The sequence below is a fragment of the Flavobacterium noncentrifugens genome (assembly GCF_900100375.1).
GTDB classification, from domain to species: domain Bacteria; phylum Bacteroidota; class Bacteroidia; order Flavobacteriales; family Flavobacteriaceae; genus Flavobacterium; species Flavobacterium noncentrifugens.
Genome location: NZ_FNEZ01000007.1, coordinates 57,672 through 115,342 on the forward strand (window position 1 = coordinate 57,672; position 57,671 = coordinate 115,342).

Annotated in this window: 51 protein-coding genes (2 of these 51 cut by a window edge); 35 read left to right on the forward strand and 16 right to left on the reverse strand. The window is 40.2% G+C overall.

Going from position 1 to position 57,671, the window contains the following annotated elements; all coding sequences use genetic code 11:
- The 4 genes in view from BLS32_RS16595 to BLS32_RS16610 are tightly spaced (at most 48 nt apart) and all read left to right on the forward strand, a layout consistent with a single transcriptional unit that may run on beyond the window.
- On the forward strand, nucleotides 1-50 hold the 3' portion of the coding sequence (locus BLS32_RS16595) for an ABC transporter substrate-binding protein (protein WP_091398614.1). It extends 1,093 nt beyond the left edge of the window; 50 of the gene's 1,143 nt are visible here — the last part of the coding sequence; its start codon lies beyond the left edge, outside the window; it ends in the stop codon at nucleotides 48-50.
- Nucleotides 51-83: 33 nt separating this feature from the next.
- Nucleotides 84-1,082 carry an iron ABC transporter permease gene (locus tag BLS32_RS16600; protein WP_091398617.1) on the forward strand — a complete coding sequence of 333 codons (999 nt, stop codon included), beginning with the start codon at nucleotides 84-86 and terminating at the stop codon, nucleotides 1,080-1,082.
- Entirely contained in the window at nucleotides 1,082-1,870 is a 789-nt protein-coding gene (locus BLS32_RS16605) for an ABC transporter ATP-binding protein (RefSeq protein WP_091398620.1), read from the forward strand. Before BLS32_RS16600 ends, BLS32_RS16605 begins: the two co-directional genes overlap by 1 nt.
- Before the next feature lie 48 nt (nucleotides 1,871-1,918).
- Nucleotides 1,919-2,416 (forward strand): hypothetical protein, encoded by a 498-nt coding sequence (locus BLS32_RS16610; protein ID WP_091398622.1) that lies wholly within the window; start codon nucleotides 1,919-1,921, stop codon nucleotides 2,414-2,416.
- Nucleotides 2,417-2,431: 15 nt separating this feature from the next.
- On the opposite strand, the gene BLS32_RS16615 is transcribed toward BLS32_RS16610, so the two are convergent.
- Together BLS32_RS16615 and BLS32_RS16620 are read right to left on the reverse strand one after the other, a co-directional pair.
- Nucleotides 2,432-2,887, reverse strand: a complete 456-nt coding sequence (locus BLS32_RS16615; RefSeq protein ID WP_091398625.1) for a tRNA (cytidine(34)-2'-O)-methyltransferase — start codon at nucleotides 2,885-2,887, stop codon at nucleotides 2,432-2,434.
- An 11-nt stretch (nucleotides 2,888-2,898) separates the two neighbouring features.
- On the reverse strand, nucleotides 2,899-3,483 hold the full coding sequence (locus BLS32_RS16620; RefSeq protein ID WP_091398628.1) for a pseudouridine synthase: 585 nt from the start codon (nucleotides 3,481-3,483) through the stop codon (nucleotides 2,899-2,901).
- A 148-nt stretch (nucleotides 3,484-3,631) separates the two neighbouring features.
- Here BLS32_RS16620 and BLS32_RS16625 point away from each other — a divergent pair, with 148 nt between their 5' ends.
- The gene (locus tag BLS32_RS16625) at nucleotides 3,632-3,985 is read left to right on the forward strand and encodes a hypothetical protein (protein ID WP_091398631.1); all 354 of its coding nucleotides are present in this window, start codon (nucleotides 3,632-3,634) and stop codon (nucleotides 3,983-3,985) included.
- A 231-nt stretch (nucleotides 3,986-4,216) separates the two neighbouring features.
- Nucleotides 4,217-5,641 carry an MATE family efflux transporter gene (locus BLS32_RS16630; RefSeq protein WP_091398633.1) on the forward strand — a complete coding sequence of 475 codons (1,425 nt, stop codon included), beginning with the start codon at nucleotides 4,217-4,219 and terminating at the stop codon, nucleotides 5,639-5,641.
- A gap of 128 nt (nucleotides 5,642-5,769) precedes the next feature.
- Here BLS32_RS16630 and BLS32_RS16635 read toward each other — a convergent pair whose 3' ends face one another.
- Nucleotides 5,770-6,687 (reverse strand): proline and serine-rich protein 1 family protein, encoded by a 918-nt coding sequence (locus BLS32_RS16635; protein ID WP_091398641.1) that lies wholly within the window; start codon nucleotides 6,685-6,687, stop codon nucleotides 5,770-5,772.
- Between the two features lie 272 nt (nucleotides 6,688-6,959).
- On the opposite strand from BLS32_RS16635, the gene BLS32_RS16640 reads away from it, so the two are divergent.
- The 6 genes from BLS32_RS16640 (at nucleotide 6,960) to BLS32_RS16665 (ending at nucleotide 12,977) form a co-directional block, all read left to right on the forward strand.
- Entirely contained in the window at nucleotides 6,960-7,232 is a 273-nt protein-coding gene (locus tag BLS32_RS16640; RefSeq protein WP_091398643.1) for a hypothetical protein, read from the forward strand.
- 125 nt (nucleotides 7,233-7,357) lie between these two features.
- A complete protein-coding gene (locus tag BLS32_RS16645; protein ID WP_091398645.1) occupies nucleotides 7,358-8,731 on the forward strand; it encodes a DNA recombination protein RmuC in 1,374 nt (457 codons plus the stop codon).
- The gene (locus tag BLS32_RS16650) at nucleotides 8,728-9,093 is read left to right on the forward strand and encodes a 6-phosphogluconate dehydrogenase (RefSeq protein ID WP_091398647.1); all 366 of its coding nucleotides are present in this window, start codon (nucleotides 8,728-8,730) and stop codon (nucleotides 9,091-9,093) included. The genes BLS32_RS16645 and BLS32_RS16650 overlap by 4 nt, the downstream gene beginning before the upstream one ends.
- Nucleotides 9,083-9,634: an acyl-CoA thioesterase gene (locus BLS32_RS16655; protein WP_091398649.1), complete on the forward strand. Its 552-nt coding sequence runs from the start codon at nucleotides 9,083-9,085 to the stop codon at nucleotides 9,632-9,634. The genes BLS32_RS16650 and BLS32_RS16655 overlap by 11 nt, the downstream gene beginning before the upstream one ends.
- 71 nt (nucleotides 9,635-9,705) lie before the next feature.
- Nucleotides 9,706-10,872 (forward strand): hypothetical protein, encoded by a 1,167-nt coding sequence (locus BLS32_RS16660; RefSeq protein WP_091398658.1) that lies wholly within the window; start codon nucleotides 9,706-9,708, stop codon nucleotides 10,870-10,872.
- Nucleotides 10,873-10,904: 32 nt separating this feature from the next.
- Entirely contained in the window at nucleotides 10,905-12,977 is a 2,073-nt protein-coding gene (locus BLS32_RS16665) for a CRTAC1 family protein (RefSeq protein ID WP_170227591.1), read from the forward strand.
- Nucleotides 12,978-13,033: 56 nt separating this feature from the next.
- Here BLS32_RS16665 and BLS32_RS16670 read toward each other — a convergent pair whose 3' ends face one another.
- The gene (locus BLS32_RS16670; RefSeq protein WP_091398664.1) at nucleotides 13,034-13,873 is read right to left on the reverse strand and encodes a DUF5777 family beta-barrel protein; all 840 of its coding nucleotides are present in this window, start codon (nucleotides 13,871-13,873) and stop codon (nucleotides 13,034-13,036) included.
- A gap of 4 nt (nucleotides 13,874-13,877) precedes the next feature.
- A complete protein-coding gene (locus BLS32_RS16675; RefSeq protein ID WP_091398667.1) occupies nucleotides 13,878-14,267 on the reverse strand; it encodes an OB-fold protein in 390 nt (129 codons plus the stop codon).
- 96 nt (nucleotides 14,268-14,363) lie between these two features.
- On the opposite strand from BLS32_RS16675, the gene BLS32_RS16680 reads away from it, so the two are divergent.
- Together BLS32_RS16680 and BLS32_RS16685 are read left to right on the forward strand one after the other, a co-directional pair.
- The gene (locus BLS32_RS16680) at nucleotides 14,364-14,729 is read left to right on the forward strand and encodes a hypothetical protein (RefSeq protein WP_091398671.1); all 366 of its coding nucleotides are present in this window, start codon (nucleotides 14,364-14,366) and stop codon (nucleotides 14,727-14,729) included.
- A 12-nt stretch (nucleotides 14,730-14,741) separates the two neighbouring features.
- On the forward strand, nucleotides 14,742-15,281 hold the full coding sequence (locus BLS32_RS16685) for a YceI family protein (RefSeq protein WP_091398674.1): 540 nt from the start codon (nucleotides 14,742-14,744) through the stop codon (nucleotides 15,279-15,281).
- A 6-nt stretch (nucleotides 15,282-15,287) separates the two neighbouring features.
- On the opposite strand, the gene BLS32_RS16690 is transcribed toward BLS32_RS16685, so the two are convergent.
- Both BLS32_RS16690 and BLS32_RS16695 read right to left on the reverse strand, forming a co-directional pair.
- Nucleotides 15,288-16,250: an ion channel gene (locus BLS32_RS16690; RefSeq protein WP_091398677.1), complete on the reverse strand. Its 963-nt coding sequence runs from the start codon at nucleotides 16,248-16,250 to the stop codon at nucleotides 15,288-15,290.
- A 7-nt stretch (nucleotides 16,251-16,257) separates the two neighbouring features.
- Nucleotides 16,258-18,327: a CotH kinase family protein gene (locus BLS32_RS16695; protein ID WP_091398681.1), complete on the reverse strand. Its 2,070-nt coding sequence runs from the start codon at nucleotides 18,325-18,327 to the stop codon at nucleotides 16,258-16,260.
- A gap of 164 nt (nucleotides 18,328-18,491) precedes the next feature.
- On the opposite strand from BLS32_RS16695, the gene BLS32_RS16700 reads away from it, so the two are divergent.
- From BLS32_RS16700 to BLS32_RS16740, 9 genes are all read left to right on the forward strand, one after another.
- Nucleotides 18,492-18,917, forward strand: a complete 426-nt coding sequence (locus BLS32_RS16700; protein ID WP_091398684.1) for a hypothetical protein — start codon at nucleotides 18,492-18,494, stop codon at nucleotides 18,915-18,917.
- 2 nt (nucleotides 18,918-18,919) lie between these two features.
- The gene (locus BLS32_RS16705; protein ID WP_091398686.1) at nucleotides 18,920-19,225 is read left to right on the forward strand and encodes a hypothetical protein; all 306 of its coding nucleotides are present in this window, start codon (nucleotides 18,920-18,922) and stop codon (nucleotides 19,223-19,225) included.
- 103 nt (nucleotides 19,226-19,328) lie between these two features.
- Nucleotides 19,329-19,799 carry a hypothetical protein gene (locus tag BLS32_RS16710; protein WP_091398690.1) on the forward strand — a complete coding sequence of 157 codons (471 nt, stop codon included), beginning with the start codon at nucleotides 19,329-19,331 and terminating at the stop codon, nucleotides 19,797-19,799.
- 2 nt (nucleotides 19,800-19,801) lie between these two features.
- Nucleotides 19,802-21,223, forward strand: a complete 1,422-nt coding sequence (locus BLS32_RS16715; protein WP_091398693.1) for a T9SS type A sorting domain-containing protein — start codon at nucleotides 19,802-19,804, stop codon at nucleotides 21,221-21,223.
- 117 nt (nucleotides 21,224-21,340) lie between these two features.
- The gene (locus BLS32_RS16720; protein WP_091398696.1) at nucleotides 21,341-23,275 is read left to right on the forward strand and encodes a tetratricopeptide repeat-containing sensor histidine kinase; all 1,935 of its coding nucleotides are present in this window, start codon (nucleotides 21,341-21,343) and stop codon (nucleotides 23,273-23,275) included.
- A gap of 2 nt (nucleotides 23,276-23,277) precedes the next feature.
- Nucleotides 23,278-24,039 carry a LytR/AlgR family response regulator transcription factor gene (locus tag BLS32_RS16725; protein WP_091398699.1) on the forward strand — a complete coding sequence of 254 codons (762 nt, stop codon included), beginning with the start codon at nucleotides 23,278-23,280 and terminating at the stop codon, nucleotides 24,037-24,039.
- Nucleotides 24,040-24,049: 10 nt separating this feature from the next.
- The gene (locus BLS32_RS16730; RefSeq protein ID WP_091398702.1) at nucleotides 24,050-28,021 is read left to right on the forward strand and encodes a DUF7619 domain-containing protein; all 3,972 of its coding nucleotides are present in this window, start codon (nucleotides 24,050-24,052) and stop codon (nucleotides 28,019-28,021) included.
- Nucleotides 28,022-28,081: 60 nt separating this feature from the next.
- Nucleotides 28,082-31,951 carry a T9SS type A sorting domain-containing protein gene (locus BLS32_RS16735; RefSeq protein WP_091398705.1) on the forward strand — a complete coding sequence of 1,290 codons (3,870 nt, stop codon included), beginning with the start codon at nucleotides 28,082-28,084 and terminating at the stop codon, nucleotides 31,949-31,951.
- Nucleotides 31,952-32,085: 134 nt separating this feature from the next.
- Nucleotides 32,086-34,227 carry a DUF7619 domain-containing protein gene (locus tag BLS32_RS16740; protein ID WP_091398708.1) on the forward strand — a complete coding sequence of 714 codons (2,142 nt, stop codon included), beginning with the start codon at nucleotides 32,086-32,088 and terminating at the stop codon, nucleotides 34,225-34,227.
- A gap of 72 nt (nucleotides 34,228-34,299) precedes the next feature.
- Here the strand turns inward: BLS32_RS16740 and carB are convergent, their stop codons facing one another.
- Together carB and rpmH are read right to left on the reverse strand one after the other, a co-directional pair.
- Complete coding sequence (carB, locus tag BLS32_RS16745) at nucleotides 34,300-37,152, reverse strand: carbamoyl-phosphate synthase large subunit (RefSeq protein ID WP_091398711.1); 2,853 nt, start codon at nucleotides 37,150-37,152, stop codon at nucleotides 34,300-34,302.
- Nucleotides 37,153-37,433: 281 nt separating this feature from the next.
- Complete coding sequence (gene rpmH, locus BLS32_RS16750) at nucleotides 37,434-37,595, reverse strand: 50S ribosomal protein L34 (RefSeq protein WP_008464848.1); 162 nt, start codon at nucleotides 37,593-37,595, stop codon at nucleotides 37,434-37,436.
- Nucleotides 37,596-37,761: 166 nt separating this feature from the next.
- Here rpmH and BLS32_RS16755 point away from each other — a divergent pair, with 166 nt between their 5' ends.
- A complete protein-coding gene (locus BLS32_RS16755) occupies nucleotides 37,762-38,277 on the forward strand; it encodes a hypothetical protein (protein ID WP_091398714.1) in 516 nt (171 codons plus the stop codon).
- Nucleotides 38,278-38,409: 132 nt separating this feature from the next.
- Nucleotides 38,410-39,114: a TlpA family protein disulfide reductase gene (locus BLS32_RS16760; protein ID WP_091398716.1), complete on the forward strand. Its 705-nt coding sequence runs from the start codon at nucleotides 38,410-38,412 to the stop codon at nucleotides 39,112-39,114.
- 34 nt (nucleotides 39,115-39,148) lie between these two features.
- Here the strand turns inward: BLS32_RS16760 and BLS32_RS16765 are convergent, their stop codons facing one another.
- Together BLS32_RS16765 and BLS32_RS16770 are read right to left on the reverse strand one after the other, a co-directional pair.
- Nucleotides 39,149-40,042: a lytic transglycosylase domain-containing protein gene (locus BLS32_RS16765; RefSeq protein ID WP_091398719.1), complete on the reverse strand. Its 894-nt coding sequence runs from the start codon at nucleotides 40,040-40,042 to the stop codon at nucleotides 39,149-39,151.
- 47 nt (nucleotides 40,043-40,089) lie between these two features.
- A complete protein-coding gene (locus BLS32_RS16770; protein ID WP_091398722.1) occupies nucleotides 40,090-40,755 on the reverse strand; it encodes an alpha/beta hydrolase family protein in 666 nt (221 codons plus the stop codon).
- Between the two features lie 479 nt (nucleotides 40,756-41,234).
- Between BLS32_RS16770 and BLS32_RS16775 the strand changes: the two genes are divergently transcribed.
- The 3 genes from BLS32_RS16775 (at nucleotide 41,235) to BLS32_RS16785 (ending at nucleotide 42,173) form a co-directional block, all read left to right on the forward strand.
- A complete protein-coding gene (locus BLS32_RS16775) occupies nucleotides 41,235-41,462 on the forward strand; it encodes a pirin family protein (protein ID WP_091398725.1) in 228 nt (75 codons plus the stop codon).
- 2 nt (nucleotides 41,463-41,464) lie between these two features.
- On the forward strand, nucleotides 41,465-41,767 hold the full coding sequence (locus BLS32_RS16780) for a GNAT family N-acetyltransferase (RefSeq protein ID WP_245699505.1): 303 nt from the start codon (nucleotides 41,465-41,467) through the stop codon (nucleotides 41,765-41,767).
- 67 nt (nucleotides 41,768-41,834) lie between these two features.
- Nucleotides 41,835-42,173, forward strand: a complete 339-nt coding sequence (locus tag BLS32_RS16785) for a hypothetical protein (RefSeq protein ID WP_091398727.1) — start codon at nucleotides 41,835-41,837, stop codon at nucleotides 42,171-42,173.
- 49 nt (nucleotides 42,174-42,222) lie between these two features.
- On the opposite strand, the gene mtaB is transcribed toward BLS32_RS16785, so the two are convergent.
- Complete coding sequence (gene mtaB / locus BLS32_RS16790; protein ID WP_091398730.1) at nucleotides 42,223-43,587, reverse strand: tRNA (N(6)-L-threonylcarbamoyladenosine(37)-C(2))-methylthiotransferase MtaB; 1,365 nt, start codon at nucleotides 43,585-43,587, stop codon at nucleotides 42,223-42,225.
- Nucleotides 43,588-43,744: 157 nt separating this feature from the next.
- On the opposite strand from mtaB, the gene BLS32_RS16795 reads away from it, so the two are divergent.
- Nucleotides 43,745-46,405 (forward strand): S9 family peptidase, encoded by a 2,661-nt coding sequence (locus tag BLS32_RS16795; protein WP_091398740.1) that lies wholly within the window; start codon nucleotides 43,745-43,747, stop codon nucleotides 46,403-46,405.
- A 193-nt stretch (nucleotides 46,406-46,598) separates the two neighbouring features.
- Nucleotides 46,599-47,060 (forward strand): PepSY-like domain-containing protein, encoded by a 462-nt coding sequence (locus BLS32_RS16800; RefSeq protein ID WP_091398741.1) that lies wholly within the window; start codon nucleotides 46,599-46,601, stop codon nucleotides 47,058-47,060.
- 61 nt (nucleotides 47,061-47,121) lie between these two features.
- Here the strand turns inward: BLS32_RS16800 and BLS32_RS16805 are convergent, their stop codons facing one another.
- Both BLS32_RS16805 and BLS32_RS16810 read right to left on the reverse strand, forming a co-directional pair.
- Nucleotides 47,122-48,297, reverse strand: coding sequence for a GlmU family protein (locus BLS32_RS16805; RefSeq protein ID WP_091398742.1), 1,176 nt, complete (start codon nucleotides 48,295-48,297; stop codon nucleotides 47,122-47,124).
- Between the two features lie 120 nt (nucleotides 48,298-48,417).
- Nucleotides 48,418-48,669, reverse strand: a complete 252-nt coding sequence (locus tag BLS32_RS16810; protein ID WP_091398743.1) for a type B 50S ribosomal protein L31 — start codon at nucleotides 48,667-48,669, stop codon at nucleotides 48,418-48,420.
- 237 nt (nucleotides 48,670-48,906) lie between these two features.
- On the opposite strand from BLS32_RS16810, the gene BLS32_RS16815 reads away from it, so the two are divergent.
- The 5 genes from BLS32_RS16815 (at nucleotide 48,907) to BLS32_RS16835 (ending at nucleotide 54,793) form a co-directional block, all read left to right on the forward strand.
- A complete protein-coding gene (locus BLS32_RS16815) occupies nucleotides 48,907-49,434 on the forward strand; it encodes a DUF4199 domain-containing protein (protein ID WP_091398746.1) in 528 nt (175 codons plus the stop codon).
- A gap of 3 nt (nucleotides 49,435-49,437) precedes the next feature.
- Nucleotides 49,438-50,394, forward strand: coding sequence for a glycosyltransferase family 2 protein (locus BLS32_RS16820; RefSeq protein ID WP_091398747.1), 957 nt, complete (start codon nucleotides 49,438-49,440; stop codon nucleotides 50,392-50,394).
- Between the two features lie 138 nt (nucleotides 50,395-50,532).
- Entirely contained in the window at nucleotides 50,533-52,260 is a 1,728-nt protein-coding gene (locus BLS32_RS16825; RefSeq protein ID WP_091398748.1) for a phospho-sugar mutase, read from the forward strand.
- Complete coding sequence (locus BLS32_RS16830; protein WP_091398749.1) at nucleotides 52,260-54,089, forward strand: ABC transporter ATP-binding protein; 1,830 nt, start codon at nucleotides 52,260-52,262, stop codon at nucleotides 54,087-54,089. The genes BLS32_RS16825 and BLS32_RS16830 overlap by 1 nt, the downstream gene beginning before the upstream one ends.
- A gap of 2 nt (nucleotides 54,090-54,091) precedes the next feature.
- Nucleotides 54,092-54,793, forward strand: a complete 702-nt coding sequence (locus tag BLS32_RS16835; protein WP_091398750.1) for a hypothetical protein — start codon at nucleotides 54,092-54,094, stop codon at nucleotides 54,791-54,793.
- Here BLS32_RS16835 and BLS32_RS16840 read toward each other — a convergent pair.
- Both BLS32_RS16840 and BLS32_RS16845 read right to left on the reverse strand, forming a co-directional pair.
- Complete coding sequence (locus tag BLS32_RS16840) at nucleotides 54,790-57,234, reverse strand: TonB-dependent receptor domain-containing protein (RefSeq protein WP_091398752.1); 2,445 nt, start codon at nucleotides 57,232-57,234, stop codon at nucleotides 54,790-54,792. The two genes, BLS32_RS16835 and BLS32_RS16840, sit on opposite strands and share 4 nt — an antisense overlap.
- A protein-coding gene (locus BLS32_RS16845) for an HTTM domain-containing protein (protein WP_091398755.1) crosses the window boundary here: on the reverse strand, nucleotides 57,215-57,671 show its final stretch. Its footprint extends 908 nt past the window's final position; the window shows 457 of its 1,365 coding nt (coding positions 909-1,365); its start codon lies off the right edge, out of view; the stop codon is at nucleotides 57,215-57,217. Before BLS32_RS16845 ends, BLS32_RS16840 begins: the two co-directional genes overlap by 20 nt.

Here is a 57,671-nt window from a genome sequence, read left to right on the forward strand (position 1 = left end):
CGGAATTGTTGCCACAATATGAACTGTATTTTTTCGAAAAATTAAAATAATTGCAAACCGGCAGCCGACATAAAATTCTTTTTATGGTTCTGATCATCGGAACGGCTTTGCTGTTTGTTTTAAACATCAGCTTAGGTTCGGTTTCGATTCCTGTAAAAGAGGTTTTCCAGAGTCTCACTGGCGGAAACGCTTCCAAAGAATCCTGGCATTATATCATCATCAACTACCGTTTGCCCAAAGCGATTACAGCCGTTTTGGTCGGGATGGGATTGTCTGTGAGCGGTTTGCTGATGCAGACATTATTTCGAAATCCGTTGGCAGGTCCGTATGTGCTCGGATTGAGTTCGGGAGCCAGTTTGGGCGTCGCTTTTGTCATTTTAGGATCGGCGTTTTTACCTGCATTTTTAGCGTCGTTTTTGGTTTCGTCTTTTGGAATTATTTTAGCTTCATGTTTTGGAAGCACCTTTGTTTTACTAGCGATTTTAGTAGTTTCACAAAAGCTCCGCGATACCATGGCGATATTAATAGTCGGGTTGATGTTTTCGAGTTTTACAAGCGCGATCGTTGGGGTTCTGACGTATTTCAGTACCGCCGAACAATTGCAGAAATTCACCTTTTGGTCGCTCGGAAACCTCGGAAATTTGTCGTGGCAATCAATCATCATTTTAGCTATTTGCGTATTTATCGGATTGATCCTAAGTCTTTTTAGTATTAAATCATTGAATGCCATGCTGCTTGGTGAAAACTATGCAAAAAGCCTAGGATTGAATTACAATAAGGCACGATTGATTATCATTTTCGCAACGGGAATTTTAGCCGGAAGTATTACTGCTTTCGCAGGTCCAATTGCTTTTGTCGGGCTTGCCGTTCCGCACATTTCAAAACTGGTTTTTCAAACGAGCAACCACAACATTTTGTTTTGGGCGACGTTGCTTTTTGGTGCGGTCATCATGCTGATTTGCGATATTTTTTCACAGATTCCGGGAACCGATATAACTTTGCCGATCAACGCGATCACATCAATCATTGGTGCTCCGGTGGTCATTTGGCTTTTGGTCGGAAAACGAAAAATGATGGCCTAATGGAAAATCAGATTATCCTAAAAACCGAAAATTTATCGATTGGCTATCCTTCGAAAAAAGCACAAAATGCCATTGCCTCAGACATTAATTTGTTTTTGGAAAAAGGAAAACTCATTTCCCTGATCGGTGCAAACGGCGTTGGAAAATCAACCTTATTGCGAACGATTACCGGAATCCAGAAACCGCTTTCAGGAGCCGTTTTCCTAAACGGTAAAAATATTTCATCTTACAGTTCGCTTGAAGCGGCACAAAACCTCAGCGTCGTTTTAACTGAAAAATTACCGCCGAGCAATTTAACTGTTTTCGAATTGGTCGCTTTGGGAAGACAGCCGTATACGAATTGGGTTGGCACTTTGACCGACAATGATTTTTCAAAAATAAATGAAGCGCTCGAACTGACGCAAATCACGCCTCTGGAACAAAAAAAACATTTTGAGATCAGTGACGGCCAATTGCAGAAAGTGCTGATTGCGCGCGCGATTGCACAGGACACGCCATTGATTATTCTGGATGAACCCACGACACATTTGGATTTACTCCATAAAGTCTCATTGTTCAAATTGCTTAAAAAACTCGCCTCTGAAACTAAAAAATGCATCTTATTTTCTACACATGATATTGATCTGGCGATCCAGCTTAGTGATGAAATGATCGTGATGACTGACGGAAAAGTCATTCCCGGAAGTCTTGATCAATTGATTGCCGACAAAGTTTTTGACACGCTGTTTGAAGGTGAAAACATCATTTTTGATCCCGAAAAACACAAGTTTGTCTTTAAAAATCTTTAATCTGAAGTTGAGTTCGTTTATCTTTGTTAGGATCCAAAACCTGAAAAGATGAAATTCACATTTACCATATTCCTGTTTTTGTGCACCGTATTGGCATTCGCACAGCCAAAATTAGAAATGACTTCAAAAGGTTTTACACCGATTGAATTGCCAACGCCAAATAAGCCAAACGAAAAACTGATTGAAGCTTCAAAATCCTGGGCAGCCTTTTACAACAAGCAAGGTTATGACGTTTATGATGTGACCGAAAGTTCGCTCAAAATTGATGCGCTGAAGAAAAATGCCTATTTGTTCAGGAATCTCGGCGAGACTTTTTCATACGACATCACGTATACGCTCAATATTGTTTTTAATGCCGACAAAACTTACAAACTACAATTTTCCGTCAAGCAGATCTACCTCAAAGGAACGCCTGTAAAAACGACAATTCCCGATTTTTTCATGCCCGATGGCAATCTCAAAGAAGATTTTTCAGATGTAAAGCCGACGCTTGAAGATACCGCAAATAAAATCGCTGTTTCTTTCTCCAATTTCATCGTTAACTGATCGCTCAGAAAATAATCAACGTTTGTAAGACAGTTGTCTTTTGGCTTCGCCGATTGCAAAAGCAACGGAATTTGCAAGGTTGTAACTGCGAACCAATGGCGAAATCGGGATCGTTAAGTGATTTTCAAATTGCTCTAAGACTTCTTCGCTCAATCCGACACTTTCCTTTCCAAAAACCAGCCAGTCGCCATCCTGGAAATCATTTTCGTAATACGTTTTTTCAGCATGTGAACTGAATAGAAAAACGCGGGATTTATCGTGAATCTGGGCGATCCATTCGTCAACATTTTGATATTCTGTACGATCGAGATGAACCCAATAATCAAGCCCGGCGCGCTTTACAGCGGTATCGGTGATCTTAAATCCGAAAGGATGAATTAAATGCAAACGGCTTCCGGTTCCCACGCAAAGGCGACCTATATTTCCGGTGTTGTTTGGAATTTCAGGTTCGACTAAAACAATATTGAGCATGTATATTTGATTTAAGATTCTGAATTGGGAAGATCAAAATTATCGACTTCGCGCACTTCCCCTGATTTCAGGTCGTTTAAATGGATGTTTCCGATGCGAACCCGAATTAGCCGAAGCGTTGGAAAACCCACTGCCGCAGCCATTTTCCGAACCTGGCGGAATTTCCCTTCATTCAAAGTGATTGAAACCCAGCTCGTCGGGCCGTGGCGTTCATCGCGGATTTTTTGCGTACGTGCTGGAAAATCGGGAACTTCATTCAACAAAAAAGCATCGCACTTTCTGGTGGTGTATTTTTTTCCGTTGAAACCGATTTCGACGCCGGATTTCAACTGGTCGACCGCTTGCTGCGTGATGATTCCGTCAACCTGCGCGTAATATTCTTTTGGAACTTTTTTGCTTCGGACGATTTCACTCATCATACCGTCGGTGGTCAATAATAACAAGCCTTCAGAATCTTCATCTAGCCGGCCGATGGCCATTGTTCCAACAGGAAAATCATACAATTCGCCAAGCAATTTCTTCTTACGCTTCAGCTCATAAATAAACTGACTCAAGAATCCGTAAGGTTTGTGAATAAGGTAATGCTGGTGCTTCATCAGACTGCAAATATAGGTTTGTTTTCAGAATTTTGAAACCGCTCAAGCCAATTAAATACTGTCCAAAAGCAATGTTAAAGGAATGGCTTCTAAGATTTAAAAGGCGTAATATTATAGGAACAATGCACTAACTTTTAAAACTACAGTTATGGAAAATAAAGATTTGGGATCAAAAAAGATCAATAATGAACAGGAAGTCAACGAAGGGTTTAGCGGTGAAAACATCCCGAAAGACTACAATCCGGCGAAGGAAAAATTGAATACAGAACAAGAAACCGATGAAGACGGAAACACGAAAAATGTTGAACGTGCCAGAAATCAGGAACAAGGCGATAGAAACTGGGATGAAAATGAAAGCCTGAGCCGTGGTGTAAAATCGGAAGAAGCGCAGCAGAAAACGGTTGAGAACAAAGACCGGAATTCTGATATCGCAACCAATCGTTATCCGAATTCGCACCCGGACAATCATAAAGACCGTGGAAACATCAAGCTTGATGAATAAAATTAGATTTAAAGATTGAAATGATTCAAGCATTCAAAGATTTTCAAAACCGTTGAGAAAAAATTCCTGACGGTTTTTTTATGTTTTAAAAATGATATATTTGCGGTAAATTCTACAGATTATGATTGTTTTAGCCGTCCTCACTTTTTAAAAAGGACATTTACATTGCGCTAACAACAAGGCGAATGCAGCTGCATCTTGCCACAATTATCAATTATTATTTTTTTTATCATGACACAAATTACACCTGCAAAGGGTAAATTATCTCTAATATTATCAGTCATCAAAAAATCTTTGCGCGGCGAGGAACTTGACTTTACTACCGGGAGCATTCGCCTATCGGTAATTTTACTTGCCATTCCGATGATGCTCGAAATGATGATGGAATCTGTGTTTGCGCTGGTTGATTTATATTTCGTCGGGCATTTGGAACACAGCAGTTTCGCGATACAAACCGTTGGCCTGACCGAATCGGTTTTAACCATTATCTATTCACTTGCCATTGGGATCAGTATGGCAGCAACGGCTGTTGTAGCTCGAAGAATCGGCGAAAAAGATCCGGCAGCGGCGGGAAAAGCCGGAATGCAGGCAATTTTAATTACTGTTGCCATTGTCGCGGTGATCAGTATTTTGGGCGTTATTTTCGGAACCAACATTTTATTGCTAATGGGTGCTTCACCGGAAGCCGCCAAACACGGAACGCCTTTCATCCAGATCATGATGGGCGGAAGCATCATTATTGCTTTGTTGTTTTTAATCAATGGGATTTTTCGAGGTGCGGGAAATGCTGCGATTGCGATGAAAAGCCTTTGGATCGCTAACATCAGCAACATTATTTTATGTCCGATATTGATCAACGGTTTTGGCCCGGTTCCCGCATTTGGCCTGACCGGAGCAGCGATTGCAACGACCATTGGCCGAAGCATTAGCGTTGGGTATCAATTGTATCATTTGTTCAATGGGAAAAATATGCTGAAGATCACATTGGCTTACCTGACTCCGGATTGGATCCAAATCAAAGCATTGGTACAAATTGCGGCGCCGGCAGTTTTGCAATTTGTGATCGCCTCGTGCAGCTGGATTTTCCTGGCGCAACTCGTGGCAACAACCGGCGGCGATAATGGATCTGCCGGTTATCAGACTGCGATGCGGCTGATGATGTTTTTCCTTTTGCCAGCCTGGGGATTGAGCAATGCCGCAGCGACATTGGTCGGACAAAATCTTGGCGCGAAAGAAGTGCAACGTGCAGAGGAATCGGTTTTAAAAACAGCGAAATACAATGTGATCTACATGGGAACCGTCATGCTGATTTCACTGCTTGGCGCCGAATACCTGGTGGCGTTTTTCACAAATGATGCAGAAGTCAGGATTTATGCTGTTCGCGCGGTGCGGATTATTGCGTGCGGTTATATTTTCTACGGAATCGGGATGGTGATGATCAATGCCTTTAACGGCGCAGGCGATACGTGGACACCGACAAAAGTCAACCTGATTGGGTTTTGGCTGTTCCAGATTCCGTTTGCGTGGCTGCTTGCCAAACATTTCGGGCTTGGCCCTGACGGTGTTTTCATTGCGATTCCGGTTGCCGAAACCATGATAACAATTGCAAGTTATATTTTGTTTAAGAGAGGAAAATGGAAAACGATTAAGGTTTGATGTTGAACATCGAATGACAAACGTCGAACGGTCATATATTGAGCAAAAAAAAGACGCTGTTTGTTGCAGCGTCTTTTTTATGTTTGCAGGCTTTCATTTGTCATTCGTCAATCGACATTTGACCCTTATTATTCCTGGCCCTGAATAAAATTTGTCAATTCATCTACGCTAGAGCTAAAGCTGAAAATATTGTTGAGCTTGAAGTAATTTTCTCTTTCCGTACAATGGTCATAAGCGAATTTAGCATAATCGAGTTTGCTTTCTTCAAAACCGAAAACTTCGGCGATTTTTGCAATTTGTCCTGCGCTTAGGCAGTTTGCAGACGTAATCTGTTTTGCGGTTTTTAATCTGGTATCGTCGAATTTCTGGTTTTTTACAGTGGCCAATGCACTGTTGAAATCTGCCGGAAGCATCGCGAATTTGCGGTTGCAGCCTCTTTCATGATCGTGTCCCGCATGATTGTCATTGTCGAAAGAACCGCTTGTTGTAGTTGTTGTTTGCGTGGTCACGACCGGGTCGTTGAAATTAACATTCATCCCGATATTTACACCTCCGGTATTCATTCCAACCGACATGTTCGTTCCCGCTGTAGTCGTTGTAGTTGTAGTTTGAGATACATTCATGGCTGGCGGCTGCGGTTGTCCGTAATGCATTACATATACATTTTTTGGCGCAACATAATGTTGTTCTACAGGAATCATCGAAAAGAAATTCATCTTCATTTTCGACTTGTTATTCTTATCACGTTTGATCTTGTAAGTGACATCGCTAAAAATCTCATCAGCATCGGTTAATGCGAGATTGTTTTTAGAAATATCCATCAACGTTTTATCTTCAAAAATAATTTTAGCGTTGTAATAAGGCTGGTTCAGGTCTTCGATCCTAAGATTTGTCTGTGCGATGTCATTTTGCCTTTCGCCATTTAAAATCAGAAAAAAACGATCTCCATCTTCTGAAAAAATCGTTAAATGCCCAACATTGCTTTGGGCGAAAGCGGTAAAATTCAATACTAAAAAAAGGAAGCTAAAGGTAATTTTTCTTGTCATAAGTTTTGTTTTTGAATGTTTGTCAAGCTTTTATTTCGTGTTGGACGCTTTACAAAATCCCTGCCAAATATATTTAAAAAATTCAAATGGGAAACGATTTCGTAAATTTTGTCAAGTCATTTTACAACCAAAAATTATGTTAACAGAAATCATATAAGACTATCCCAAAATCGTATAAGTGATTTTTAGCGTGGCGATTATAATTTAGATAAAAATATTTAAGGCGAATCATCCGAGGATATTTACATCAAAATCCACTAAAATTAAATGTTATGAAAAGGCTAATACTTATTATATCTCTGGGCGTGTTTGCATTTGCCGGTTATTATTTCGCATCAAACCTTCAGTATTCTACCGATATGAACTACATCATTTACATGGCGATCTGGATGGTATTAATCCTGATTTCAATCGTTGGGATCGTGTCTTACTTTCCAACGATCAAAGCGCACAAAAAGCACGTTCGCAATTTAATGTACAACAGTTATTCTGAGCGCAGGATCAGAAACAAAGAATTCGACAGCCAGTTTAGGATCCTGAACTAACTCTCCTACATATATCCTGGGTCACTCCTGAAAAAACGGCTAAATATTAGGCCGTTTTTTTATGGAAAAAAGTCAAATAAATTCTTCGCGGAATTGTTTACATTTACTTTTTACAAACCTTAGACATGAATACTGCCATCATTACCATCATCACCTTTATCATTGCGCTCGGAATTGGGATTTTCATAGGAAAATTGTTGTTTACCGCGCGTTCCCAATCTGAAAAAACAGCGCTCGAAGAAAAAAACATCGGACTGAATTCACAATTCATCGCCTTAAAAGAGCAATTGCTAAACGAACGTTTGAATGCCGAAAAGCAACTGCAATTAGCCAATGCTGAAAAAGAAATCATCCGTACCGAAAAAGACAGCCTCGCGATCCAGCTTTCCAAAAAAGAAACCGATTTTGAAAACCTCTGGGAACGCAATCTCGAACAAAAGCAGGAAGTAGAAAAGCTCCAGGAAAAATTCACCAAAGAATTTGAAAACCTCGCCAATAAAATATTGGAAGAAAAATCGAATAAATTTACCGAGCAGAATAAGGAAAACATGAAAAACATCCTGTCGCCGTTGCAGGAAAAAATCCATTTGTTCGAAAAGAAAGTCGAAGACACACACAAGGAAAGCATTGATTACCACGCAGCTTTGCGCCAACAAATATTAGGTTTGCGCGAAATGAACGAGCAAATGAGCCGTGAAACTTTGAATTTAACGAAAGCGCTGAAAGGCGATTCTAAAATGCAGGGCAACTGGGGAGAACTCGTTTTAGAGCGCGTACTCGAAAAATCGGGGCTTGAAAAAGGCCGCGAATATGAAGTGCAGCAGAGTTTTACGAATGAATTCGGGCAACGCGTTTTCCCTGACGTTGTGATCAACTTGCCTGACGGAAAAAAGATGGTAGTCGATTCGAAAGTGTCGCTTACAGCTTATGAAAAATACATCAATGAAGAAGATGATTTTTTGAGGGCGGCATTTTTAAAAGAGCATGTGAATTCGATCAAACGCCATGTGGAGCAGCTTGGCGATAAGAATTACCACGATTTGTACCAGATTGAAAGTCCGGATTTTGTATTGCTTTTCATTCCGATTGAACCTGCATTCGCTGTTGCCCTTAACGAAGACACCGCCTTATACAACAAAGCATTCGAGAAGAATATTGTCATTGTCACACCTTCTACCCTATTGGCAACATTGCGCACGATCGACAGCATGTGGGCCAATCAGAAACAACAGGAAAATGCCTTTGAAATTGCACGCCAGGCCGGGGCTTTGTATGATAAATTTGAAGGTTTTGTTGCTGATCTGATCCGACTCGGAAAAAAAATCGAAGAAAGCAAAACCGAATACCAGGGCGCAATGAACAAATTGGTCGAGGGAAAAGGAAACCTGATCACCAGTGTTGAAAAACTTAAGAAAATGGGCGCCAAAGCCAAAAAAGCATTGCCTGAAAGCATTTTAAAAAGAGCCGAAACAGACGAAAACGAAACCGAACTATTATGAAAAAAACACTACTCCTGATTTTAGCAGCTATTGTTGTCAGCTTGATTACATGGTTTGCATTTGTATATTATGCGACTTACAGCGAAGGCTTAAGGGCGGGCGAATTGATTAAAGTGAGCAGCAAAGGCGTGATTTTTAAAACCTGGGAAGGCGAAATGAGCCAGGGAATTTCTGGAGCGCAGATTTTCTCGTTTTCTGTTTTGGACAGCGACAAACAGGTCATCGAAGATTTAAAAAACATGCAGGGACAATACGTCAAAGTCACTTATGTAGAACGTTACCGAACATTTCCCTGGTGGGGCGAAAGTCATTATTTTGTAACGAGCGTCGAACCTGAAAAATCGCCGTTCAATGTCAGATAAGAAATTCAAAACGGTGAAATCCTCAAAGGTCACGATTTCAGAATTGATGCTGCCGTCGCACTCCAATTTCAGCGGAAAGATACACGGCGGTTATATTTTGTCGCTGTTGGATCAGATCGCATTTGCCTGTGCTTCAAAGTTTTCGGGTTATTATTGCGTGACGGCTTCGGTAGATACCGTTAATTTTTTGAATCCGATAGAAATCGGCGAATTGGTCACCATGAAAGCCAGCATCAATTATGTAGGAAAAAGCTCTATGATCATTGGCGTGCGCGTTGAAGCCGAAAACATCCGGACCGGCATAGTGAAGCATTGCAATTCTTCTTATTTTACAATGGTGGCAAAAACCGAAAATGGGGAAAATGCGACTGTTCCAGGTTTGATTTTATCGAATAAAGACGAAGTCAGGCGCTTTTACAACGCCGTAAAACACATTGCTTTGAAGAAAGAAAAAGACCTTCATGAAGAAGCATTTGACCATACTTCAGCAGCAGCATTATCGCAACTTAAAAATTACAATGTGCGCATTGAAATGAACTAAAATATCTTTTAACATACTCGCGAACAAATTATTATGTTTTTTTTATATTTTTGGTCAGAAATTGAAAATATATGAAAAGAAATTACGCATTCTTATTTGGATTTACGCTAATCATTGCATTAATCATTATTGTTTCGTGTTCAAAATCTGATGACGATGCTTACATCGCGCCAGTAGCGCCGGTCGTTGAACCGCCTATCGAATCACCTGTTACCGTTGATCTTACGACTGTTCCATACGCTAAATTATCAGATTATAAATTTTTTGAAGGCGACATGAAAGACCAGAAGCCTGCATTGAACGTATTGCCATACGAACCTGCAAGCAGTTTGTTTACCGATTATGCACATAAAAAACGTTTTGTGTGGATGCCAAAGGGAAAAAAAGCGAGATACAACAGCGACGGAACGGTTTTAGAACTGCCAGTCGGCGCAGCACTGATCAAGACATTTTATTATGACAATGTGCAGAATATTGCAAACGTTGGTGGAACAAGAATCGTTGAAACCCGTGTCATGATCAGGAAAGAATCCGGATGGATTTTTGCCGATTATGTATGGAATGCAGAGCAGACTGAAGCTACCAATGATCTTGCGGGAAGTTTCACCACAGTGACCTGGAAAGACGATAATAATGTCGAAAAAACTGCTGAATACCGGATTCCTTCACAAGCGCAATGCATCATTTGCCACAAATCGAGAAAAACCATCGGGATTGATGAAATCACAACTTACATACCGATTGGAATCAAACCGCAAAATTTAAATTTCGACTACAATTACGGGACCAGCACAAAAAACCAGCTTACCAAATGGATCGAAGAAGGTTATCTCGCAAATGACTTTACCATGCCGACTGCCGCAAACAGTACGGTAAATTATAACGACACTTCGAAATCATTAGACCAGCGCGCCCGTTCTTATGTGGACATTAATTGTGCACACTGCCATGCCAATGACAGGCATTGCGATTACAGGCCTATGCGTTTTGCATATAGCGAAACTGCCGGCAACCGTGAGAATATGGGTGTTTGCCTGAATACCAGTGACATGCAGGGCTTTCCATCGTCTCTTGCAAAAGTGGTGACTCCGGGAAATACAACCAAATCGATGTTGTTTTACCGCATCAATACGACAAATGAAGCTTACCGGATGCCTTTGCACGGAAGAACAATGATCCATGAAGAAGGCGTTTCATTAATGGAACAATGGATCAACTCCTTAACGCCTTGCGATTAATTCAAAAACAATCAACTAATAAACCAATATCAATGAAAAAAATTACTTTACTTTTCGCTTTCCTATTCGTGGCGCAAATCGCATCAGCTCAGGAAAGTTGTGCTAATGCAGCGCCAATAACAGGTTCTGGAACTTACACAATCACTTCGTTTACCGGAACCCAGCCGCCGCAGCAAAACTGTACCCCAACTGGAGGAAGTCCTGCCGCCCTTGCTGAATGGTATGTATATACCCCAACCCAGAATCATACGATAACGATTACAACAGACATTGTAGAAAATTCACCGAGGCGCGACACGCGTTTACATGTATTTGTTGGAGATTGTGGAAATTTGACCTGCTATTCTGGCGATGATGACTCGGGAATAAATTTTTCTTCTACTGCTGTTTTTGATGTTACCGCCAACACCACTTACCATTTTGCTTTTGACAACAGGTGGAATTCTTTAACCTTTAAATTTAAATTTATTGAAGGTGAAGTTGTTGTTCCAATTGCACCGCCGGTAGCATTTGTAGAGCAGCCATTGGCAACTGCACAAGTCGGAAACAACAAATACAACAACTGTGTGGTGGATATGAACAACGATTACCTCGATGATATTGTGGGAACGACAGGTAATAATATTAGAATTCATTATCAAAATGCTGACGGAACCTTTACGCAAACCAATATTCCAACGGCAACTGCAGAAAATACTGCGTTTTGGAGTATTGCCGCAGGAGATTATAACAAAGATGGCTATAATGACCTTTTATACGGAGGCGGAAATGGCTTGACATTAATGGAATCAAATGCGACGGGAACTGCTTTTACCAAACATACGCCTGGGCAATACATCTTTTGCCAAAGAACAAATTTTATAGACATCAATAATGATGGAAACCTAGACGCTTTTTCCTGCCATGATGTTGAACCAAACGTTTACTACATAAACAATGCAGCAGGTGGATTCACTTACTACCAATCCGGAGCGGCAGGTGCATTAAATTTAGGCATCACTTCAACAGGAGGAAATTATGCTTCTTTATGGACGGATTATGACAATGACGGCGATGTCGATTTGTTCATTTCAAAATGTTCAGGGCCACCATGTGAATTGCACAGAAACAATGGCGACGGTACTTTTACAGATGTTTCAGCGGCTGCACATATCAATGTGACACCAATCCAATCCTGGTCTTCTGCTGTTGCAGATTTTGATAATGACGGCGATATGGACATTATGATCGGTTCTAATGGAAGTACGAAAAATATACTTTTCAGAAATGATCTTGACGAAAACAACAAAATGGATATTGCTTTTACCAACGTATCTGATGGATCAGGCCTTGAGACAGATGGTTCTACCAGCAGGGATTATATCGCTTACGATTTTGACAACGACGGATTGGTAGACATCATGGGCGGCGGCTATAAAATCTTTTACAATCAGGGCAATATGAGATTTAGTACGGTTTCTTATCCTGGAATGGCTTTGGGAGCTGTTGGGGACTTCAACAATGACGGATTTCTTGACATTCAAAGCTCATATGAAGCACCATATTCTGTAAAACTCTACATGAATTCCGGAAATGCAAACAATTGGATTACCATTAACACCAAAGGAACGCAAAGCAATACAAACGGAATCGCAGCGCGTGTTGAAATTTACGGTGCCTGGGGAAAACAAATCCGTGACGTGAGAAGTGGTGAAGGTTTCGAATTCATGAGTACTTTAAATACGCATTTCGGTATTGGTTCGGCAACGCACATCGACAAAATAATCATCAGATGGCCATCAGGGATTGTAGACACATTCAATAACCCGCCAATCAACCACCCTTTTATGGCCGTTGAAGGTTCGACACTTGCGGTATCAGATTTTGCAAATGCCGCTTTCAGCATTTATCCAAACCCTGCAAATGATGTACTTTACATCAAAGCTAAAGACAAGGCAGCAGCCTTCAAATCTGCTGAGATCTTTGACATGGCCGGAAGAGAGGTTTCAAATACTGTCGTGACCGATCAACCTATTTCTGTAAAAAACCTTTCATCAGGCTCATACATCATTTTACTGAAAGATGCTGACGGAAAACGTTTCACACAAAAATTCCTCAAAAAGTAATTCAAATTAAATTAAATTGCAAAAAAATCCCGCTTCGTTATGAAGCGGGATTTTTTTTAAAACACCCTGACGAGATTGAACCCGAAAAAAACATTCCCATCGGCCCAGTTCCCCGTCGTTTGCCCAAGAAAACCTGCCTCATGTATGCCCTGTGAATTCGTGAAATGCATTTGAAAAACATGCCCGCCTGTTTCAAGGTCTACGCCAATTGACAACGGATTTCTAAATGGAGAATCGCTCGCACGATTCGTATGCACTGCGTAATCCATATTGATCGACCAGCGTTTTGCGATTTTATACCTTCCGCCCATTGCGATGGCCAGCTGCGAATTGTCCTGGTTGTCATCGATTACAAAATTCTCATGAAAGAATGTCGGCGCCAACTCAAGGGACAGTTTTTCCGAAAATTTCCTGGACACCAAAACCTGGGTTACATAAGTCACCCGGTCTTCAAACTGCAATTTGGGATAATCGCTTTCCTTTAAAGTATTGTTGAATGCGAGGCTGTTAAAGGAAACAATCGTAACCGGCAATCCGTTTTCTGTTTGTGAAGCGATCAAAAACTTTCCTGAAACATCATAGGCCTGTTCGCTCCTACCTACCGCAACTGTTGCCCAATCGGTCAAGCCATATAAGAATTTGATCTGCGTTACGGCATTATCCAACCCGAAAAAACCTTCGAAACCATCTTTTACAGATCCGAAGCGGTGTGCAATAATGAGATAAAAATCTTTTTTTGCCGCCAGTTTTGTCGATTCAAGGTTGACGATTTTCATGGCTTTAAATGCCGATTCAACTTTTTGGTTTTTAGGAACGCTGTCCAATCCGGCTAATAAATCTTCCTGTGCAAAAGAGCAAATCGGCAAAAGCAATAACAGTAGTAATTTTTTTCTCATTGTTTTATTTTAAGGGTGAAACCTGATCCATTTTAAATTCTCCAAGCAAATCATCATAACCAACAAACCGGCCTTTTACATGCACTTGCTGCTGCAATTGCAGGCCATTATCTTTTACAAAAAGTACCGCTTCAAGCTTTTCATCAATGGTAATGCTGTTGGATGCCGCGTCGATATTTGTGATTTTACCATGCACTTCAATGGTTTTATCGGCAAATTTAGCATTCGCCAGACTGTCATTCGCCAAAAATTCCTGTTCAAGGGTTTTCACTGAGATAGAAAATGTGGCGTTTTCTAAGCTAATGTTACGATGCTCTTTATATAAAACTTTATAAGCTGCAAAAGCACATCCAACAGCAATGACTACAAAAGCAAATATGATCTTTTTTTTCATAAAAGATTACAGAATTAATTATTATATTTATTTTTTTGTAAATTTAATTCAAATTATTAACTTTATTTTATATTTTTGTATAAAATTTTACACAAAATGGTATTACGAAAAATCACATTACTGACACTTGCTTTTGCCGCTTTTGGCTGTTCAAATGACAGCCCGGATGATCTCGGCGTGGAAGCGATTCTAACCGATACGCCAATCACTTATAATGCGAATGTGAAAGCCATTATTGATAACAATTGCATTTCCTGCCACAGTACAATTCCTCAAAATGGCGCACCAATGTCACTTGCCACGTTCGAGGATGTAAAAAGTGCAATAGAGTTGCGTGGACTTATCGAAAGAATCTCAAAAGATAACGGACAGTCAGGATTGATGCCGCTTGGCGGGCCAAAAATGCCACAGCAAAACATTGATATGATTACGCTTTGGCGCGATCAAGAATTTCAACATTAAAAAAAAATAATTATGAAAAAGACTATTCTATTTGGATTGCTGTTGGTTTCAGCGATCACATTCGCACAGGAAAAGATGATCACCAAAAACGGAAAAATCACTTTTGAAGCTTCTGTCCCGGCTTTTGAAGAAGTAAAAGCCAAAAACGAAGGCGTGACCTGCGTACTAAATCCGAAAACAGGAGAAATTGCGAGTTTGGCACTAATCAAAGGATTTCGGTTTAAAGTCGCATTAATGGAAGAGCATTTTAATGAAAATTACATCGAGAGCGACAAATATCCAAAATCGACTTTTAAAGGAAACATCCAGAATTTTGATGTGGCAGTTTTAACTGCAACCGCAAAAGATTATACGATCAAAGGCAAACTCGAACTCCACGGAAAAACAAAAGATGTTGTTGCCAATGCCAAGATCAGGAAAACGGAAACCGGAATCGAAATTATCTCCGCTTTCAATGTCTATGCCGATGATTTTGCAATTGAAATTCCGTCTGTAGTAAAAAGCAAAGTATCCAAAAAAGTAAATGTCAAGACCGAATTTACCTTAAAATAAACCCAGCTAATCCATTTCTACTTTATTATAGCGGTCAAGTTTGTCCAGATACAATATCGTTTTGGTCTTATCTTCGTTTTCGGCATACATGACCTCGAATTTGGCACCGTAAATAATTTCATCGAAAGTATAAGAAGTTCGTGCCGCAACAGTTGCACTAAAAAGATCGTCGAAAGCTTTCATGTAAATGATAACTTCACCTTCGATCGTTTCAAAATCCTGCCGTGAAAAAGTAGAAAGCGGACTTTCCTCCGTAATCGGATGCACTAATGTCCAGCTCAACGTCAGTGAATTGATGCGCTGCAGCTCCAGATCCAAAGAATAAAAACGGTTGACCATTTGGCCGTTTTCCGGAATGCTCATTGCCAAAGTCATTTTGGCTTCGGCGTCGAGCAAATTGGTATTTTTAAACGGCGTGACCCTGACCATAAGTCCGCGTTGGTTTTTATAAGGCGCAACCACTGCATTTTTTGAAAATTTCAGGAAGGCTTTCGGCTTGCTGAACCTTCCGTAAAACAAGCCGGTCGCTATGGCAAAACTCAGCAATCCGGTTAAGGCTTCAGTTGCTGCGAGTGCGCTGGTTAAAACGCCGTTCGGGCTGATGTGTCCGTAGCCAACAGTTGTAAAAGTCTGCGCACTGAAAAAATAAGCCTTTCCAAATTTGATCCATTCCGATCCTGTCGCCTCAATTCCGTCAAGATATTCAATCCCAATTAAGTAATACAAAGCTGCGAAAATAAAATTGACGCCGGTATAAAAAGCCACAATAATGGCGATGAATTTCCATCTGGGCATGTCGAGCATCGTATGGTACCACGAAATCCGGTTTAAATAATTCATGCCCCGCTTTTGCACGTTTGCCGAACCGTCTTTATTTACAAAACGCCCACCATAACTGCTCGCATTGACACCGAATCCCGTATTGTTATCGGCTTTTGCTTCTGCGCTGATCTTTTTCAAAAATGCCATTTATAAATTACTGTTTGATGATTTTTTGTGTTTTGATATTATTTCCAGAATACATTTTCACCAAATACAATCCGTTCGCATAATCTGAAAATCCCACTTCAAGATGGTTTGATTTTGGCGCAATTCGTTGCAGCAGTTTTCCATACACATCATAAATTTCGATGGTATCGATATTATTCGTCGTGCTGATATTTAGTTGTCCATGTACCGGATTTGGATACAACGCCATATTATTTTCAGACACAAATGAATCTGTTGCCAAGGTTTGTAAATCAGACGCGATCCAGCTCGACGCCAGATTATTATCCAATGCCGTATCGGTCAATTGCAGGAAACTTCCGTTGCCATCGGCATTTGGCCAGGGCGAAGAATCGAAATATTCTACCGTATCGATCACATTTCCGAAACCATCTGCCAAAACCAGTTTTTGCTTGCTGTTTGATAAATTGCGGGTGAATTGCCCGAAAGCAGCGATGCCATATTTTTGTTGGAAAACAGTCGGATTGCTAGTGACATAGATTCCTTGCCCTGCCGAAATCGTACTGTTGGCCGGAAATTGGTACGAAAGCCCCAATTCGCTCAAATAAACACCGGACAAATTGACCGAAGTCATTCCTGCATTTTTAATTTCAATGAATTCCATGTCGTTGCTCACCGTGAAAACGGCATCCGTTCCGGGATTGTAATTGATTTTATTGATGACCAATTGCGGCACTTCAATATTCTGGCAAGCCGAAAAACTCCCGATATGGCTGTTCATCCAATTGATCCTGTTCGAGATCCAGGTTTTCATATTGCTAATTTCAAGCGCGTGGTTCGGAACCGTATTCCACCTTTGTTGTTCGCGAACTTTTGCTTCAGAGATCAACGCAACAGTCTGGTCGATAAAAGTATTGATGCTTGTTGCATTCATCGGTTGGCCAGATTGCGTCAACTGGTTCCATCTTCTTGATAAATAACATTTAAAAGTGGAATTGTTGAACAAATCCGTCCAGAATTTTGCACCTTCATTATCGCCATTCGAAAACTGCCAGATATCATAATGGCTTCGGTCCAACCCGTAAGCGAAAAGGTCGTTTCCATACGCCAGGTTAAAATCCCAGACCGGCCCGGCACGAAGTTTACCGCCGCGGTCTTTGTGAAAAAAAGTGCTGATCTGATAGCCATCGGCATTCGAACCCAATTCTGTACTAATCATATAATCCACGAATGATGGCACATCAATGTATGCAGAATATCCAGAAATCAGACTGGTATTGTTGTTATGCGACGCATTTGCAAGGTTCGTAAACTGCGAATGAATGTACGTATTTTGCTGCGCCGTAACGTCTTCAGGTTTTGGAAGCTCATGGATAAAATCGGTTGAACCCGCATAAGAACTCATGCTCCAGGCCACCGGATCGCCGCCAGTGGTTTTATCAGATTTTGTAATGTAGCCGCCCGAAAGATTGGGTTGGGTAACATCTGTCGTTGCAATTTTGACAATATTGACGCGGTTCGTATCGGCCTTTATTTTTTCAAGAAAGACATACAAGCCTTTGTATTCCCCATTAATGACGACTTCACAATATTGGGTTCGTGGCGCATAATTGCCGATTTGCCTTGACAGATTGTACGTCAGGTAATCGCGCATCAGCGAAGGATCGAATGCCAGTCCGTTTAGAATCCAGTCGTTTTCACTTGGCATTCCGAATATCGATACATTATTATTGCTCGTATTATCCGCTTTAAGCGTCGTCAATCCGTATTGTTTTTTTGGCAAATCCTGCGAGCTAGAGCCACGGATTTCGATGTTGATGCGGCCGTTATAATTTAGATAAGCCACATTCGTTTGATCGGTCAGGTAATTGCGCGTGCCGTCGGGCCTTTTGATGATTTTCATCGTGGCCAAAACCCGCGGATCGTCTAAAATCTCATACGGTTGGTTGGTATTCGGATTGATGTCTGTTGAAATGATGACAATCGGGAGGTTCGAATCGGTAAACGTTTGTCCGAAAGACAATCCATAAAACAACAGGAAAAACACCAGCGCAATTGAAGTGGATGGAAATTTAAAGTTTGTAATCTTCATTTTCATAATTCATAATTTTGCTAACAAATGTAAGATAATATTCTGTCCGTTTGCCGGATCAAAACCGGGTTTTGATTTGTTCAGAATCTTTTCACGATAAATGCAAAAGCGCCCGGTTTGTGTTGAAAAAATAATTAAATTTGAGAAAAGCAATTGCAAAAAATCTGACTATGGACAATTTCACAATAGACAAACCCATCAAAACCATTTGCGTGACCGCCGACAGCTTTCCTGACGGAATCGAGGAAGCGCACATGAAACTTCACGCAACGCTTGCCGACAAAGACCGCAGGCAGTTTTTCGGGATTTCATGGCCGGGACCGGATGGCGAAATTATTTACAAAGCCGCAGCTTCTGAAATGGAACCCGGAGAAGCCGAAAAATCCGGAGCCGAAACCTACACGATCAAAGCTGGGCCTTACAACAGTTTTTACATCACCGATTATCGCGAAAACCTCGACGGCATTTCCAGGGCATTCGAATTACTGACGGCACAACACGAAACCGATCCGGACGGATTTTGCCTCGAATGGTACATTAACGGCAAAGATGTAAAATGCCTCGTTCCGCTTAGAACCAAACAAGAAGATCTATAATCATGAAAGAAAATTATCATTACGCCACTGTAACTGAAGCGATCAACAATCTCAGGAAAGAAGGTTTTTCGGTTGATTTTAATATTGTCGACAACTGGATAGCCTATCATTCTGGGAAATTTGATACTGATGAATTCAACATAGTCGAAGTCTACCGTTATGAAGGCGAATCCGATCCGGGCGACGAAGCAGTCGTGTATGCGATCGAATCGACATCGGGAATCAAAGGGATTTTAGTCGCCGGTTATGGCGCTTCATCGGACAGTATTTCGACAAAAATGCTTCAGAAATTGGCGATGCGCGCTTAAAATTCTTATGAAAATTAAAAATCAAAAGTCCTTTTTTTAAGGGCTTTTTTTTTGCTTTACATCAGAAGTGAATTTGTTATATATTTGAAAACAAACCGTTTCAATGCAAAAAATCCTGTCGCTGCTTTTGATTGTTGCTTTTTTGAGCTGCGGCCCGATGAAAAATACTGGAGAAACAGCGGTAATCACTTCCGTTTCTTCAAATGCGGTTGTTTTTATGTCTTTTCAAATCCAAAAAGATACTATTGGGAAAAGAAATTCAATCGCATTGCTACACACTGTAAAAACGACGGCCAAACTTAAAAATCAATCTGAAGCCGATGTTCATTCCCCGAATTTCCTGACTGCCAAAATTTACTTTGGTGACAGGCTTTTGCAAACGATCATTGTTCCGCACCCAATGTTCGTGCATTCAGAATATGCGGATGAATCGGGAAAATTAGCTTCTAAAGATGTGGTTTTAGACCAGGCCGAATTTTTCATCCGGTTTCAGCAAAATGGCGCAAACCACATCAGGATTTTTGAAACGCTGATCGGCAAAAACAAAACAGCATTATTTCAAATAAAATTTTAAATATGAAGAAACTTTACGTTATCGCACTGCTTCAATGGTTCGGATTGCAATTGGCAAACGCGCAGGTTTTTGAAGTCGACACCATTCAATACAGCGGCAGTTCTGAAAAAATGATCAATCTTGTTATTTTGGGTGATGGTTATACTGAAAGCCAGCAGGATCTTTTCATCACCAAAGCCAATGATTTCAGCAATTCTTTGTTCAGCAAAATTCCGTGGAGCAATTATAAAAATTACTTCAATGTTTTTGCGGTCAAGGTGATTTCTGTTGAAAGCGGCGTGAAGCACCCAAATACGGCATCCGATTGTGGAAGCGCAAATCCGGCAGTTCCGGCTTCAAACCCGAACAATTATTTCGGAAGTTCCTTTGATGCAAGCGGCATTCACCGGTTGGTTACGATACAATCAAATTCACGCGTCATGCAGGTTTTGGCCGCAAATGTCCCAAATTACGACCACGCAATCGTCCTTGCCAATACTTCTTATTATGGCGGAAGCGGCGGTGCGATTGCCGTTTCCACCACCCACCCGGATGGTTATGAAATTACGGCGCACGAACTTGGCCATTCTTTCGGAAACCTCGGTGATGAATATTATGCCGGTGATATTTATTTTTTCGAAAGGCCAAACATGACCGGGGAAAGCGATCCAACTTTGATCAAATGGAAAAACTGGCTTGCGCCCGATGACAGCAACATCGATATTGTGAATTATTGCTGCGGCGGAGCGACAGCGCAATGGTACAGGCCCACATCAAACCGCTGTAAAATGGAAGTACTCGGAAAGCCGTACTGCAGCGTTTGCAAGGAAGCGCTTATTGAAAAAATCCATACTCTGGTTAATCCGGTTTCGGCATATACGCCAACAACGCTGAACATTTCGTCGTCTGACGCGTTGCTGGATTTCAATCTCAGCGAACTCATCAAACCCATTCCGAACACGCTCCACATCAGGTGGCAGCTCGATGCCACGGTGTTTGACAACAACAGTGAAACGTTTCAGGTCGATCAGAATGCCTTGTCGATTGGTACGCATACGTTGACTGCAGGCGTTACCGATTATACGAACCAGGTCAGGACAACGGCACATTCAGAAGTGCATTACAGCAGCGTGATCTGGACGATTAGCAAAACGGCATTGGGAATTCAGGCTGTTGCCAATGACATCCAGTTGTCTTTTGGTTTGTACCCGAATCCGACAGCGGGGATATTTACGATCGCGCTCGAACTTTCAAAACCTGGCAAAGTCACGATTGACATGGTTTCATTGGATGGAAAAATTGTAAAGCAAATTCCGCCAGCAACCGTTTCGGCAGGAAAATACCAACAAAACCTCAACATTGAAAACCTCGCCAATGGAAGCTATCTTGTCTCTGTAAACGTTGATGGTTCAGTGTATACCAAAACATTGGTCAAACAAAATTAGCGGCATAAAAATCCGGAAATTCCAAATAATAAGTCGGATCCCATAAATAATAATTGGCACCACTTTTAAATAAAAACATCGGTTACATTTGTTGAAGATAACTTAAAACAAATTGTTTTGAAAAGTAAATTCAATACCGCGACACTTCTACTTGCCCTGGCTGTTTCCGGTCTTTGCAATGCCCAGAATACGCAGGCCGACAGCTTAAAAAGGATGCTGCTTGTTGTAAAAATCGATACTGCAAAGGTTAATTTATACAACAAACTCGCCGACGCTTACAAACAAAATTATCCGGATTCGGTTGCCTTTTATGCAGATCAAGCGGCCGTACTGTCTTCGCAGATCCATTACGGTTTCGGACAGGCAAATGCAGCGATCAATAAAGGAAATTACCATATCATTACCGGAAAATATGAGTTGGCTTTAGCCGATTTTCAAAAAGCACTGGCTACGTTCGAAAATCTATTGGATAAAAATCCGGATGATAAAGCGGTAAAAAACGGACTGGCCCGCGCTTATGCCAGTTCAGGGGTTGTTTTTTCTGAAGAAAGCAACCATTACATGGCACTTGAAAATTACCAGAAGGCATTGAAACTGTATCAGGAAACCGGGCAAAAAACCAGCATTTCCAAAGCGCTGAACAACATCGGGATTGTTTATAAAGCACAGCAAAATTATCTGAAAGCATTGGAATATTTGCAGAAAGCTTCGAAAATCCAACAGGAAACCGGCGACAGCAATGCCGCGATGACACTCACAAATATTGGCGTCATTTATTTTGAAACCAAAAAATATACGGAAGCGATCCAATTTTACAACCAGGCAAAAAGCTTCTTTGAGAAAACCGATGACAGGCGCGGGTTTGCCCTTTTAAAAAACTACCTCGGCGATTATTATTCCAAACAAAATGATTTTGATCTGGCCGTGCAATTTTACCAGCAATCGTTGGGTTTGTATGAGGAAATGCAGAATAAATTCGGCGCTTCACTTGCATTATACAACCTCGGGCGGCTGTATTCCGACGATGAAAAATATCCCGAAGCATTGGCTTTTGCCAACAAATCACTGTCTTATGCTACCGAAATCGGCGTCTTAGACCAAAGCTACCATTCTGAAAAATTGCTGAGTGAAATTTATGGGCATTTGAACAATCCGGTCGAATCGCTCGCCCATTACAAAAATTACATCACGGCGCGTGACAGCATCAACAATCAGGAAACGAATAAGAAAATTGCGCTTGCCGAACTGAATTCGGAGTACAAACGAAAAGAATCTTTGGTTGAAGAAAAAGCCAAACGACAGACACAATTCGCGATATTCTCGGCCATTGCAATCGTATTGATCATCATTTTGATCCTGGTGATTTACAATCGGATGCAGGTCAAAAAAAGACTGACGCTTCAGAAAGAAGTTGCCGAATATGAGCAAAAAGCCCTGCATTTGCAGATGAATCCGCATTTTGTATTCAACTGTCTCGGTGCGATTTCGAGTTTCATCGTGCAAAACGGAACAGATTCGGCACTAAAATATTTGTCGAAATTTTCAAAACTGATGCGGTTGACATTGGAATATTCCAAAGGGTCGCTGATTCCGATTGACAAAGAAATTGAAAGCCTGCAGAATTACCTCGAACTCGAACAATTGCGCTTCCACAACAAGTTTGAATTTCACATTGCGGCGAGTTCAAAAGTCGAATTTAATATGGGACTTCCGCCATTACTAATTCAGCCATTTGTAGAAAACGCTGTGCTGCACGGCATGGTTCCGAAAGAAGGAAACGGCCACATTAACGTGACTTTTGATGTTGAAAACGGGCAATTGATCTGTACCGTTACTGATGATGGCATTGGATTATCGGAATCGAAACACCTGAAAGAAAATTCGGTTACCGCGCACAAATCGATGGCGCTTGAAATTACCAAAAAACGCCTTCAGATCATGGAATCGACCACATCCAAATCGGCACAAATTGAAATCATCGAATTAGAAAACAACCATAAAAAAAGCGGCACACGTGTAATTTTGCGACTGCCTGTCCAATACATCCAATAAATATGATCACAGCATTATTAGTCGACGACGACCAGCATTTGCGCACCGGCCTGAAAGCGCTTTTAGACCGATATACGAATGACATTGCCATCATTGGCGAAGCCGAAAGTGTAAAAACCGGAATCGAAGCGATAGAAAAACTGCATCCGCAGGTGATTTTCCTGGACATTCATCTGGCTGACGGAACCGGGTTTGACATTCTTGAAAGCATCAAAAAAACGCAGGGAAAAATCAATGCTCACATCGTTTTCATTACCGCGCATGAGCAGTATGCGGTAAAGGCTTTTAAATTCAGTGCGCTCGATTTTTTATTGAAACCCGTGGATTTTGAGGAATTGCAGCACACAATCGCTAAAATAAAAGACGCTGTGGGAAAGAACAATTCATTTGACCACATCGATTTATTGCTTGAAAACATCCGGAAGAAAGTCGACAATTACAAAAGGATTGCACTGTCAACGAGCGATGGCATTCATTTATTCGATGTTTCGGATATCATCAGATGTGAGGCAAAAGTAAATTATACCCAGTTTTTCATCAAAAACCACAAGCCGGTTTTGATCTCGAGGACGCTCAAAGAATATGAAGAATTGCTGGCAGAACACGGATTTGAACGCATCCATCAGTCGCATCTGATTAATTTATCTTATCTGAAATCATACATCAAAAATGACGGTGGATATGTAGTGATGGCCGACAATACGAACATTCCGATCGCGCAGAGCAAAAAAGAAAAGCTGCAGGAATTAATTAAGGCGCTTTAAAAAAAAGATTATGAAAACAATTCTACAATATCAACCAAAAACCGAATCAATCATGACTAAAAAATTACTATTTATTTTACTGCTTTTCACCGGGATGGCGAATGCGCAGATCGTTACAATTCCGGATCCGACTTTTAAAGCAAGGTTGTTAGCATCCAGCGCTACTGATCCTGCCAACAATATTGCCAAAAATTTCAGTGACCAATGGATTGCCATCGACGCCAATAATGACGGAAATATTCAGCTAAGCGAAGCCCAGGCGGTAAAATACCTAAACATTACCGGACAAACCATTGTAGATTTAACCGGGCTTAACAGTTTCAGCAACCTGCAAATCTTATTTAATCTGAGCAACGGCGTTTCAACGTTAGATTTAACCGCGCTTACACATTTGACTTCATTTTCGTCGTATAACATGTATTATCTTACGTCACTGAATTTGAGCAACCTGCCAAATTTAACGACCGTTAACTGCATTGGCATGCCTATTCTTACTTCAGTCAATCTAAGCAATTCGACAAATATCAATAAACTTATTTTGCTGTATTGCGCGCTTACTTCCTTGAATGTAAATGGATTGGTCAATTTGACTGCGCTAAGCTGTTCCGGAAATCAGTTGACCAATCTTAACGGTTTGCCCGTAAGCCTTACTGCATTAGACTGTTCGAATAATCTGCTAACAAGCCTGAATTTTAACGGGCTTCCAAACCTTACGGATTTGAATTGTTCAGAAAATCTGCTGACAAGCTTAAGTGGTTTGGCTACTATTTCAAAACTAAATTGCCAGAATAATAAACTTACGGCATTAAATGTAAATGAAATGTCAAACATTAGCGAGCTGAGTTGCGGCGGCAATGAGCTGACAACTTTAAATGTTAACGCGCTTACAAGCCTTACCAAACTGGATTGCAGTGCTAATAAATTAACGATCCTAAGTATCAGCGGCCTACCCAATTTGGTAAGTTTGAATTGTAGTATTAACAATGATCTGACTACTGTAACTCTAGCCAATTTACCTGCTTTAGAAGATTTTCAGGTATTGGGAAACATCAACAATAGTGGCGATACCATTAGTAGTTTAACGTCTTTATCGCTTTCCGGACTGCCAAATCTTCAAAAATTAAATTGCAGTAACGGTAAATTGACATCGCTAAATTTAAGCGGATTATCCAGCCTGACAGAATTGGATTGCTCGAGCAATCTGATCACAACTTTGGCTTTAACGAATTTACCAAACCTTAAAATATTAAATTGTTATAGAAATTACATCACAAATCTTAATGCTTCAAATTTGACTAATTTAACTGAACTATATTGCGCCGGCGGTTACATTGTCGACGGCCAGATAATTGGTCATCTGGCTAATTTGAATGTTGCCGGATTATCGAATCTTAAAAAATTACATTGTCCGATTAACCTATTAACAACGATTAACCTTACCGGATTGGTAAGTCTTGAAGAGCTTTTTTGTGATGGTACGCAGGACGTACGAGGTTATATTACTTCCTTAAACGTGAACGGATTAAGCAACCTAAAAAGACTAGGCTGCAGTTTTCAGGGACTTACCAGCCTTGACGTGAGCAACCTGAGCAATCTGATAATGATCAACTGTTCATTCAACAACATCAGCAGTCTAGACCTTACCGGATTGATCAATCTTGAATCATTGGAATATTCCTACAACCAATTATCCAGTTTAAATTTGGTAAACTTACCTAAACTTACCGATTTGTATTGTTCATACAATCACTTGGTAACGCTGAATGTTCTTGGTTTGACGAGCTTAAAGACATTATTTTGTACGAACAATTCACTAACGAATTTGAATTTAAGCGGACTGTCAAATCTGGTTACTTTGGATTTTTCCAATAATCAATTGACACTTACAAACGTGAGCGGCTTATCAACAAACCTTAAAACATTGGTGTGCGTATCAAATAATTTAACGAGCCTGGATGTAAGTGGTTTGACAAATCTGGAAGTTTTAAATTGTTACACCAATGAACTCACAAGTTTAGACGTAAGCAGTTTGACCAATTTGAAACAACTGGACTTAGGCAGAAATCATATCACAAACATCAACGTCAGCAGTTGCCCAAACTTGGAAATGTTAGCTGCAAGCGACAATGAGTTAACCGAAATTAACATTACAGGCCTAAATAATCTAAATACGTTGTCCTGCGGCGGAAATCAAATCACCAGTTTGGATTTGAGCAATCATGAAAATCTTAGTTTCTTAGATTATTCCTATGATGTGATGCCAAATTTAGACGTGAGTTCATTAGTTAATTTGACTTATTTAGGATGTATAAACACGCAAAGCACCGTATTGGATGTAAGCAGTTTAACTAAGCTGGAAGTTTTACATTGTGACAACAACCAACTGACGACGTTGGACACAAGCAATTCCCCAAATTTGAATCAGTTGTACTGTACCAATAACCAGCTGGCATCTTTATTTATAAAAAACGGCAGAAGCGAAGAAGTTTTAAATTTCTTCAGCAATCCCGGCTTGCAATACATTTGTGTCGATGATGCACAGATCCAGGCGGTTCAAACCCAACTTAATACCTTAGGCATGAACGCTACTGTTAGCAACTCCTATTGCTCTTTTACACCTGGCGGAAACTACAATACCATCAAGGGAATTGCGATTTTTGATGCCAACAATGATGGCTGCGATATTACCGATGTCGTGAATCCATTTGTGAAACTCCGCATAAGCGACGGAACAGAAACTGGCGCAACGGTAACCAACATCAATGGTACGTATGGCTTTTACACCAATGCCGGAAATTATACAATTGCGCCAAATACTGAAAACCCAACCTGGTTTTCTTTCTCGCCAAACGCAGCCAATTTTGTTTTTACAAATTACAACAACATTTCAACCCAGAATTTTTGCATCGCCGCGGTCGGTTTGCATAAAGATATAGAAGTTGTGTTTGCCCAATTGGAATCGGCACGCCCAGGTTTTAATGCGCCATACAAGATCGTATTTAAAAACAAAGGAAACCAGATGCAATCCGGAACGGTAACGCTGGCATTTGATGATTCAAGAACGGATTTTGTTGGAGCAACACCAACTGCCGATATTGCAGTTCCCAATTCACTTTCGTGGAATTTTACAAACCTGATGCCTTTTGAAAACCGCAGCATCGATTTGACTTTAAATATCAACGGACCAATGGAAATACCGGCAGTAAATAACGGCGATATTTTAAATTTTACAACGTCGATTACACCGGTTGTTGGTGATGATTTTCCATCAGACAATCAATTCAATTACAACCAAACAGTTGTAGGCTCTTTTGATCCAAATGACATCATTTGCCTTGAAGGCGAAACCGTAGCACCTGTTGAAATTGGAAATTACCTGCATTACATGGTGAATTTTGAAAACACCGGAACTGCTGCTGCAGAAAACATTGTGGTAAGACTGGAGGTCAATCCTGAAGAATTTGACATCAATTCATTGCAAGTGATGAACGCTTCACATCCCGCTTTCGCAGAAGTTAGAAACAACACGGTCGAATTTAAATTTGCCAATATTAATCTGTTGCCAACAGCTGGCGATCCGCCGGTAAGCGGACACGGAAACATCCTTTTCAAAATGAAATCGAAAGCCACGTTAGAAACAGGCAATCTGGTAAAAAACAGGGCAAATATTTTCTTCGATTACAATTTCCCAATCGTAACGAATGATGCCGAAACGACTTTTACAGCGCTAAGTACAGATGTTTTTACAAATGACCAAAGTGTGGTTGTATTTCCAAATCCGGCTCAGGACATCATCAACATCAATTGCAACAATACGATCAAATCGATAGAATTGTATGATATTCAAGGTCGGATTCTTGAAGTGTTTGCGGCGAATAAAATATCGGCACAAATCAATATCTCAGACAAATCCAAAGGCGTTTATTTTGTAAAGATCATTACAGAAAAAGGCAAGAAAGTAACCAAAATCATCAAAGAATAAAGATTGGAAATAGTTAAATGAAAGCTGTTTCATCTGTATTGAATTTAATACAAAAATAAAATGAAAAAAATATTCCTGTTTATACTGCTTTTTGCCGGGTTTGCAAATGCTCAAATTGTCAACATTCCCGATCCCTTTTTTAAATTAAAGTTGGTTTCAGCAAGCGCTACCGATCCACAAAACAGCACTGCCAAAAACTTTAGTGACCAATGGATGACCATTGATGCCAACGGCGATGGCGAAATTCAATTGAGTGAAGCCCAAGCGGTGAAACTTTTAATTGTTGGACATTATGCCATTACCGATTTAACCGGACTTAACAGTTTTAGTAACCTTCAGTCTTTGCAAATTAAGACCAATCAAGCATCTTCATTAAACATAAATGCGCTTACGGATCTAACGACACTTTCTATAGATTCGATACGAAATGTTACTTCGTTAACCATAAATAATGCAAATTTAACAAGTGTGATTTGCGTTGGATTGTATAATCTTACTTCGTTAAATGTAAGCAATTTGATAAATATGACGTCGTTGTCTGTGATTGAGTGCGGACTTACTACATTGAATGTAAATGGTTTAACCAATTTAACAGAACTGAATTGTTTGGGAAATAAACTGACCAATCTAAATGGTTTATCAACGAATCTTACCAAATTAAATTGTTCTTATAACTTGCTCACGAGCCTTAATTTATCGACACTCACACATCTAACTGACTTGGATTGTTCAGCCAATCAACTTACCAATTTTAATTCAGCGGGACTTACAAATCTGACCGACTTAAATTGTGGAGGCAATCTGATAACAAATTTGGATGTTAATGCGCTTCCGAATCTTGTAAACCTCATTTGTTCTGCCAATAATCTAATTAATTTTAGCATCAGCGGACTTACGCATTTAACAACTTTAAATTGTGGGGGAAACAACCAACTTATCAGTGTTAGTTTAAACAACCTCCCGGCATTACAGGATTTTAAAGTAGTCAATTCGGTTGACATGCAAGCCAATCCCATTGGCCATCTCACCAGCTTAACTTTGAGTGGTTTGCCTAATCTGCAAAAATTAGATTGCAGCAATGGTATTTTGACTTCCTTAGATTTAAATGGATTAACCAATCTTACAGAAGTATCGTGTTCCAGAAATCAAATTACAACTTTAAATGTAAGCAACTTGCCCAACCTGCAAAAATTAGTTTGCGATACCAACCAAATTACAAATTTAGATGTTTCGAATATGTTAAGTCTGGTAGAATTAAGATGTGCCGGCGGTTACGTTTTAGACGGTCAGACAATGGGAATTTTACGTAATTTAAACGTCAGTGGATCGACCAACTTGAAAAAGTTATATTGCTCTTATAATCTACTAACTACTTTAAATGTTAATGGTTTGATTCACCTTGAGGAATTATACTGTGATGGTTTAGGGAATAATTTAGGGCTACTTACTTCTTTGAATGTAAATAGCTTGTCGAGCTTAAAAAAATTAAGCTGTTCCAGCCAACAACTGACAAGTCTTAACGTAAGCAATCTTATTAATCTTACTGATTTATATTGCTCATACAACCACATCACCAGTTTAGATTTGACAGGCCTGATTAATCTGAAAACATTGGATTACAATTACAACCAATTGGCCAATTTGAATTTGGTGAATCTTCCAAGTCTTACCAGCTTAAATTGTGCAAACAATCAGTTAGTGACTCTGAATGTTCTTAATTTAAGCAGTCTTAAAGATCTGAATTGTAGCGTAAACCAACTTACGACATTAAATTTAAGCGGATTATCAGCTCTGGAAACTTTATCGTATTCTTATAATCAAATTGCACTTTCCAACGTCAGTGGTTTGTCCACAAATTTAAAGTCTTTATATTGCGACAATAATACACTCACAAGCTTAGATGTCAGCAATTTGCCTAATCTTGAGCGCTTAAGCTGTGCCAACAATCTGCTTACGTCCATTGATTTGAGCAGTTTGAATAATCTTAAATTTTTGGATATCAGTACCAATCAACTTACAACTATCGATGTGAGTAATTTAACTGTTCTTGAATATTTAGATGTGTATCAAAACCAATTAACAGCTTTAAACTTAAATGGTTTAACCACTTTAATACAATTGGCATACTCAGAAAATGTAATTCCGAATTTGGATGTTAATTTTCTGATCAATTTAGAAAATCTGATGTGTGACAGTACGCAATCAACTGTTTTAGACGTAAGCAACTTAACTAAATTACAAAATTTATCTTGTGCGTATAATCAGTTAACGGCTTTAGATGTTACGGCATCACCTAACCTTCGGCTTTTGCAATGTCAGAGTAATCAGCTCACCACTTTAGATTTAAGCAACGCTGCTTATTTTCAAAGTCTATCCTGTTATGACAACCTACTTGAAACTTTATACGTAAAAAATGGCTCAAAAGAGCAAGCCTTAACGTTCAGCAACAATTCAAATCTAAGATACATTTGCGCCGATGAATCGCAAATTGAGAGTATTCAAACGCAGCTAAATGATTTAGGAATGAACACTACAGTATCTAACTCATACTGCTCTTTCACTCCGGGCGGAAACCACAATACCATTACCGGAATTGCGATTTTTGATGCTGATAATAATGGTTGTGATGCTTCCGATGTTGTCAATCCGTTTGTGAAACTCAATATAAATGACGGAACGCTAAACGGCGCAACAGTAACAAATATTAACGGAACTTATAACTTTTATACCAATGCCGGAGATTATGTAATTTCGCCAAATACTGAAAATCCTACTTGGTTTTCTTTCTCTCCAAGCTCAGCCGATTTTACGTTTGCAAATGCCAACAATAACATTTCAACCCAGAATTTTTGCATTGCGGCTGTAGGTTTACATAAAGATGTGGAGGTTGTTTTTGCTCCATTGGAATCAGCCCGCCCGGGTTTTGATGCCAAATATAAAATCGTATTTAAAAACAAAGGAAACCAAATGCAGTCTGGAACGGTGACGTTAGCGTTTGATGATGCCAGGACAGATGTGGTTTCAGCAATGCCAGCTACTGATGTTGCTATTGCCAATTCACTTTCGTGGAATTTTACAAACCTGATGCCTTTTGAAAATCGAAGCATCGAATTGACGCTGAACATCAATGGGCCAATGGAAATTCCGGCAGTAAATAACGGTGATATTTTAAATTTTACGACTTCCATTACGCCAATTATTGGAGATGATTTTCCATCAGACAATCAATTCAATTACAACCAAACAGTTATAGGCTCTTTTGACCCGAATGATATCATTTGCCTTGAAGGCGAAACCGTAGCGCCAGTCGAAATCGGAAATTACCTGCATTATATGGTTAATTTTGAAAACACCGGAACGGCTGCTGCAGAAAATATTGTGGTTACACTTGATGTCAATCCAGACGAATTCGATATCAATTCACTACAGGTCATGAACGCTTCGCATCCCGCTTTCGCGGAAGTCAGAAACAATACGGTCGAATTTAAATTTGCCAATATCAATCTGGCACCATCAGCTGGCGATCCGCCGGTAAGCGGACACGGAAACATCCTTTTCAAGATGAAATCGAAAGCGACACTGGAAACTGGTGATCTGGTAAAAAACAGGGCAAATATTTTCTTCGATTACAACTTCCCGATTGTAACGAATGATGCCGAAACAACTTTTGAAGTGCTTAGTACTGATGTTTTCACAAATGATGAAAGCGTCGTCGTATTTCCAAATCCGGCTCAGGACAAGATCAACATCAACTGCAACAACACGATCAAATCGATTGAATTGTATGATGTCCAGGGGCGCGTTCTTGAAGTGTTTGCTGCCAATAAAATATCGGCACAAATCAATATTTCAGACAAATCAAAAGGGATTTATTTTGTAAAGATCATTACCGAAAAAGGCAAAAAAGTCCAGAAAATAATTAAAGAGTAGTTGAGTTAAAATAAGTTTAAATTTGGGGAAAGGCCCTGTTCATTTTGAATAGGGCTTTTTTAATACATTGATTTTTAATGTAAATTTCTGATTTTTCATTTTTTTTAACAATCTTTGGCAAAAATCTGAACCTGATGAAAAAACTTTACTTTTTGCTTTTGCTTGTTTATGTGAATGTGTTTGCAAAACCCATTGCTGAAACGACTAGTGTTGTAGGACCGGCAATTGGCGTGAAATTAATTTCATATACAGGTAGTGTCGTCCTTAATTTTCAAATAAACATTAAAAATACCGGAGACCAGCGGTTAACAAATATTTATGTTGAAAATGTCAATGTTGGGTATCCAGAAATCATATTCCAAAACATCGAGCCACAAATAAGTTTGGAACCAGGTGAGGAAAACACCCTAAATTTTACTGGATTCAAGCCTACAACATTTGGCGCTTGTATGGATTTGTCTTTTATAAAAGTGTATGCAACCACGCCAGAGAATGCGATTATTACTGATTACAGCAGTCCTAATGATTATTATACTGACAATCAAACTCCTACACCTGTATTTTACAGTCTCTTTTTTACAGTTGGAAATACTTATAAGGATGACAATAATAATGGCGTAATAGACCTTGGCGATACAGTACGTTACACTTATAGTGCCACTTATTATGACCTTCAATCGCAATCCGTTCCTTTTACATTAACCGATCCAAATGTTGAAATATCGAACCCAACCGGAAATTCTCAAGTTCCCAATTGGTCATCAACCGGTGTGCATGACATCACCCAAAATGAAATCAATGTTGGCTATGTTTTCAGCAGTCCAATCTTAAACTTTGAAAACAATTGCATCAGTCCACAGTTACAGCTTCAAAATCCGTGTTATGACTGTCCGATGCCAAACAACTGCTTCAATTGCATCATCACGCCATTGACTCTTTTACAGCCAAATCGTATTAGTGGAAACGTTCGGTTTAAAACTTCAGGAAATACGAATTGCAATGCCGGACTGGATTTTCCACTGAGAAAAATCGCTACAACAGATGGCAGCAACACCTACGAAAGTTTTACAGATTATACCGGCAATTACCACATAAGCATTCCAAATACCGGAACATTCACAACGAGCGCACTGAATAATCTTGGATCCAATTTTTCATCAGATCCAACTGCTGTAAACACAAACAGTTCGGGTTCTGCAACACAGTATACCAACACCAATTTCTGCATTTCCTCTGCCACGAATTATAGCGATGTGAATGTAAAAATACTTCCACTGGCAACTGCACGTCCCGGTTTTGAAACTTCTTACAGGATCGTATTCCAAAATTATGGCAGCACCAGTTTAAATGGAAATATCAATTTGGCTTTTGACGCTGCAAAAATGGCTTTTATTAGCGCTACACAATCTCCAGATAACGCCAACTCAGGAACACTCTTATGGAATTATACTGATTTGTTGCCTTTCCAGGAAAGTTATATTGATTTAAAATTTAATGTTTTTCCGCCACCAGCGGTCAATCAGGACGATAGCAATACGTTAACTTTAACGGCAAACCCGATTGCCGGTGATGCCACTCCCGAGAATAATACCGCAATATTCAACCAGGTTATTGTGAGTTCTTTTGATCCAAATGACAAAACGGTACTCGAAGGTGCTTACATTAATGCAACACAGGCGAGCGATTATCTGACATACATCACCCGGTTTCAAAACACAGGAAATGCACCCGCAAGTTTCGTTATTGTAAAAGAAATGCTTGACGCCGATTTGGATTGGAGCACATTTGAACCAGTTGGAGCCAGCCAAAATTATTCGGTATTGCTAAAAAATGGAAACGAGTTAACAACATCCTTTTTAAACATTTATCTGCCCGACAGTACTTCGAACGAGCCATACAGCCACGGTTGGTTTGCATACAGGATTAAACCGAAAACCGGTTTTGCTGTTGGAGATGTTGCCTCTTCAAATGCCGCCATTTACTTTGATTTCAATCCTGCCGTAATTACAAATACGGTTAGCACGCAAATCAGTGTTCTGGGACTGACTAAAGCAAATGACAACACAGTCAAATTTTATCCAAATCCTGCCTCTGACCGCATTTATTTTTCTGGAAGCGATCTGAAGAATAAAAATTACAAAATCAGTGACGTCAGTGGAAAAATAATAAATACCGGCAAAATTGTTGACGGATTTATTGCAGTTGACCAACTCGAAAAAGGGATTTATTTCCTTAAAGTGGAAGACCACCAAACTGCAAAAGTCATTATCGAATAATAAAAAGCCCCGGTAATTCGGGGCTTTTTTTATCTTATACTCAATACTAAAATCTTTCCGGAAGCTTCGGGACTATTTACTCAAATACATTTTCCTTCTTGAATACAACTCATAAAACTGGTCGTCTTTTAAATCGTCGATGAACAATATGCTTTCACCGGTCGATTTCATTTCGGGCCCGAGTGCTTTGTTTACATTCTGGAATTTGCTGAAAGAAAAAACCGGCTGCTTGATTGCAAAGCCTTTAAGCTGCGGATTGAAAGTAAAATCAGTGACTTTATTATGACCGAGCATCACTTTTGTCGCATAGTTTACATAGGGTTCGCCATATGCTTTCGCGATAAACGGAACGGTTCTCGATGCTCTCGGATTCGCTTCAATAATATAAACCGTATCGTCTTTGATCGCAAACTGGATGTTGATCAAACCAACAGTTCTCAAAGCCAAAGCGATTTTATGCGTATGGTCTTTGATCTGCTGCATCACAAATTCACCGAGATTGAACGGCGGCAATGTCGCATTCGAGTCTCCCGAATGAATTCCGCATGGTTCAATATGCTCCATGATTCCGATGATGTAGACGTTTTCACCATCGCAAATTGCATCGGCTTCCGCTTCAATCGCGCCGTCGAGATAATGGTCCAATAACAATTTATTTCCCGGAATATTTTTAAGAAGGTCAATAACGTGTTCTTCCAACTCTTGCTTGTTGATGACGATTTTCATGCCTTGTCCGCCCAAAACATACGATGGACGAACGAGCAGCGGAAAGTCTAAAACATCTGCCAAAGCCGAAGCTTCATCAGCTGTTTCCGCAATTCCGAATTGTGGAAACGGAATTTTTAATTCGGTCAATAATTCCGAAAACCTGCCGCGGTCTTCTGCTAAATCCAATGCGTCAAAGCTCGTTCCCAGGATTTTGATTCCGTATTTCGAAAGCTTTTCAGCCAATTTTAAAGCGGTTTGACCACCAAGCTGAACAATTACGCCTTCGGGTTTTTCATGTCGGATGATGTCGTAAATATGTTCCCAGAAAACCGGCTCGAAATACAATTTGTCGGCAATATCAAAATCTGTTGAAACCGTTTCGGGATTGCAATTGATCATGATCGTTTCGTAACCGCATTCTTTTGCAGCTAAAACGCCGTGCACACAAGAGTAATCAAATTCGATGCCCTGCCCGATCCGGTTTGGTCCCGAACCTAAAACGACGACTTTCTTTTTATCGGAAACAACGCTTTCATTGTGCACATAAGTTGTTCCGTCAGCGCGTTCAATCTCGGCTTCAAAAGTCGAATAATAATATGGCGTTTTTGCGGTAAACTCGGCCGCGCAGGTGTCAACCAATTTGTACACACGTTTGACGTTTTGGTCTTCGCGCAGTTTGTAAACCTGGCTTTCGAGGCAATTCATCATGTGTGCAATTTGCCTGTCGGCGAAACCTTTTTGTTTGGCTTCCAATAACAATTCTTTTGGAAGCGTATCTATTTTATAGTTGGATATTTCTTTTTCTAACGCATACAATTCTTCGTATTGCTTCAAAAACCACATGTCAATTTTAGTGATTTCGTGGATGCGACTTAGCGGAATTCCCATTTGGATCGCATCGTATATTACGAAAACACGATCCCAACTTGCATAAGTCAATTTTTCGATGATTTGCTCGTAATTTTTGTAGCCTTTTCCGTCTGCTCCGAGTCCGTTGCGTTTAATTTCGAGCGATTGTGTGGCTTTATGAAGTGCTTCCTGGAATGATCTTCCGATGCCCATGACTTCTCCAACGGATTTCATTTGCAAACCTAAAGTCCGGTCGGCGCCTTCGAATTTGTCAAAATTCCAGCGTGGGATTTTTACGATCACGTAATCTAAAGTCGGTTCGAAAAGTGCCGAAGTCGATTTTGTAATCTGGTTTTGAAGTTCGTCCAAATGGTAACCCAAAGCCAGTTTAGATGCAATTTTTGCAATCGGATATCCGGTCGCTTTCGACGCCAATGCAGATGATCTCGACACCCGCGGATTAATTTCAATCGCAACGATGTCTTCTTTTTCATCCGGGGAAACGGCAAATTGTACATTACAACCTCCAGCAAAATTCCCGATGCTTCGCATCATTAAAATTGCCATGTCGCGCATTTTCTGGAAAGTATGGTCAGATAAAGTCATCGCTGGTGCAACGGTAATCGAATCTCCGGTATGAATTCCCATCGGATCCATATTTTCGATTGAACAGATGATCACGACATTGTCGTTTTTATCGCGCAACAATTCGAGTTCATATTCTTTCCAGCCGATCAGGGCTTTATCGATAAGCACTTCGTGGATTGGCGACATTTCGAGTCCGTAAGTCAGTTTTTCGTCGAATTCTTCTTTCGTGTGGACGAAAGCTGCTCCGGTTCCGCCGAGTGTAAATGACGGACGGATCACGAGTGGAAACCCAAATTCCTGGGCGATTTCTTTTCCTTTTAAGAAAGAAGTAGCTGTTTTTGCTGGCGCTGCCGGAATTCCGATTCTTTCGAGCAATTGCTTGAACTGTTCGCGGTCTTCAGTAATGTTGATCGCATTGACATCGACGCCGATTAATTGGACACCGAAATCTTTCCAGATGCCTTTTTCTTCGGCTTCGAGGCAAAGATTCAGTGCGGTTTGTCCACCCATGGTTGGCAAAACGGCATCGATTTGGGGATGTTCTTTCAGGATTTTCACGATCGATTTGGTCGTAAGCGGCAATAAATATACATGATCGGCCATCGATGGATCGGTCATGATCGTTGCGGGATTCGAGTTGATCAGGATCACTTCGATGCCTTCTTCGCGGATTGAGCGCGCCGATTGCGAACCGGCATAATCGAATTCGCAGGCTTGTCCGATGACGATTGGTCCGGAGCCGATGATGAGAACCGATTTGATTGAATTGTCTTTTGGCATTGTGTAGTTAGTTGTTGTGTTAAGTGTCGAACGACGAATGACAAACGTCGAACGAACGAATATGCTGTTTTTAGCCCGGATGGAAGCGGCATCCTTTTTCGCGCTTCTTTAGCGCGGAAAAGATACAGCGAACAGCCGGATTAGCTTCTAATAATCATGATAATAAGAACGCAATACTCGTTAGACATTTGTCATTCGACATTCGTCAAAACGAAGCGACAAGGTATAAAAAAAGGCGGTACTAATAAAAGTAACGCCTCGTTTAATGCTTGATTCAAACATTATTTTTTATGTCTTGGTTCTGAAGATACAGTCAGTTTGTGACGGCCTTTTGCACGACGACGAGCCAAAACTTTTCTTCCATTTGCAGAAGCCATTCTGTCCATAAATCCGTGTTTATTTCTTCTTTTTCTTTTCGATGGTTGAAACGTTCTTTTGCTCATTGCTTTGTATCTTTAAAATCTTATTTAGTATCTTTCATTTTGGAATCAAAGCCGTTGCCTTAAAACCGAGTGCAAATATACAAAGTCTTTTTTTTCTGGCAAGCAGTTTTGTAAAAATATTTTCAATTCCTTTTACTATCTTTGCGGCTGCTAAAATAACACTATTATGTTTCACAGAAATATTAAATTAATCATCGCCGGATTGTTCATTATTGCCGGAATCTGGCAGATGACCGAAAGCTACATCGGGAACGGAATTTTCCTGATTTTACTGTCGGCAATCCCGATTTTCCTGTACTTTAAAAATGAATTCATTCTTTTGGCGTTCCTGAAACTTAGAAAACAGGATTTTGAAGGCGCTAAAAAGTGGCTGGCTTACATCAAAAACCCGGAAACGGCTTTGGTTCAAAAACAACAGGGCTACTTTAATTATTTGCACGGAATCATGCTTTCGCAGACCAATTTAACGCAGGCGGAGAAATATTTCAAGAAAGCAATTGCGCTTGGATTGTCTATGGACATGGATTTGGCTGTAGCAAAATTAAACCTTGCCGGCGTTGCGATGTCGCGCAGAAGAAAACTTGAAGCGACAAATTTGCTGAATGAAGCTAAAAAACTTGACAAGCAAAACATGTTGACGGATCAAATCAAGTTGATGAAAGAACAAATGAAGAAAATTTAAGCAACTTCCTTATAGTCAAAATAATAAGCCATTCTTAAGAATGGTTTTTTTATGAAAAATTCTTATAAAAATCGTTTTCGTATTAATAAATTAGTTAAGTTTGATTCGTATTAATCAATAAATTAACTAATTATGAGATTAATAATACTTCTTTTCGTGAATTTTGTTGCGCTTCATACTTCCTTTGCCCAGGAAAACCTCGTTTATTTTTCCGATGCGATCAAAAGCAACATTAAAAAATACAATACCAAAAGCGACATAGAGTTTGAAAAAGGCAACATTGCTGAAGGCCAGGCGCTTTTCGATTCTTTGGTTCAAAACCGATTAGTAGGTTCGCGATTTGACGATTATTCGTTTAAAAGCGTCAACAGCCGAAAGGTAAAACTCAGCAAAATGGGCAAGCCGGTTTTCATTATTACGTATGCTTCGTGGTGCGTAATGAATAAAGGTGAAATTCCCGCACTGAACAAACTCGCTAAGAAATACAATAAAGACCTTCAGATCATTGTGGTTTTCTGGGATATTAAAAACGACATCAAGAAAATTTCGAGGCAGTTTAATGGAAATATTAAAGTTTGCTACGCCAATGAATCGTATCGAAATGACGCGAAAGTTGTGGCGACTTTAAAGCATACATTGGGATTTCCGACTTGTTACTTCTTAAACAGCGAACTTGACGTCATCGATATTACGCGCGGCAGCATTCCCGTTTCGAAGAAAACACCGTTTAAAAAAGCAATTGAAATGAATTATGTGGTTTTCGATGCGCGTGTTGTGGATTTGCTGGCGAAGAAAGATGCTCCGGTAAAAGAACAGCAATTGGCAACGGTTGATTAAAAAAAGACGTTGATATTCTCAACGCCTTTTTTTTTTAATATCCGCTTAACGGAATTTCAATCTGGTATTTTTTCCTGTTTGGATTCAGCAATTTTTTATCGCGAAGCCACGGATTATGGATCTTTAAAATTTTGTAATTGATGCCTTGCTGTTTGGCAAAATCGGCTAAATCTACAATTGAGGAGTCAATTTCTACTTTTTTTGTCGGCAGGTTTTTGTATAATTCTTCAGGTGAAATTGCGAAACCGTATTTTTCAGGTGCTTTCATGATTTCTTTCAACGCCAGAATCCTGAACACATAACGCGACGTTTCTTCTGTCAAAAGCAAATCATAATAACTCGTGACTTTTTGCATTTCGATTTGTTTGTTCACACCATTTACGCCGCCGTTGTATGAAGCTGCTGCCAAGGTCCAGTTTCCAAAACGCAGTTTTGCATCGAGCAAATATTTACACGCGGCTTCGGTGGATTTTTCCAGATGATAACGCTCGTCAACCATATCAGTTACTTCCATGCCGCGCTCTTTTGCCGTTTCAGGCATGAATTGCCAAACACCACGCGCTCCGGCTGGGGAAACGACATTTACGAGTCCGCTTTCAATAACAGCGAGGTATTTAAAATCATCGGGAACGCCATATTTTGCAAGGATTGGCTCAATAACAGGAAAAGCGCGGTTGGCTCTTTTGATGATCAGCAAAGTCGTCGCGTCCAAATTGGCATTTACCAGCAATTCGCGTTCGAATCTTTCTTTGACATCAGAAATATTCAGAGGCGTATTTTCTCCTGCAAAGTCAACGCTAACCGGAAAATAACGTGCCGTCCTTTCGTGTGTGATTTCATTTTTATGTTCGTATGAAGTGCCGTAAATCAACGCACCGCTTGCAATGACGACCGTTGCTATGAGTCCGGTTTTTTGGATCAGGTTCATTTTTCTTTTCTTTAAATAGTTTCGTAAACATACAAAAATTCGCAAATTCAGGCTTTTTCTTCTAGGATTATTTTGGGAAGATTTTCATTGAGCCACCGGAATTTATTCAGGATCATGATGTGCGTTCCGTCTTTAACAACGATACAATTTTTAATATATTTCATTGGAAAGACTTCGTCTGCACTTCCGTGGATGTGAATCACGTTTTCATCGATTTCGCTTCTGTCCCACAAGATCACATTCTGGATCGCCCAAGAAAGATAGCGGTTGTCGCGCACCGACAGGAATTTCTCATATAATTTGAGCCGTTGGTTGATTTTTTCCCCGAGTGAAAACTTGGCAAGCGTATCGATTTTATCGGCCAGGTTCTTCGGGAATAACTTATATGCTTTTGTCGCTTTTGCCACTTTCATCCGCTTTGGAAACTCGGCGTTGCTCCTGACGCTTGAAATGATGATCACCTTTTTCGGATGAACAAATTTCGAAATTTCTTGCACTAAGATTCCGCCAAAAGACACACCGATCAAAACCGGATTTTTGTGAAAGATCTTTTCAGAAATCCGCTTGGCGTAATCGGACAGCAATTCGTTTTCAAACGGAATTTCCCATTCCAGAAAATGCATGTCAAAAATATCGGGCGAAAGCGCGATCCGTTCAAAAATCGCCGGGCTGGCTGCGAGTCCTGGCATAAAATAAACAGGAATTTTCTCCATATTGTTTTAACTAATTGATAACGCCAAACCGTTATATTTTACGAAAATTTATATAAAATCATGCTTGCCAGGATATTATTTATAAAAAACGATAAAGCATTAAGAACCCTGAAGTCATCTTAATAAAACTTAATGTCTCAATGGTTTAAAATTTAGGTGCGCAATGTTTCCAGACAGCGTTTAAAATTAATTTTTTCATTCGAAACAAGCCTGTTTCAATCTTTATTTTATCAATAAATTATGACCATGAAATTATTCCCTGCAAATACCCGTGCCCACACCGATCCTGGTTGGCTTAAAAGCCAATTGTTCGTTTTCATTCAAAAAGGAACGCGAACGATGTTTTGCCTGAAAAAGAAAACGTTGCGCCGAGATACAACTAGAAATCATTTGATTTGGTGCATAAAATCAATACCTTTGTGAACGTGGTTTTGCCTGAGGACAAGAACGACGGAAACGCAATCTGGATCTAGCAGCAGGTGTTTTTTAGTCTTGGAATCTTTGAAACCGGAAAAATCGTAAATTATAAAATCAACATTCCTGGCAACGGAATTTATCTGTTTCTGATCGAGGGCAAAATTGAAGTTGGCGCGCATGCCTTGCATCAACGCGATGCCATCGGGATTACGGATGCTGAAAATTTCGATCTTTCGATTCATTCACAATCAAAAATACTGCTCGTCGAAGTTCCGATGGCATTTAAATAACTATGGAAGACACTACCACAATGGAAATCAAAGACAATACTTTTTCGAGGCAATTTGAAACTTTTACCGATGGTAAAATGGTTTCGGTAGAATATTCGTTCCAGGAGAAAAAGATTTTCCTGACAAAAATCATCGTTCCAGAGAACTTTACCGACGAGGAATTTATTTCCGATTTGCTAAAAAACATTATGGCAATTGCCATCGAGCGAAAATTAAAAGTTGTTCCGGTTTTGCCAAAAATCGCTGCATTTTTCAGGAAGAATCCGGTGTATAAAGAGTTGCTTCCTCCGGGAATCAAATTGTAAAATTTACAAACCGTTTCAATAAAATGAAGCGGTTTTTTTATTTCTGGCAAAATACTACCTTTATCAGATGAGTGACGAAACAAATTCAAAAGTTATTTCTTTCTTCGAAAATATCGAACGATATTACGGCTGTACGACCGAAATCACCGAAGGCTTATATTCAAAATCGGAAGATTTCGACATCAATTTTACTACATGGAATTTATGCGAATTCGAACTAATACGTTCCGCATATAGAAATAAAGGGGCAAGATTGATGATGGAAGGCGCAAAAATGTACTACGAAATTTCAGCAAGATTAATTATCGATTTTAAGCAGCCTGGACGGCATATTTATGAATTTGTTGAGCAGTACAGCGATACGGTTTTCAGGATCACGAAGATTAAATTCCATTCGAAATATTAAGCTGGATGTCAAACGTTTCATATCGAAAAACAGAATAAATGCCTGCCTTTTACTGATAAAGTGCAGTCATTTGACGTTCGGCATTTAACATTTGACCATTTTGAAATTCCATCCTCACAGCACCGTCATCATCGATTTTAGTCAGTGTAATTTCGTGCAAAGTATTGACCAATTCCGGATTCCACGGCGTTTTTACCTTGACATAATTTTCGGTGAATCCATGAATGTAGCCTTCTTTATTTTCGCTTTCGAACAAAACCGTTCTTGAAGTCCCGAGCTGGCTTTCATAAAAAGCGCGGCGTTTTTTAACCGACAATCCGCGCAGCATCTTACTGCGTTTGGCACGGACATTTGCAGGAACTTCCCCCGGCATCGAAGCGGCTTCGGTATTGTCGCGTTCAGAATACGTGAAAACGTGCAGATAGGAAATATCCAATTCGTTTAAGAAATTGTAGGTTTCGAGAAAATACTCGTCGGTTTCACCAGGAAATCCAACGATCACATCAACACCGATACACGCGTGCGGCATGACTTCGCGAATCTTCCCTACCCTTTCTGTATACACTTCGCGCAAATAACGGCGCTTCATTTTCTTTAAAATGTCATTGCTTCCCGATTGCAGCGGAATGTGGAAATGCGGAACGAAAGTGCGGCTTTTGGAAACAAATTCGATCGTTTCGTTTTTTAGCAGATTGGGTTCGATGGACGAAATCCGCAATCTTTCAATGCCTTCGACTTTGTCGAGTTCCTGAACAAGTTCCAGAAAAGTATGTTCGTGTTTTTTATTGCCGAATTCGCCTTTGCCATAATCCCCGATATTCACACCGGTAAGTACGATTTCTCGGATGTTTTGCTGGGAAATTTCCTTTGCATTTTTAAGTACGCTTTCGAGTGCGTCGCTTCGTGAAATGCCACGTGCGAGCGGAATCGTACAATAGGTACATTTGTAATCGCAGCCGTCCTGGACTTTTAGAAAAGCCCGTGTGCGGTCGCCTATGGAATAACTCCCAACATAAAAATCGGCTTCCGAAATTTCGCAGGAATGCACTTCGCCCATATCATTTTTGGACAAATCATGGATGTAATCGGTGATCTTGAATTTTTCGGTTGCTCCTAAAACCAGGTCCACGCCATCAACATCTGCAAGTTCTTCGGGTTTTAATTGTGCATAACAGCCAACCGCCGCAACAAACGCATTGCTGTTGAGTTTCATTGCTTTTTTAACGACCTGTTTAAATTGCTTGTCGGCATTTTCAGTTACCGAACAGGTGTTGATCACATAAATATCAGCAATTTCTTCAAAATCGACACGATCAAAACCTTCATCCTGAAAACTGCGCGCTATCGTAGAAGTTTCTGAAAAATTCAGCTTGCATCCAAGTGTGTAAAAAGCAACTTTTTTTCTGTCTGTCATAATGTTTTCTCGTTTCAGGCTTTGGCATCCAAATCATACTGCCTGAAAATAAGGCGACAAATTTACAGATAAAAATCCAAAAAATAAAAGATTAACATTTATTGCGGCTGTTTAAAATTACATTATTATATTTATCACAACCTTTAAAACATTTTTTATGAAGAATATTGTCTATCAATGCTTTATCCTAATTCTCGCAGTGAATTTCACCAACGAGATGACGGCACAAACCAAAGATGCCGCGACACCTGTTTTAGACCGCGAATTGTTTTTTGGAAATCCCGAAATCTCGGCCGGCCAATTGAGCCCCGACGGAAAATGGATTTCTTTCATGAAAGAATACGACGGAATCATGAACATCTGGGTGAAACAATTTGATGAACCTTTTGACAAAGCACGTCCTTTGACAAATAGCAAAAGGCCGATGATGGGTTATTTCTGGACACGCGACGGAAAATATATTGTTTACGTAAAAGATGAAAACGGTGATGAAAATGTAAATGTTTTTGCGGTTGACCCGATGGCAACAGCAGCCGCTGGCAGTGTTCCTGCATCACGAAACCTGACACCGTTAAAAGATGTGACCGCGGGGATCAATCTCGTGAGTAAAAAAGATCCCGATATGATGATGGTTTCCATAAATGACCGCGACAAATCCTGGCACGATTTGTATCAGTTGCAAATTTCTACAGGAACGTTGACTAAAATGTATGAAAATACCGAAAGAATTACAGGTTATGATTTTGATTGGGACGAAAAATTAAGAGTCGTTTCTAAAACTGACGAAAAAGGAAATACGACCATGCTCCGCAAAGACGGTGAAAAATTAGTTCCTTTCTATGATACTAGCGTAACCGAGCAAGCTTACATCACCGGCTGGACACCAGACAACAAAAAAGCCTATCTGGTTTCAAATAAAGGCGACCTCAATTTGTCGACTTTATTTTTAATCGATCCGGTAACGAAACAAAACACCAAAGTGGAAAGCGATCCGAAAAATAGGGTTGATTTTGGCGGACTTTCGATCAGCGACCTAACGAGGGAAGTCATCAGCACCAGCTATACAGACGACAAAGAAGTGTATCTGTGGAAAGATGCGGCCTGGGAACAAAATTATAAATTCCTGCAATCGAAATTTCCGGGGCGCGAGATTGGCTTTCAGAGCATGACCAAAGACGAAAAGAAATTATTAGTTTCTGTTACAGGCGATAAATATGCTCCTGAAGTTTATTTTTTCGATACCAATAATAATGAACTGGTGTTGCAATATGTACCAAGGCCGGCTTTGAAAAAAGTAGAGCAGTATTTGGCTCCAATGACTCCGATGCGTTACAAAAGCAGCGACGGACTTGAAATTCCGGCTTATCTGACCTTGCCTGTCGGAAAAACAGCAAAAAATTTACCTGTTGTAATCCTGGTACACGGTGGGCCAAAAGGGCCAAGAGACAATTGGGGATACAACTCGATTGCTCAATTTTTAGCGAATCGAGGTTATGCCGTTTTGCAGCCAAACTTCAGGGCAAGCGGCGGATATGGGAAAAAATTCCTGAACGGCGGCGACCTGCAATGGGGAAAACTGATGCAGGATGATGTTACCTGGGGCGTGAAATATTTAATCGCCCTAGGCATTGCCAATAAAGATAAAGTGGCGATCATGGGCGGAAGTTATGGTGGTTATGCCACGCTTGCCGGCTTGGCTTTTACGCCTAATGTTTATGCCTGCGGTGTTGATATCGTTGGCCCAAGCAACATTTTTACTTTGCTCGAATCGGTTCCTGCCTATTGGGAAGCTGGAAAAGCAATGTTATACGGAATGGTTGGTGATCCGAACACCGAAGCTGGAAAAGCAAGCATCAAAGCTGCAAGCCCATTATTTAGCGCCGATAAAATCGTAAAACCTTTATTGATCATCCAGGGCGCAAATGATCCAAGGGTTAAAAAAGCTGAAGCCGACCAGATCGTAATTGCTTTGCGCGATAAAGGCAAAAAAGTCGAATATCTTTTGGCAGATGATGAAGGCCACGGTTTCCGCAAACCCGTAAACAGCATGGCGATGTTTGCCGAAACAGAAAAATTCCTTGCAGGCATTCTCGGTGGAACGTATCAAAAAGAAATGCCTGAAAATGTAGCCAAACGTTTAAAAGAAATCACGGTTGATGTTTCGAAAGTAACGTACGAATCTAAAAAAGAGATCAAAACGGCAAAAGATTTTCCGGCGATCAACAACACTTTCAAAGCGCAAACGGTAAACTACGATTTTACTTTTGAAGTGCAGGGCCAAACCATTCCGATGACGATGACAAGAACCGTTTCCCAAAAAGGGAGCAACTGGAGCGTGAAAGATTCGGCTAAAGGAATGATGGGCGAAATCACGGATGAAGCCGAGTTCACGCCAGCAATGGCCATCGTAAGCAGAAACATGACACAAATGGGACAAAGCATCCCGATGGCGTTCACAAAAGACAAAATGACGATGGAAATGCAAGGCAAAAAAATGGAAATCCTTTTTACTGGCGCTTACTTTTCTGACGGTGCTGGATTGGATTACATCATCGCAGGATTGCCTTTAAAACCTGACTATGCACTGGCTTTTGAAATGCCCGATATGACTACAGGAAAAGCAAAGCAGGTGACCTTGAAAGTTGTTGGAACCGAAAAATTCAACAATGTGGATTGCCTTAAAACAGAAGTCGTTTCGAATGATAATCCGAATGACATCACAACATTATGGATCAACCCAGCAACTAAAATGGCTGAAAAAACGACACAAGTTGTTCCTGCATTGGGAAATGCAAAAATGACGGTCACAAAAAAATAAAAAAATTATCAAATCTTAAAGGAGTTGTCTTAACGGCAGCTCCTTTTTATTTTTATACCAATTGGGAATTCATATATTTGCAATCAACTGAACAAAACTTTCCTTTAAGAATAAAGAAACATTAAAGCTTTCTTAAATACTTAAAAAAGTAATTTCGTTTTATTATTTTTAAAAACTCAAAATTCAAAACACCATGAAAAATATTTTTACCGCTTTATTGATTGTCTTTTCATTTGCCGCAAATGCACAAGCACAAAAAATCAAGCCAACCGATTTGCCTGCTGACATCTTTACATTCATACAGGCAAATTTTAAAGAAACGGTTGTAAAAACAGCTTCGAAAGAAACTAAAAAAAAATCCGGCCTGTCGACTTACAGTATTGTACTTGAAGACAAAACAGAACTTGAGTTTAAAGATTCAGGTAGCTGGAAAAAAATTGACGGAAAAGGAACTCCGATTCCGGTATCACTTGTTCCTACACCTTTTTGGGATTACATAAAAAAGAATTACCCGCAACAGGAAGTGACCAAAATTGATAAAGGCCCACAGGAAATCCTGGTTAAATTAGTCAACGGAACTGAATTGGTTTTTAACATCCACGGAAAATTTGTAAGGGTTGAAAAGGTAGAAGTTATTGAAAATACAGACAAATAAAAAAAACAATATTCCATAAAAAACCACGATTGAAATACGATCGTGGTTTTTTGTTTAAAAATTATTCTTTCCTGTATTTTTTGGTTTCTTCAAAAATATGCTCTAAAATTTTAGCTTCTTTCTCATCAAATGCTACATTCCTGCGCGACATGACGATTTTTGCAGTTTCAAATGCTTTTTTGGTGATGTAAGTCGTAAATCCCGATGCGCCGCCCCATGAAAAACTCGGAACAAAATTTCGCGGAAAGCCACTTCCGAAAATATTCGTGCTTACGCCAACAACCGTCCCGGTATTAAACATCGTATTGATTCCGGCCTTGCTGTGGTCGCCCATCATCAATCCGCAGAACTGCAATCCTGTTTTTGCAAAACCTTCCGTTTCATAACTCCACAATTTGACTTCTTCGTAATTGTTTTTGAGGTTCGAATTGTTCGTATCGGCACCCAGATTACACCATTCGCCCAAAACCGAATTTCCTAAAAATCCGTCATGCCCCTTATTAGAATAGCCGAACAAAACAGAATTACTAACTTCACCGCCTATTCTCGAATGTGGCCCAACAGTTGTCGCGCCATAAACCTTCGCTCCCATTTTCACCAAAGCCTGCTCACACAGCGCAAATGGACCGCGGATGATCGAGCCTTCCATAATTTCAGAATCTTTACCTATATATATTGGCCCGGTTGAAGCGTTCAAGGTTACGAATTCGAGCTTTGCACCTTCTTCGATAAAAATATTTTCAGGCGAAATCACGTTGACGCTTTTTGGGATGGGTTGTGATTTTCGGTCTTCGGTCAGCAACTCGAAATCCTCGCGAATCGCAGCATCATTTTTAGAAAAAATATCCCACGGATTTGCTACAAAAAGGCAATCGTCGTTGTATTCGATGACTTCATAATTGTCGAAATTGACTTCTTCCTGTGTGTCCTGCGTATAAAAAGCGATGACTTCCTCGCCTTTAAAAATCGCTTGGTTTGGTTCGAGATTGCCAACCAATTCGGCCAAAATGCCATTCGGCAGAAAAGACGCATTAATCATCACGTTTTCTTCGAGTTCGACCATCGGGAATTTTTCAGACAAATAGTCTTCAGTCAATGTTGTTGTCGTCGATCCTAAATATTTTTCCCATTTTTCACGAATGGTTAAAATTCCGATCCGAATATCGGCAACGGGACGTGTAAATGTAAAAGGAAGCAAGGCGTTGCGGACGGTTCCGTCAAAAAGTATGTAGTTCATTTTATGAAGTTTCAAAGTTGTAAAGTGCCAAAGTTACAAAGTTTAAATACAAAACAGGTTACCTAAAAATAAAAAAGCCTCCCGAATTGGAAGGCTTTCTGATATTTGAAACTGTTAAAATTATTTAACGTGTTTAGCGTATTTGGTCTTAAATTTATCGATACGTCCTGCAGTATCAATAAGTTTAGATTTACCTGTGTAAAAAGGGTGAGACGTTCTAGAGATCTCCATTTTCACAACGGGATATTCAACACCTTCGTGAGTGATTGTTTCTCTTGTATCAGCTGTAGATTTAGTGATAAAAACTTCTTCGTTAGACATGTCTTTAAAAGCAACTAATCTGTAATTTTCCGGGTGGATTCCTTTTTTCATGGTAATATTTTACTTTAATGGCTATAATTTGTCCTGCAGCTTTTCTCACGAAAAGGTATAAACGCCTTATAACTTTTTGTTTTACTTTATTATTTTAAGCCTGCAAATTTACAATTATTTTTTAATAATCAAATGTTTATAGATGTTTTTTTAATCAATATCCGACAGCAATTATTTTACGCATTACATACGGAATTGTTATATTTGTAGATTAATTCAACCAAGCGATTATTAAGTATGGAAAATCTGAGGAAAAATGCAGTCAAATTTGGATTGTTTTTAGGTCTTTTTTTAATTGTTGTCACCACGATCATGTATGCCGTCGACCTGAGTTTGTTTACAAAACCGTGGATCGGAGTAACAAATCTCATAGTAATTACCTTATTTGGCGCTTTCGCAGGTATCACTTATAAAAAGCAACAAGGCGGTTTTCTAACATTTAAAGAAGCGTTCACCGCATTTTTCATTACGGTGGTAATCGGATTTTTGCTTTCGACGATTTATACCATTTTGCTTTTTAATTTTATTGATCCCGAGGCGAAAGCGGTGATTACCGAAAACCTGATCAAATATACCGTCAGCATGATGCAAAGTTTCGGGGCGAAAGCTGCCGATGTCAATAAAATCATCGAAGACCTGCAAAAAACAGATTCATTTGGAGCTGTTGCACAACTCAAAGGTTTTGCAATCAATTTGGTCATCTACTCTATTATCGGACTCGTGACTGCATTGATCATCAGAAGAGAACGCCCACAAAGTTTATAATTAATGAATTTATCCATTGTAATTCCGCTTCTCAACGAAGAAGAATCTTTGCAGGAACTCCACAACTGGATCGTTTCGGTAATGACCAAAAATAATTTTTCCTACGAAGTGATTTTCATCGATGACGGAAGCACTGACAATTCCTGGAACATCATCAGCCGCCTTTCGGCAGAAAACACGAACATCAAAGGCATCCGTTTCTTGAAGAATTTCGGGAAGTCACAAGCCTTACACGCCGGATTTGCGAAAGCGGAAGGCGATGTCGTCATTACAATGGACGCCGATTTGCAGGACAATCCTGAAGAAATCCCCGAATTGCGCGAAATGATTTTAGAACACAATTTCGATCTGGTTTCGGGCTGGAAGAAGAAAAGATACGATTCGGTTGTCAGCAAAAACCTGCCGTCAAAATTGTTCAACTGGGCTGCGCGCCGCACTTCGGGTGTAGCACTGAATGATTTTAACTGCGGATTGAAAGCCTACAAAAATACGGTCGTAAAAAATATCGAAGTTTCAGGCGAAATGCACCGTTACATTCCGGTTCTGGCGAAAAATGCCGGATTTGGAAAAATCGGGGAAAAAGTAGTAAAGCACCAGGCAAGAAAATACGGCGAAACCAAATTTGGGATGGACCGTTTTATCAACGGATTTCTCGATTTAATCACGATCTGGTTTATCTCTCGCTTTGGAAAACGCCCGATGCACTTGTTTGGCGCTTTAGGTTCTGTGATGTTTATCATCGGATTTTTAGCTGCCGGATTTATCGGATTTTCAAAATTGTACCGTTTGTATAATGATTTGCCTTACAATTTGGTGACCAATAATCCGTGGTTTTACATTTCACTGACGACGATGATCATTGGAACACAACTGTTCCTGGCCGGTTTTCTTGGCGAAATCATCTTGCGGACGAAGAACAATGAAGAACGTTATAAAATATCAAATACTGTCAATATATAACTGAAGCTGATTGCGAGACATCTGCCCTAGCCCTGATTGAAATGGAAATCCTTTTTTGAGGTCATTGTGAGGCACGAAGCAATCCCGAAAAAAAGATTGCAATGGAAAGCAGGATCAGCTCCTAAAAAATAAAACACTATGGAAATTGAAAAAGACATATTAGACCGCGCCAATGCCTGGCTAACACCGGTTTTCGACAATAAGACGCAGGAAGCCGTGAAAGAAATGATTTCTTCCTCGCCCGCTGATTTGAAGGAAAGTTTTTACAAAAACCTGGAATTCGGAACGGGCGGAATGCGTGGCGTCATGGGCGTTGGAACGAACAGAATCAACAAATATACGCTCGGGAAAAATACGCAAGGGATTTCAAATTACCTGCACCAGCAATTTCCGGGGCAGCAAATTAAAGTGGTCATTGCATATGATTGTCGCCACAACAGCAACACTTTAGCAAAAACAGTTGCGGATGTATTTTCTGCCAATGGCATCAAAGTGTATTTATTTTCAGATTTGCGTCCGACTCCAGAACTCAGTTTTGCGCTCAAATATTTAAAATGCCAGTGCGGAATCGTATTGACGGCGTCACATAATCCGCCGGAATATAACGGTTATAAAGTGTATTGGGAAGATGGCGGCCAGCTTGTTCCGCCACAGGACGGTGAAATCATCAACGTCATTGAAGCGTTGGAATATGCCGAAATTAAATTCCAGCCCGACGAAAAACTGATTGAATATATTGATAAGGAAGTTGATGACGCGTTTATCAAATCATCGATTGAAAACGCGAGTTTCAATACGCCTGCAAAAGATAAGGAAAATTTAAATATCGTTTTTACTTCGCTGCACGGAACCTCGATCAAGCTGGTTCCGCCAACATTGGCGAAAGCCGGATATACCAAAGTGCACATTGTTCCGGAACAGGCCGAGCCGAACGGGGATTTCCCAACGGTAAAATCTCCAAATCCTGAAGAACCGGAAGCTTTGAGCATGGCCGTTGCGCTTGCAGATAAATTAAATGCCGATATTGTTGTTGGAACCGATCCGGATTGCGACCGTTTGGGCGTTGCTGTAAGAAACAACGACGGTAAAATGACGCTGCTGAACGGAAACCAAACGATGGTTTTAATGACGCATTATCTGCTCGAAAAGTGGAAAACTCAAGGAAAAATAGATGGCAAACAGTTCATCGGATCAACGATCGTTTCTACGCCAATGATGATGGAACTCGCTTCTGCGTATGACGTAGAATGCAAAGTTGGCTTGACCGGTTTTAAATGGATCGCGAAAATGATCAAAGATTTCCCGCAGCAAAAATTCATCGGTGGCGGTGAAGAAAGTTTTGGATATATGGTCGGCGATGCCGTTCGTGACAAAGATGCCGTTGCCGCGACGTTGCTGATCTGCGAAATTGCAGCACAGGCTAAAGCCAAAGGCAGCTCGGTTTACAAAGAACTGATTGAATTGTATGCTGAATTCGGATTTTACAAAGAATATTTGGTTTCACTGACCAAAAAAGGCATTTCAGGATTGCAGGAAATCAACCAGATGATGGTCGATTTACGTGAAAATCCGTTAAAGGAAATTTACAATGAACGTGTCGTAATGGTGGAAGATTACCAATCATCGATCGCTAAAAACATCATGACCGGCGAGGAAGAAATGATGACAATCCCAAAATCGAACGTCCTGATTTATTACCTCGAAGACGGCACGAAAATCTGTGCGCGACCAAGCGGAACCGAGCCAAAAATCAAATTTTATTTCAGCGCACATCTTCCACTCGACCGTGCAGAAAATGCAGCTGCCGTGGAAAAACAACTTGACGATAAGATCAAGGAAATCATATCGGAACTCAACCTTAGCTAATGAACAATTACAGAAAGATCATTCCGTTCATCAAACCGTATAAAAGCAATGCGGTGATGAACATTTTTTACAATATTTTATATGCGTTGTTCAGTTCGCTATCGATGCTGTCGCTTTTCCCAATGCTCAATATTTTGTTTGGCGAGGAAAAACCGGTTGCCAGCACAAAGCCTGAATTGCATAGCATTACGGAATTGGGCGGTTATTTAAAGGATTTGCTGAATTATTATGCCGCAAAATTTGCAGGCGAAGACCAAACGCGCGCCTTGTTGTTTGTGATCATTTTGATCATCGCGCTGTTCCTTCTGAAAAACATTTTCAATTATCTTGCGATGTACCATATTACGCTGTTGCGGAATGGTGTGTTGAAAGATTTCAGGAACATTTTATACAAAAAGATCATCGAACTTCCGGTATCGTTCTATTCTGAAAAGCGAAAAGGCGACGTGATGGCGAGAATGCTGGGCGATGTTGGTGAGGTGCAGGCTTCGTTTTTTGCGATCTTCGAATTGATCATCCGCGAACCGTTGACGATTATTTTTACGATCATTACGATGTTTTATATCAGTGTGAAACTAACGTTGTTCGTGTTCATTTTCATTCCGATTTCAGGTTTGATCATTTCAAGAATCGGGAAATCATTAAAGTCAAAATCAGAACGGGTACAGCAGGAATCTGGATTTTTCATTTCTGTGGTTGAAGAAACCCTTGGCGGATTAAAAGTCATCAAAAGCTACAATGCAGAGAATAAATTCAAGTCGGTTTTCGATGATTCGGTGACGCGTTTGCTTAAATTATCCAACAGCATCGGAAACAAAAACAACCTGGCTTCGCCGATGAGCGAATTCTTAGGAATTGTAACGATCGCCGTTTTACTTTGGTATGGCGGGCATATGGTTTTGATTGAAAAAACATTGTTAGGATCGGCATTTATCACATATATGGCGTTGGCGTACAACATCTTAACGCCTGCAAAAGCAATCTCAAAAGCATCTTATAATGTGAAGAGCGGATTGGCTGCAGCCGACAGGGTTTTTACGGTTTTGGAAGAAGTCAATACGATCGAATCTAAAGAAGATGCGGTTTTTAAAGAAGGTTTTGAAGATCGGATTTCGATTAAAAATATCAATTTCAGATATGAGGAAGAAAATGTCCTGAAAGACTTTTCTCTCGAAGTTCCAAAAGGAAAAACCATTGCACTTGTTGGGCAATCGGGAAGCGGAAAAAGTACAATCGCGAACTTGCTGACGCGTTTTTATGACGTACAGGAAGGCCAAATCGAAATTGACGGCGTCAATATTAAAGACTTAGATCTGCATTCGCTGCGTGCTTTAATGGGATTGGTGACACAGGATTCAATCTTATTCAACGATACGATCAAAAACAATATTCTTCTCGGAAAACAAAATGCAACTGATGAAGAAGTGATCGATGCCTTAAAAATTGCCAACGCTTACGAATTTGTGAAAGATTTGCCTTTGGGCATTGAAACCAACATCGGCGACAGCGGCAACAAGCTTTCGGGCGGACAAAAACAACGTTTGTCGATTGCACGCGCTGTACTTAAAAATCCGCCGATCATGATCCTTGATGAAGCGACTTCAGCACTCGACACCGAAAGCGAAAAACTCGTTCAGGTGGCGTTAGAAAATATGATGCAGAACCGTACTTCGATTGTGATTGCGCACCGACTTTCAACAATCCAGAAAGCAGACGTGATTGTTGTGATGCAAAAAGGAAAAATCGTTGAGCAAGGCAGCCACGACGAACTGATTGCAAAACAAGGCACCTACAACAAACTGGTCACGATGCAATCTTTTGAATCTTAAAAATGTATACCAACGATAAAGACATCAAGCTGCCACACGATCCGGAAACGATTGTCTGGAAATATCTTGATTTGTCTAAATTCGTTGATTTATTGTTGTACAGAAAATTGTTCATGTCGCGGTCGGACAAGTTTGAAGACCAATATGAAGGCACGTTCAGCGAGCCGACTTTTGAGGAAATCCGCAAGCTTTCGATAGACAATCCCGACTTTTTGGATTACTACAAAACACACCGGAAAAATGTCGTCATCAGCAGCTGGCACATCAACGAATATGAATCGTTTGCGATGTGGCAGATTTTTACACAGAAGAGCGAAGGTTTGGCGATCCAGTCGACTTTAGGCCGGTTGCAAGAAGCTTTGGCACCTGAAAAAACGTATCAGCAATACATTGGAGAAGTCAATTACATCGATTATAAAAAAGAATACATTCCGTTTGAAAATGCGTTTTTTCCGTTTTTATTCAAGCGGAAAAGTTTCCAATACGAACGCGAAATCCGGATCATCACCGATGCGACTTCGCACAATTTAAACATCGACAACGGACTTAAAATCGACGTCGACATCAGCCAGTTGATCGAGAAAATCTACATCCATCCAAAATCAGAAAACTGGTATAAAAACCTTGTCATCGAACTCGTAAAACGATTGGGATTTGACTTTACAATCGAAAAATCAGATCTTGAAAGCGACATCCTGATTTAAAAAGCAATTTCTAAAGTCGTATAAAAACTCCTGAAATCTGATGGGATAATTCCCGGCCCAGGATAACCTGAAGCGCGTCTGGTAAAATATTTATTGTCGGTAAAATTGTTGATCCCAGCTTCGAGTTTTAGCATTTTCCATTTATAGGATGCAGAAAAATCGGCCACATAATAAGACGGGATTTGTCCGGTAATTCCGTCACCAATGCTATTTTGATTGCTGTAATCATTATTTGCAGTAGTAAATTGTGACGAAACATAAGTGAGTTGCAGGCTTGTTTTAAAATTTTTATAGCCAATTCCGGTTCCGGCTTTGATGTTATACAAAGGAACAAATTCGACTTCATTGCCTTTAACGCTGATGTCGTAATTTGACGGCACATACGATTTAAGGTATTCAGATCCGGTAAATGCAGTGTTTGAGAACACATTCCAGACAAAATTCTCGTTGTTTTTAAAGAAAGTCCGCGCCAGATTCCAGTCGATCATCATTTCAAACCCATAGGTGACGGCCGTTCCTATATTATCTCTAATGCGCTTGAATATCTGACTTTCTACTATGTCGTATTCTCCAATTTTATCATCATAGTACAAACCGAACACGCTGGCGTCAAAAGTCACCTTATCGGTTAATTGTCCGCGAAATCCAATATCCGAAGTATAGCCTTTTTCATCAGAAATTCCGGGTGCAATTTTTTGGTTCGGAATGGCCGTACGAATGTCATTGAATGTGATCGAACGGTAATTCTGGGAAACATTTCCGTAAAATTCCAGTTTGTTTTTTGGTTTGTAACTCAGTCCGATGCCAAATAAAACAAAATTTCGGTCTTTTATATTGTCTTCATATTCTGTTCTATCAGAAATGACTTCTGTCTCTGAAAAATTCAAGCCAATTACCCTATAATAACCCTCAGCTTCGGTTCTAATTTTTTCGAATCGAAAACCCGGCGTAACGGAGAATTTTTGTGTAATCCGAAAAATGTTCTCCCAAAAAACGGCAATGTTCATATTTGGATATTTATAATCCGATTGGTTTTTGTAATATGGAAATTCTGTTGTCGCCAGATTAAAATCGGCATCGCTTCTGGAACTTCCCGGGCCTTGAAATCCCGAATTATCCGACTGGTAGTATTTGGCCCCGATTAAAAATGTACTTTTATTTCTTCCCAGATTATAACCTTGCAAGTATCTGGCTTCGGCGCCCCAGTTTTTAAAATCCCCCGAAATTAGATCGCGAGCCTGGCCTTGAGCATCTCCAATTTCAATGCGGTTTGGCCTGAATCCAACGGATTTTCTGCTTGCATCAAGTCCGAAAAGCTGCAGCGAAAAATTGGCATCAGCCGTGAATTTATGGTTGAATCGCAGGGCAAACAAATTCCAGTCGACTTTAAACCAATTCCTGGCGCGGTTGCTTTGGCGCGGATTTTCGTAAAACATGGGATCGGTCAATCCGCCAGCCTGGTGCGCGAGGTAATTGAAATAGGTATAATCAAAATGCAGCGACGTTTTATCGGTAAACTGGTAATTCAGGTTCGCGAAAAAGTTCTTGCTTTCAAAATCAGAATTAGGGCGAAAGCCGTCGCCTTTTTTATAATTCGAAAAAGCGTAATAACTGAATTTTCCAACGCTACCGCTGAGGCTTGTGAAATTGGTATACAATCCGTAAGAGCCAACTGTATTTCTTAAAACTACGCTGATTGGTTTTTCAGATGGTGATTTGAGTTTGAAATTGACCAATCCGCCAAATTGTGTTCCGTATTGTAGCGATGCAGCACCACGGACGACCTGGATTTCATCGAGTGCTTCTGTTGGCGGCACATAATAACTTTCGGGATACCCCAAGACATCGGCACTGATGTCGTAACCGTTTTGGCGCGTATTGAAATTGGACGTGCGGTTTGGATCAAGTCCGCGTGCGCCAATGCTGAGCTGCAATCCGCCATCTGAACCTTCATTGATCGTTAAACCAACGACCTGTGCGAAAATCTGGCGTGTGTTATTCGTCGCTTTATTCGCGGTCAGTTGCCCGACTGAAATCACTTCGGATTTTTTTCCTGCGTAAATCGCGGTTTCTTCGACATCTCGGAGTTTGTTGAGTGCGAATATTTTTTCCTTTTGTTTTTGAACGGTTACTTCTGAAAGGCTGTTGATTTTCTCCAGTGAAACCTGGATATTTTCGGATGGCGCGGCGTATGAATTTTCAAAGATTGCGTAATTGTCACTGTAAAAAGTGAGTTCATAATTTCCGGCTTTGCTTACGTTGACAACAAAATTTCCGTTTTTATCCGTTTGCGATTTATTGCCATCGGTTTTGTTGATGATTTGGATGAATGGCAATTTCTCCCCACTAGCAGCCGTAACTGTACCGGAGATTTTAACCTGCGCGAAAACATTGCCGGCAAGCAGTAAAAATAAAAAGCAGCTAAAATCCTTTAATGTCATCTTTGAACGGCAGCAGCCAGGTTTTGTGTTTAAACGATTCATTTTCTTTAGCGAGATCTATGGTTTTGTCGATGTATAATTTGCTGAGCCTTCCGTTAAGTGCGACGTAACTTTCGGCGCGTACTTCAGGATCATGAATGCCTTGTTTTTGGTAAAAATCGTGTAAAATGTGTGCGTATTGCAGTATAAAATCGGGTTGAAAAGCCATTTGCTTTTCCTGAAAAGCGGTTAAAAAATGGCTGTTGTTCACATGGAAACTTTCTTTGGTTTTGGCATCAGTTACGGTAAATTGCGTGTAACCTGCTTTTTCCATCAGCATGACGCGCCACGAAAAACGGAAACCTTCTTCGGTCCAGAACAATTCGCCGGGATAACACAAATACCGGAATGGAAACAACAATTGAAAACAGACAAACAGGGTTAATATTCCGATTTTC

Bases quoted from the DNA above. Each gene is read 5' to 3' on its own strand.
- BLS32_RS16600 (WP_091398617.1), top strand. From the start codon at position 84: ATGGTTCTGATCATCGGAACGGCTTTGCTGTTTGTTTTAAACATCAGC.
- BLS32_RS16605 (WP_091398620.1), top strand. From the start codon at position 1,082: ATGGAAAATCAGATTATCCTAAAAACCGAAAATTTATCGATTGGCTAT.
- BLS32_RS16610 (WP_091398622.1), top strand. From the start codon at position 1,919: ATGAAATTCACATTTACCATATTCCTGTTTTTGTGCACCGTATTGGCA.
- BLS32_RS16615 (WP_091398625.1), bottom strand. From the start codon at position 2,887: ATGCTCAATATTGTTTTAGTCGAACCTGAAATTCCAAACAACACCGGA.
- BLS32_RS16620 (WP_091398628.1), bottom strand. From the start codon at position 3,483: ATGAAGCACCAGCATTACCTTATTCACAAACCTTACGGATTCTTGAGT.
- BLS32_RS16625 (WP_091398631.1), top strand. From the start codon at position 3,632: ATGGAAAATAAAGATTTGGGATCAAAAAAGATCAATAATGAACAGGAA.
- BLS32_RS16630 (WP_091398633.1), top strand. From the start codon at position 4,217: ATGACACAAATTACACCTGCAAAGGGTAAATTATCTCTAATATTATCA.
- BLS32_RS16635 (WP_091398641.1), bottom strand. From the start codon at position 6,687: ATGACAAGAAAAATTACCTTTAGCTTCCTTTTTTTAGTATTGAATTTT.
- BLS32_RS16640 (WP_091398643.1), top strand. From the start codon at position 6,960: ATGAAAAGGCTAATACTTATTATATCTCTGGGCGTGTTTGCATTTGCC.
- BLS32_RS16645 (WP_091398645.1), top strand. From the start codon at position 7,358: ATGAATACTGCCATCATTACCATCATCACCTTTATCATTGCGCTCGGA.
- BLS32_RS16650 (WP_091398647.1), top strand. From the start codon at position 8,728: ATGAAAAAAACACTACTCCTGATTTTAGCAGCTATTGTTGTCAGCTTG.
- BLS32_RS16655 (WP_091398649.1), top strand. From the start codon at position 9,083: ATGTCAGATAAGAAATTCAAAACGGTGAAATCCTCAAAGGTCACGATT.
- BLS32_RS16660 (WP_091398658.1), top strand. From the start codon at position 9,706: ATGAAAAGAAATTACGCATTCTTATTTGGATTTACGCTAATCATTGCA.
- BLS32_RS16665 (WP_170227591.1), top strand. From the start codon at position 10,905: ATGAAAAAAATTACTTTACTTTTCGCTTTCCTATTCGTGGCGCAAATC.
- BLS32_RS16670 (WP_091398664.1), bottom strand. From the start codon at position 13,873: ATGAGAAAAAAATTACTACTGTTATTGCTTTTGCCGATTTGCTCTTTT.
- BLS32_RS16675 (WP_091398667.1), bottom strand. From the start codon at position 14,267: ATGAAAAAAAAGATCATATTTGCTTTTGTAGTCATTGCTGTTGGATGT.
- BLS32_RS16680 (WP_091398671.1), top strand. From the start codon at position 14,364: ATGGTATTACGAAAAATCACATTACTGACACTTGCTTTTGCCGCTTTT.
- BLS32_RS16685 (WP_091398674.1), top strand. From the start codon at position 14,742: ATGAAAAAGACTATTCTATTTGGATTGCTGTTGGTTTCAGCGATCACA.
- BLS32_RS16690 (WP_091398677.1), bottom strand. From the start codon at position 16,250: ATGGCATTTTTGAAAAAGATCAGCGCAGAAGCAAAAGCCGATAACAAT.
- BLS32_RS16695 (WP_091398681.1), bottom strand. From the start codon at position 18,327: ATGAAAATGAAGATTACAAACTTTAAATTTCCATCCACTTCAATTGCG.
- BLS32_RS16700 (WP_091398684.1), top strand. From the start codon at position 18,492: ATGGACAATTTCACAATAGACAAACCCATCAAAACCATTTGCGTGACC.
- BLS32_RS16705 (WP_091398686.1), top strand. From the start codon at position 18,920: ATGAAAGAAAATTATCATTACGCCACTGTAACTGAAGCGATCAACAAT.
- BLS32_RS16710 (WP_091398690.1), top strand. From the start codon at position 19,329: ATGCAAAAAATCCTGTCGCTGCTTTTGATTGTTGCTTTTTTGAGCTGC.
- BLS32_RS16715 (WP_091398693.1), top strand. From the start codon at position 19,802: ATGAAGAAACTTTACGTTATCGCACTGCTTCAATGGTTCGGATTGCAA.
- BLS32_RS16725 (WP_091398699.1), top strand. From the start codon at position 23,278: ATGATCACAGCATTATTAGTCGACGACGACCAGCATTTGCGCACCGGC.
- BLS32_RS16730 (WP_091398702.1), top strand. From the start codon at position 24,050: ATGAAAACAATTCTACAATATCAACCAAAAACCGAATCAATCATGACT.
- BLS32_RS16735 (WP_091398705.1), top strand. From the start codon at position 28,082: ATGAAAAAAATATTCCTGTTTATACTGCTTTTTGCCGGGTTTGCAAAT.
- BLS32_RS16740 (WP_091398708.1), top strand. From the start codon at position 32,086: ATGAAAAAACTTTACTTTTTGCTTTTGCTTGTTTATGTGAATGTGTTT.
- carB (WP_091398711.1), bottom strand. From the start codon at position 37,152: ATGCCAAAAGACAATTCAATCAAATCGGTTCTCATCATCGGCTCCGGA.
- rpmH (WP_008464848.1), bottom strand. From the start codon at position 37,595: ATGAGCAAAAGAACGTTTCAACCATCGAAAAGAAAAAGAAGAAATAAA.
- BLS32_RS16755 (WP_091398714.1), top strand. From the start codon at position 37,762: ATGTTTCACAGAAATATTAAATTAATCATCGCCGGATTGTTCATTATT.
- BLS32_RS16760 (WP_091398716.1), top strand. From the start codon at position 38,410: ATGAGATTAATAATACTTCTTTTCGTGAATTTTGTTGCGCTTCATACT.
- BLS32_RS16765 (WP_091398719.1), bottom strand. From the start codon at position 40,042: ATGAACCTGATCCAAAAAACCGGACTCATAGCAACGGTCGTCATTGCA.
- BLS32_RS16770 (WP_091398722.1), bottom strand. From the start codon at position 40,755: ATGGAGAAAATTCCTGTTTATTTTATGCCAGGACTCGCAGCCAGCCCG.
- BLS32_RS16780 (WP_245699505.1), top strand. From the start codon at position 41,465: ATGGAAGACACTACCACAATGGAAATCAAAGACAATACTTTTTCGAGG.
- BLS32_RS16785 (WP_091398727.1), top strand. From the start codon at position 41,835: ATGAGTGACGAAACAAATTCAAAAGTTATTTCTTTCTTCGAAAATATC.
- mtaB (WP_091398730.1), bottom strand. From the start codon at position 43,587: ATGACAGACAGAAAAAAAGTTGCTTTTTACACACTTGGATGCAAGCTG.
- BLS32_RS16795 (WP_091398740.1), top strand. From the start codon at position 43,745: ATGAAGAATATTGTCTATCAATGCTTTATCCTAATTCTCGCAGTGAAT.
- BLS32_RS16800 (WP_091398741.1), top strand. From the start codon at position 46,599: ATGAAAAATATTTTTACCGCTTTATTGATTGTCTTTTCATTTGCCGCA.
- BLS32_RS16805 (WP_091398742.1), bottom strand. From the start codon at position 48,297: ATGAACTACATACTTTTTGACGGAACCGTCCGCAACGCCTTGCTTCCT.
- BLS32_RS16810 (WP_091398743.1), bottom strand. From the start codon at position 48,669: ATGAAAAAAGGAATCCACCCGGAAAATTACAGATTAGTTGCTTTTAAA.
- BLS32_RS16815 (WP_091398746.1), top strand. From the start codon at position 48,907: ATGGAAAATCTGAGGAAAAATGCAGTCAAATTTGGATTGTTTTTAGGT.
- BLS32_RS16820 (WP_091398747.1), top strand. From the start codon at position 49,438: ATGAATTTATCCATTGTAATTCCGCTTCTCAACGAAGAAGAATCTTTG.
- BLS32_RS16825 (WP_091398748.1), top strand. From the start codon at position 50,533: ATGGAAATTGAAAAAGACATATTAGACCGCGCCAATGCCTGGCTAACA.
- BLS32_RS16830 (WP_091398749.1), top strand. From the start codon at position 52,260: ATGAACAATTACAGAAAGATCATTCCGTTCATCAAACCGTATAAAAGC.
- BLS32_RS16835 (WP_091398750.1), top strand. From the start codon at position 54,092: ATGTATACCAACGATAAAGACATCAAGCTGCCACACGATCCGGAAACG.
- BLS32_RS16840 (WP_091398752.1), bottom strand. From the start codon at position 57,234: ATGACATTAAAGGATTTTAGCTGCTTTTTATTTTTACTGCTTGCCGGC.